Source organism: Pseudoalteromonas shioyasakiensis (assembly GCF_001550135.1).
GTDB lineage: Bacteria > Pseudomonadota > Gammaproteobacteria > Enterobacterales > Alteromonadaceae > Pseudoalteromonas > Pseudoalteromonas shioyasakiensis.
Map to the genome: position 1 here is coordinate 575,393 of NZ_LRUE01000015.1, position 57,671 is coordinate 633,063.

Below are 57,671 nucleotides of genomic sequence, written 5' to 3' on the forward strand. Positions count from 1 at the left end.
ACTTTGTTATCTCACCGATGGGCAATTTTGGTATCAGGCAAAACAAGCCAAAGGGCCTTATGACTATACTCAGTCGCCACCGGCTGAACTTGTAAAAATGCTTCCTAATGATACCGAAAGCTCAGATCTAAGTGCACCACCAGCCATTGTTGTAGCAACTAAACCCACCGAACTTATTGCAACTGATGGCGCAGCTAAATGGAAAAGCTTAACTGGTGGCGAGCTCATGTATGTGTTTAACACTGAAACCCCGTGGCTACGTGAAATGCAAACGAATAACATGTATGTCTTGTTATCTGGGCGCTGGTATCGTGCAAAACAACAAACAGGCCCATGGACATTTGTACGCGGCGATGAACTACCAGAAAGCTTTGCCAATATTCCACCTGAATCAGATTTAGGGGGCCTCAGAGTTTCAGTTGCCGGTACTGAAGAAGCTGAAGAAGCTGTATTAGATGCAAAAGTGCCGCAAACAGCGGCTATCAGCCGTAAAGATACCAGTTTAACTGTGTACTATGATGGCAAACCTAAGTTTGAACGGATCCCGGGCACGCAAGTTTCTTATGCGATTAATACGGATGCACAAGTGCTGCAAATTAAAGGCAAATATTATGCAGTCGATAATGCGGTGTGGTTTAAGGCAGATTCCGCACAAGGGCCTTGGCTTGTTGCTGATAGCATTCCAAAAGATGACATCGCAAAAATTCCTCCAAGTTCCCCCGTATACAACGTCACTTACGTCGAGATATACGAATCAACTCCTGAGGTGGTGTATGTTGGTTATTACCCAGGTTACATGTGGTCATACCCTTATTATGGCGTGCCAGTGTATGGTACAGGTTGGTATTACCCACCATACTGGGGCGGTGGCTACTACTACCCTCGCCCACCGACTTGGGGTTTTAATATTGGCTATAACAACTGGACAGGTTGGTCGTTTGGCTTAAGTTGGAGCAATGGTTTTTTAAATTTAGGGATGAATTGGAATGTTGGATGGCCAACCCATTATCGACCTTATCATTGCTGTAATGGCTGGTATGGCGGTGGTTACCGCGGCCCAGTTATTATTAATAATGGCAATATCAATATTGGTAACAAAATTAATGTCGGTCATAAACCGGGCCACCATAATAAGCAACCAAGGCATAATATTTATAAACGCGATCAGAGTAAGTCTCGTCTCGCTTCAAAGCAGCAAGTGAAACGCGATTTAAAAACAGCCATCAGCCAACGCGATAAAGCAAACAACGTGTTTGCGGATCAAAAAGGTAACGTGCTCAAGCGTGATGCCGATAAATGGCAACAACGTGTTGAGGGTAAATGGCAAACATTACCTACCGATAAACAGCAACAAATCAAAGATCGGGCACAAAATATTGACCGCCAACAAGTGCAAAATAAATTGCAAAGCATAGATAAAAGTAAAGCGAAGCAAACATTGCAGCAACGCCAGCACACTCAAAATAGGCAACAAAATCGTATGCAGCAATTAAATAGGGCAAATAGAGCACGTCAGCAAGGTATGCAGCGCCAACAAATGCGCCGTAATACACAAAGACAAATGCCTCGGCAAATGCCTAATCGCGGTCATTAATGTACAAATAGGAACAAAACAAAGCCAGTGTAAATACTGGCTTTGTTATCTTAACCAGAGCCAACGCACCTCTGTGGCTACCTTTAAGTCGTTATAGATATTTATCTCAAGAAAAAGCCTGCAAAACAATTGCAAAAACTTGCTTAAAACTATTTCTCTATTAGTTTTAATACTAAGTCCTTACAAAAATTTGCACGCTCATGTTAAATAACTACACCGTTCGTACGCGATTAGCCGTCTTGGCTTTGTTACCGGTTACAGTTTTTGTGATCACCTCTATTTTTACAATGTCTATTATGTCGGGCATGGTAAAAGGCATCGACAGTTTGTATGACGATAGAGTCATCCCCCTTGAGCAGATAAAAACAGTATCGGACAATTACGCAGTTAGCATTGTTGATCTATTCCATAAATACCGCGCTGATCAAATTTCAAAAACTGACTTTCTATCCGCCGTTGAAAATGCAAAAAATGTTGCTGATAGCAAATGGAAAAGCTACTTAGGAACCAAGCTAACCACAGAAGAGCAGCGCTTAGTTAATATCGTGGAAAAGAATCTCGCTGTAGTAGAAAGCGAACTAAGCACATTTTTAAACCAAGTAAAAAGTGACCAACTTAAAGCAGTACCTAACGAGGTATTCGTAAAAAATCTTTACGATGTGTTTGACCCACTCAGTGAAAGCTATCAAGGGCTAATAAGCTTACAAATCAATGAGGCTAACAAGTTTAAAAACGCCGCAGATAAAGATTTTGCTCAAGTCAGTATCGCTATGACTGCCTCTATCACTATATTAATAATTTTATTATTGGCTATTGCCTTTATTATATACCGCTCTATCCATAACCCATTGTTATCGTTAAGTGAAACGATAGGTTCTATCTCTGAAAATGCCGACTTACGTCTGCGCGCAAAAACCCATGGTAATGACGAAATAGCCCAAGCAGCACATCATTTTAATGCCATGATGGAGCGCATTCATGCATTAGTAAATGATGTAACGAGCGCCACTCTCACCCTTTCATCTGCTGCTGAGCAAATGAACTCAATTAGCGACCAAGTTGCAAGCACAGCCACAGAGCAAGAGCATCAATCAGCAATGATTGCCACCGCCATTACACAAATGAGTAGTGCCATTGAACAAGTGGCCGCAAATGCATTATCAACATCAGAAAAAGCCACTCACACTGATAAAACAGCCAAGCTGGGTCAGCAGTCTGTGCAAGAAAATATCGATGCAATAAACCGTTTATCACACATCGTTAATGCGAATACAAAACTAATCAATGAGTTAAATACACAATCAACCGATATCAATCAAGTGGTGATGATGATCCAAGGTGTTGCAGAACAAACCAATTTACTCGCTTTAAATGCAGCTATTGAAGCGGCACGCGCTGGTGAGTCGGGTCGCGGTTTCGCAGTAGTAGCCGATGAAGTAAGGCAGCTTGCACACAACACGCAAAAAGCCACAGCCAGTATTAACGAAATGATCAGTAAACTACAAACAATGGCGCAGCAAGCAGTGACCGCCATGGGTAATGCTGACGAAAGTGCTAAACAAAGTGTTGAATACGCAGAGCGCTCATCACAATTACTGACTGAAATTACTCAAGAAATGGCACTTATCGCCGATATGAACAACCAAGTATCCACCGCAACGGATGAGCAAACCACTGTTGCTAACGAACTAAGTTGTAATATTAATGAATTTAGTAGTAGCATTTCACTGGTTAGCGAAAGCTCGCAGCAAAATGCTCAAGCCAGCCAAGAATTGGCCTCACTGGCTTCGCGTCTACAACAACAGGTGCATGTTTTCAAAGTATAGTCGTATAAACGTGCGCTCAAAAAAGGACTTAAATTAATGAACAGAGCAATACTGATATTTCTAATGACATTTGCTCTGTCGAGTCTACAAGTATTAGCTCATGAACAAATTGTTATTCAGCTTGCTAAACCTAGTTATAACGATGCGGCGAAAAATCAATATATTCACGATATTCTCGACAAAAGTTTTGCCGCAATGGGGGCGGATGTTGTACTGCTTTACAATATTAAGCCTATGAATAATAAACGTGTTGTAGAGCAGCTAAGCCATAATAAAACAATTACCTTAGCATGGCTTTCTTTACCCCAGCAGCAAACTGATTCATTAGTCAGAACGACTATTCCTCTCTACAAGGGCTTACACGGCCAACGTTTGCTTATTATCCGCCATGAAGATCAAGAAAAGTTTAGCAAAATCGAAACCCTTGCTGATTTAACTCCCTTGGTTGGCCTACAAAAACAGAGCTGGTCTGATTATAGCGTACTGAAAAACAATGGTTTAACAGTCAATGGCGAGCTTGATTACCCAGGCATGATCAAAGCCCTTGAAACTGGACTCGGTGATTACTTTCCACGCTCAGTACTAGCTATTGGTAGCGAACTAAATAAACTAAAGCAGTTCAATTTTGTTATTGCACCAAACATTATGTTGCAATACCCCAGTGACTATTACTTTTACTTAAGTAAAAGTAATAGTCACATTAGAGATATGCTAGAACAAGGTATGCAAAAACTGCAGCAATCAGGTGAACTTGAGAAGCTCTATTTGCAATACTTTGGAGATGTTGAAAAACAATTTTCTTTAAAGCAACGTCACATCATAACGCTAAAAAATAAGGAGTAAGCATGCTAAAAGCGCTGATAATCATCATTATGACATTGGCGATTTTTGCTGCGGGTTTTATAGCTGGAGTGTACAGTTTACCTATTTTAACTGAACAACCAGCACCCGATATTGCTATTTTGAAGCAGCATCAAGGTCGATCGCAGTTTAGTGCAACGTTTAAGCCCGGCCTCAAAGGCTCAGATCGCTTTCATTATGGTGATGGCATGGTGTATCTAACGAATGATGCTATTTCTATGCAAGGCACGTTATCACCAGGTCCCGACTATCAACTTTATCTATCACGAAATTTCATTGATAACGAAGACGATTTTTTAGCACAAAAAGGCACCATGCAGCGTATTGCGGGGGTACGTTCGTTCAATGGCTTTAAATTAGTTGTACCACAAGGTATCGATGTCAGTGATTACAATACAGTAGTTATTTGGTGTGAAAGTTTTGAGGAGTTTATTACTGCAGCACAGTACCAATAGCTGTATTAATAAAAACAAAGCCGCCTTTGGAGAGGGCGGCTTTAAAGCGGCAGCTATGGGTGTGAGCTGCCTAATCAAGAGTCATTGTTTATGCAACTAATTAGGCTGCATCTTCTGTGCTTTGAGTTTCATCGCTGTGGCGAATTAAGTAATCAAATGCACCTAAGCTTGCCGTTGCACCACTGCCCATAGCAATAATGATTTGCTTAAACGGCGTTGTTGTTGCATCACCTGCCGCGTAAACACCCGGTAATGATGTTGCACCTTTGCTATCAATTTCGATTTCGCCAAAGCGAGTCAGTGATAACGCTGAATCTTTTAACCATTCAGTGTTTGGCACCAAGCCGATTTGCACAAAGATACCTGCAAGCTCAAGTGATTTTTCATCGCCAGAGATGCGGTCAATATAGCTTAAGCCTGTTACTCGTTTACCATCACCAACAACTTCTGTCGTTTGCGCGTTTTTGATAATAGTAATGTTGTTTAAGCTATTTGCTTTACGAATAAGTACTTCGTCAGCACGTAAGGTATCAGCAAATTCAAGCACAGTGACATGCTCAACAATGTTTGCAAGGTCGATTGCAGCTTCAATACCAGAGTTACCACCGCCGATAACAGCTACAGCTTTGCCTTTAAATAACGGACCATCACAGTGAGGACAATAAGCAACGCCATGACCGCGATACTCTTTCTCACCTGGCACGTTCATTTCACGCCAGCGTGCACCGGTTGCTAACACCACTGACTTAGCATTTAAGACCGCGCCATTTTCTAGCGTAATTTGATAATTATCTTGCTTAGTAAGCGATGCCGCACGTTGGTTTTGCATTACATCAACATCGTATTCTTTTACGTGCTCTTCAAGTTGTGCAACCAATTTAGGGCCTTCGGTCGCTTTAACTGATATAAAGTTTTCAATTGCTAATGTGTCTGATACCTGACCACCAAAACGCTCTGCAATCACACCCGTATTTAAGCCTTTACGTGCTGAATAAATTGCCGCAGAAGCGCCTGCAGGGCCACCACCAACAACAAGTACATCGAATAACTCTTTATCGTTCAGTGCTTCGGCTTGTCGTGCAGCCGCTTTGGTATCTACTTTATTTAAGATATCAGTCAGGTTTACAGCGCCTTGGCTGAATAACTCACCATTTAAGTACACAGCCGGTACTGCTAACACATTACGCTCGTTCACTTCGTCTTGGAACAAGGCGCCATCAATCATCGTAGCCGTAACATTTTCATTGTGTGCCGCCATCAGGTTAAGTGCTTGCACTACTTGCGGACATGTTTGACAACTCAATGAAATATACACTTCAAAGTTAAGCGGCCCAGGCAATGATTTAATTTGTTCAATTTCAGTCTCTGATGCCTTACTTGGATGACCGCCTGTATGCAGTAGAGCAAGGATCAAACTGGTGAATTCGTGGCCCATAGGCACACCCGCAAATGTGATTTGCGTATTGTTAATAGGTGAAGATACCACCACAGATGGACGACGCACATCTTGGCTAGGGTTATCTCGCACCGAAAATTTGTCGCTTAACGAAGCTAAATCGTTTGCTAAGTTTTTAAGTTCTGTTGATTTATTGCTGTCATCCAAGGCGATAAGCAGCTCAACAGGGCTGGTAATAGAAGCAAAGTGGCTTGTTAATTGGTTTTTGATATTCGTATCTAACATGGCTTAGCCCTTGAGTTCAGAATAAATAATCTAGAAAAATTTTAGGGATAACTGCCCATCACCCGCTAATGTGCTTAATGTGAGTTGTGATGGGCAATTAAGGTTGCATTGAGATAGCAAAGCAAAGCTTTGCTATCGTTTAATGCTGTGGCAAATTAGATTTTGCCAACTAGGTCTAGTGAAGGAGCAAGTGTCTCTTCACCTGGCTGCCATGATGCAGGACATACTTCACCGTCGTGGTTAGCAATGTACTGTGCAGCTTGTACTTTACGTACTAACTCTTTCGCGCTACGGCCGATGCCTAAGTCGTGAGTTTCGATTACTTTGATTTCGCCTTCAGGGTTCATTACGAATGTACCGCGAAGAGCAAGACCTTCGTCTTCAATCATCACACCGAAGTTACGTGTAATACGACCTGTAGGGTCACCAATCATTGGGAATTTGATTTTACCAATTGTGTCAGACGTATCGTGCCATGCTTTGTGAGTGAAGTGCGTGTCAGTTGATACTGAGTAAACTTCAACACCCATTTCTTGAAGTTGCTCGTAGTAATCAGCAACATCACCTAGCTCTGTAGGACATACGAAAGTGAAATCTGCTGGGTAGAAGAAGAAGATTGACCACTTACCTAGCACGTCTTTTTCTGTTAGTTCTACAAAGTCACCGTTGTGGTAAGCTGTTGCATTGAATGGTTGTAGTTTTGTGTTAATTAATGAAGTGCTCATAATATTCCTCATTGATGTATTTAAAAAAGTTTAATTAACGCAGCCTTGCGTCTGCTTGATTAATACAATAGAGGTGTGAGCGATTAAAATAAAATTGATTGTTTAGATTAAATTGATTTGTTTTTTAGATTGAAAGATTAAAAATACCAAAAACTATAAAGCCCTCAATCACTTATGTAATCAAGGGCTTTCACTTCAGGGAATAAAATTACTTACTAAAACCATATAAACTCTTTGGTTTAATGTAGTTAGGCTCAATTCCTTGCTCTTTTGCGGCTGCTAACATCACTTGCTCAATCCAACCTGCATCCATAATGTTCATATAGTTACCATCTGGGTCAAAGTTAATGTTAGATCCCATAACCACCATAAAGGTATCGGTCACTTCAGTGTTGTCTGCTGGTACTTGAAATTGATGAATAGAACCGCCTGGCTCAAACAAATAGCTACCAGCCACTTGTAAATCGTCAGGGTATTCTGTGTAGTGCCAGCTGCCTGCTAGGGTATATAAATGTACAACCCCAGTATGAAAGTGCTTTGGCAAAACCGTACCCGGCTCAAATAAAACACGTAATACCCATACCCCATTTTCAGAATCCAGCATGAGTGGATAAATGTGCACGCCTGGTAAAGCGTTTTTAATTAGCTTTTCATCATTTGTATGAATAGTCAGTAAGAAATCTTGATGATTAATAATATCTGGTAATGCCATGTGTGTGCCCTCTTTTCACTTGCTTTCAATAAGTTAACTAGTTGCCTTTAATTTGCCGTGGCGGTATTTGTGCGTGGTTCTTCTTTACACAGCCCTTGTTCATACGCCCACTGCAATGCATGTTGCATACCTTGCTGTAATGTAAATTCTGGTTTATAACCAAAAATGTTTTGCGCCTTTTCATTACTGTACGCTGCACTTTTACGACTTAGCATGCGCATGGTCGACGGATTGATATCTGTGGTTTTACCAACTAGGTGATAACACCACTCAATGAACCCTGTTAGCTTTAACGCTAAAGCCAAATTCACTACTGTGACGTGATTTTTCCCTTGTGCCTGTGCCAAGTAATTAAAATAAACTTGATTAGTCACTTGCTCAGGGCCTGATAGATTAAAAATTTCACCGCTTGCATCGTCGCTCATGGCACTTTGGTAAATGCCTTTGACTAAATCATCAATATAAACAGGCCCAAACATGCCCTCTGGTACCATGAACTTGCCTTTGGCGATTTCTTGTAATGGGTAAGCTATCCACGGTCTTGAGCCGGGCCCATAGACATCGCCAGGTCGAATTATTGTGACATTTAGTTTTTTACTGGCGTGATAGCTTAGTGATAAATGCTCGCTCATCATTTTCGAATCGTTATAGGCTCTGCCATCAGGGAACAAAGGCGCATCTTCTTTAATATCAGTTTGCCAATCACTACCATAGATGGCCGTCGACGAAATATGAATAAAGCGCTTTACTGTGTTTGCAGCCACCGCTGCATCGAGTAAGTTTTTCGTCCAACCCACATTCGCCTGCCATGTTTGTTTATAGCTAAACGCATTTGAAACAATTGCCGCTGTATGAATAACTAAATCGCAGTCATTCATTAATGAGCGCCAACTCGCTGGCTCATTCAAATTACCAGCAACAATGTTAAATTCTTCACAAGGGGTTAAATCAACACCGCATACAGCAATACCCTGCGCTTTAAAGTAGCGGGCGAGTGAGCGGCCAATAAAGCCATTACCACCACTAATAAAAACTTTTGAGTAGTTCATTGTGTGTTCCTCTAAGCACGTTACAGCCTTAATTGCTGTTAATAGGCCACCTGGTTAATACATTGTTAAACTTTAATGACCTGTATTACTTTACTTTTCACGCAATTTTTTTTACTTTTTACGCCAGCGCACTAGAAAAGAGCACATTATGCCCCGTTTAACACAAGCTCCTGATCTTATTAGAGTATCTGCTCTACACGGCTATATTGAACTGATCGAAAGTAAATTGGTGAACCCTGACGCACTATTATCGCGCGTTGGTTTAGACAGAAAACAACTACAAGATGCCAATAACTTTGTGCAGTATCAGCAACTCATTCAGCTATTAGAACTCACCGCGAAAGAATTAAACCTGCCCTATTTCGGGCTAGAATTAGGCCGTTGGCAAAGCTTGAATATTTTAGGGTCTGTTGGCTATTTGATGGGCAATTGCGACACCCTTGAAATGGCGCTAAAAAATTTAACTAAGTACTATCATGTTCATCAAAATAGCGCTGACTTACTCCTTGAAGTAGACCAAGACTATGTAAAGCTATCATTTTTAGTTCGCACTAGCCTAAAGGTAAGTGTTTATCATGGTGCCGACTTAGCCTTAAGTGTTGGGGTCAATTTATTAAAGCAGTTAACCGATGATCAAATAAAACTGTCTCGTTTGGAGCTTCCCCATAGCTGTGATGACAACCAAAGTGTTTATCGCCAAGCGCTAGGGCAAATTCCAATATTTAACTGTGCACACACGGCAGTGGTATTTGAAAGAAAATACCTAAAGCTCCCTATTAAGAACTCAGATAAGCAACTGTTTTCTATACTTAGCCAACAGCTTGGACAGCCAGCAGACACAAAACGCGAAAACATTGCAGATCATGTTGAAGTGCTGATCAAACAATACTTACTCCACGAAGAATTTGGCGTAAACCTAATAGCCGAAAAGCTATCAATGAGTGCTCGTAGCTTGCAGCGTCACTTAACAAAGCATGACACAACCTTTCGTGAATTAGTTGATGATGTACGCTGTAATCTAGCACACCAATATTTAACAGAATCTAGCCTCAGTTTATCGAACATCTCAGATATCTTAAGCTTTTCTAATTACAGCGAGTTTACTCGCGCTTTTAAGCGCTGGTATGGCATTCCACCAAAAGATTATCGTAAGTCACACTCGAGCTAATGGCGCAAAAAGTTAAAAACGAGTCGTTTAAAGCTAAGTTTTCTGTTAACAATTTATATATATTGACTAGCTAGTTTCGCTAATTAGTGGTCGTGCAATGTTAAGAAGAGTGTTTATTACCGGTGCCAACAGTGGCATTGGGTTCGAATTGGCAAAGCAATATATTAGCCGTGGTGACGATGTCGCGTTATTTGACGTACATTTCAACGAACAAACAAAACAATCGTTAAGTGAGCTTGCTGATGATTACCAATACATTGAGTATTTTGCTACGCATATCTGCGATAATGAAGCGCTGCAAACTCAAGTAAATAATGCAATCGCAGCGATAGGCAAACCAGATTTAGCCATTTTTAGCTGCAGTACCAATGAGCAACTAAGTAAAGAAAATAGTATTGCTTGTCAGCACTTTGCAACACTAATAACGCCACACTTAAGCATGAACGGCCACCTAGCAATTACATCCCCCCTTATTGATGCAACTAAATTTACGCCAGAGCCAAACGCTTTGATTTTAGCCAAAAAGCTACGCAAGAAATTTAAGCCAAATAACATAAAAATCAGCTTAATTTGCGAAAGCGAAAAACATATGGCTGTGGCAAACCCTATCGATACCGCAAAGCATATTCTGCGAGGCTTAGATAAACAAAAATTAATGGTGATCCTAGGCTTACAATCTAAACTAACCTATATCATGAGTCGTTACTTACCGAATTGGATAATGGGTTCTGTGATGGATCGCCTCATTAAACAACAATTAATAAGAACAACACGCTAAGGAATCCCCATGAACACACATGATAACCTAACGCAATTAATAGAGTATACTTGTCAAACTTATGCCGACCTTCCTGCCTATAACAGTGCAGGTAAAACACTCAGCTATGCCCAAGTTGAACAACAGTCTCGCTATTTGGCACAGTGGTTTCAACAACAAAGTGGTCTTGTTGCTGGAGACAGAATAGCCATTCAATTACCGAATATTGTTGATTACCCTATCGTTACCTATGCAGCATTTCGTGCAGGTTTAATCGTAGTCAATACCAACCCGCTTTATACTGCCCGTGAAATGCTACATCAGTTTAATGATGCAGATGTTAAAGCCATTGTTATTCTTGATGCTCTTGCCGATAAATTAGCAACGGTTATCAATGATACGTCAATCAAAACCGTTATTGTTGCAGCCGCGGTTGCTGAGCCGACATTGCAAGAGGGTCAATTTTCGTTAAACGAACTCATTCGCCAAGGTGAAAGACTCGCCCCTCTTAATACTCATCAAGCCAGTCGTGATGATATTGCTGTTTTACAATACACCGGCGGTACCACTGGAGTTGCCAAAGCTGCGATGCTTAGTCATGGCAACATCTTAGCCAATGCCGAGCAAATGAATGAGCGCTTTGACGACATTTTAAAGCCAGGTCAAGAAACCGGTATTTGCCCGCTTCCGCTTTATCATATTTACGCCTTTACAGTGAATATGGTTGGCCTATTTGCCATGGGGCAATTTAACGTACTGATCCCAAATCCTCGTGATTTAGATGCGTTAGTTAAGCAAATCGAACCATTTGAGATTAATTACTTTTCAGGGATTAACACCTTATTTATTGGCTTGTGTATGCACCCAGGGTTTAGGGCACTGAATTTTTCAAACCTAAAAATGACCGTTTCAGGGGGCGCAGCTTTAACACATGCTGCAGCTGATGCGTGGATGAATACCACAGGATGTACAATCACAGAAGGCTACGGCTTATCAGAAACCTCGCCTGTTGCAACCTTAAACGACTTTAAAAAAGAAGAAATTGGCAGCATTGGCCGCCCACTCTCAAACACTACTGTGGAAATTTGGGATGAAAACGACGAGCCTGTTGCTGACGGTGAGTCTGGCGAAATTGTTGTTAAAGGCCCGCAGGTGATGATGGGTTATTGGCAGCGCCAAGATGAAACCGACAAATGTATGAAGCGAGGTTTTTTCAAAACCGGTGATGTGGGTCTAAAACTACCAAGTGGTAATTACAAAATTGTAGACCGTTTAAAAGACATGATTATTGTTTCTGGCTTTAACGTGTACCCTAACGAAGTTGAAAACGTACTTTGTCAGCACCCAGCTATCTGTGAAGCAGCCGTTATTGGTGCAAAAGATGAAAAAACCGGTGAGCGTGTCTGTGCCTACATTACTTTAAAAGAGCAGATTGATGAGCAACAGGTGAGTGACTATTGCCGCGAAAACTTAAGTGCTTACAAAGTGCCTAAATCAATCATTTTTATGGAACAATTGCCTAAATCGACGGTTGGCAAAATTCTACGTCGAGAATTACGCCAATAATAAAGCGATCGTTTTAGCCGCCTAACTGGTATAAAATAGTTATTAAATAAAGCATACCGTTAGGTATGCTTTTTAATTTAAGCGGTTTAAAGGTCATTATGGAAAAGTTTATTAATCACATTCAACTTGGTTACTTAGGTTTACTACCATTTTTAGGCTGCGTAGGTTGGCCACTTATTGCTGGAAGTAATGCCGTCAATTTAGACTTTTTCACTTTTTATAGCATCGCTATTTTAGCCTTTATGGCTGGCAATTTATGGCATGCAGGTCAGCAAACGCATGCTGATGCTATTAAAGCAATTATTCCTATCTTACCGATTGGCTTTTTAAGCTTTTTACCAGCAACTTGGACTCTAGTCTGGCTCGCAGCAAGTTTTTGGTTAGTGCTGTTATTTGAAAAAAGCTCACCGCAGTGGCAAACCTATCACGTTGATTATCAAAAAATGCGTTTTGTTTTAACGTCTGTGGTGTTTGTATGCCACATATTTGTAATTGGCATGAATATCTATCCTGAGTAGCCCTTTTCTTGCGTTTGCGGTAACATCCGCGGCTCAGTTTTTTAAGGACTTGCTATGATAGATCAACTGCGCGCTAAACTAGACCACCTTGGCGAAAATTACGTAGAAAAAAACGCTCACTTTAAAATAAAAGTGATCCCGTTTTTTTGTGCGATTCACATTAAAAAAGATCATAAAAACCAAGGCAATTTAAAGCTATATTCAAATCAGTTGATTGAAATATTTTTAGCTACCATGTTCTTGTTATTCGGCTTAATGCTTTTTGACACAGACGCGGGTTTTACCCATGGTCCTATTCATATCGTTATTGCCGTATTGATTAGTTTTAACTTAATCTTTAAGCAAATAGCCATTGAAGGGCTTAAAACTCGCTTAGCCCTTTGCCCTGAAATCGCACAAGAAACAGCGCCAGCACAAGGCAAATAACAACATGTTTTTAGACCCTAGTTGGCGCATATTAACGGTTGGCGATGGTGATTTATCATTTTCACACTCTATTGCGCGTTATATAAAACCGGCCAAGCTTGTTGCTTCAACTTATGATGATGCAAACACCATAGAACAAAAATATGCCGACAATGCACTTAGCGCCTTGCGACTACTTAACATTGAAACACTCACCGAGTTTGATGTAACAAAGCCAGACTCGTGGCAGCGCTTAGATGGCGCTTGTTTTGATGTGGTTATTTTTCAATTTCCACTTATACCCGCGTTTAAAGGTGAAGCTGCATTTAAAGCAAATACCCAACAAGGTGGTATGAATGTTTTAAACCGTGCTTTGTTGCATCGCTACCTAGACTACGCAAGCCAGTTCGCATTAGATAAAAACGGCCCAATGCTCTGCTACATCACCTCTAAGGATGTAAAACCTTACCGCGAATGGAATATTGAAGGCAGCTTAAATCAAGGGCTAAACTGCCATTATCTAGGGCAAATGCCATTCGATATTAATTTATTCCCAGGCTATAAAATTCGCAATGTAGACCGCGATAAACACGTTAAAGACACCAGTGGCATTACCTATGTATTTAGCAAAAAAGCTGACAATAGCATTACTGTAAAGCTGACTTTACCCGCTTATTTAGGTGATAAACACTGTGCATTATGCCGCGTAGGCCCTTATATGGCTCAAGAAGATGAAGACAAACATTTGTTAAGCAAAAAACATAAACAAATGGAAAAGTTTGAACAGGATTGGCAAGCATGGCTTGCACAAAACAGCGAGGAGTAACCATGAACTTTGTGATTGTAGGTACCAATTTTATAAGCGATACACTACTGAGTGCAGCTAAACAAATTGAACAATTCTCCTTATATGGTGTGTGCTCTCGAGAGCAGCAAACAGGCGAGGCTTTCCTTGCAAAGCACGATGCTCAAAAGGCTAAGGTGTTTACCAATATTGAGCAAGTATGCGAAGACCCATTAGTCGATGCCGTCTACATTGCTGCGCCAAATAGCTTACACAAAGACTATGCTGTAATGTGTTTAAAAGCCGGTAAACATGTTTTAGGTGAAAAGCCTTCGGCTGCTAATAGTAAAGAACTTGAGGCCATCATTCAGGCGGCCAAAACACATCAACGCTTATACATGGAAGCGATGATGACCACCCATTTACCAAACTTCGCACGCTTAAAAAATGCAATTGCAAAGATTGGCACACCCCGCAAATATATTGGTCAATATAGTCAGTACTCATCACGTTACGATAAATATAAAAATGGCGAGCGACCAAATACTTTCTTGCCAGAATTTGCTAACGGTGCATTAGTCGATTTAGGTATCTATCCGCTGTATATTTTACTCGCATTATGGGGCGCGCCTCAGATTGTAAAAGCCAGCGGCGTGTTACTTGAGACCGGCGTTGATGTAGCTGGCGATGTATTATTAAATTACGCAGATAAGCAAGCGGTGATCAGCTATTCGAAAATCTCGCAAGGCGATAATTTTACTGAGATACAAGGTGAAAAAGGCCGTATTCGTATAGAAGCAGTCTCTTTATTAAAGCGTATGCAATACATAGGTAACGATGGCACGGTTGAAGAACTCTCTGAGCCATTTGATGAACACTTTATGCGCCATGAAGTAAGCCACTTTATTCAAGCAGCGAATGCCGGACAAATTGAGTCTTCAGTTAATACTCATACGCTGTCAAAACAAGTTATGGCGGTGCTTGATGAAGCGCGAAGCCAACTTGGCGTTGTGTACCCCGCCGACCAATAAATTTAATATTCAAGGGCAGTTGACACTGCCCTTGTCATTTTAAGCCTCTTTATTACAAGCTTAAATGATGACCTCTAATTAACTTACTCGTAATTTTTATTGAAATTAGATTTTTGTACTATGGTTAATAATATTTACTTTCAATGAGAAGGGTAATATTTTGACTATTCGCTTTTTACTCAGAGCTGTTTTCACAGCAACCATTGCCCTTGCAGCAGGCCTACTCCTCATTATTCTATTTTTGCAATCAGGCCAAGACGAAAGTATGGAGTCGGCCCAACAGCGTTATGAACTAAGTCATCTTGCTAAGTTTTCATCTTCAAACTCGATTCACCTTACAGAACTTGCTCGTCAACATGTTGTAACCTTAGATCCTCGCTATGAAGCTGAATACCACCAGCTTGTTGATCAAATTCAAGGAAAAGCTGCTTGGCTAAATGGTGAAAAGAAAAGTTATGAACAGCGTTTGAGAGCGTTTAATGTGGCTGCTGATGATTTAGCCCTCTTGCAAAAATCTAACGACTTATCACTTAAATTAGTTGAAACAGAAGAAAAAGCATTTAGCTTGGTCAGTGATTTGCTTGGCCGAGATACCAATAACTTAACCCCTAGCGAGCATAAAAGGTGGGTGCAAGCTATCGAGCTTTTAACCAACGATGCTTACATGGCAGAAGTTGAGAAAATTCAGCAACCTGTGCAAGCGTTTTTAAGCTCTATTGAGAAAAAAAGTGCGGCTGAAGTCAAAGGAAATCACGACCGTGTGGTTACCTTGAGTTTAATTAGCACAGTTTTAGTCCTGACTATTATTGCTACCTTGATATTGTGTTACTGGCAATTAGAGAAAAAGGTAATTAAAGCAACCCATGCCTTGATTGCTGAAGCCAAGCGTATCTCTGAAGGGGATCTATCTCGTTATATTGACCACAAAGCCGATGACGAAATAGGCCAGCTTGCGAGCAGCTTTAATATTATGGTTGATAAGCTATCTCAGCTTCTTAAAGAGATACATGATCAATCAGAGCAAGCGCAAGTGGCAGCAAAAAGCCTAGATGAAATTTCACAGCAAGCTAAAACGCTAAATGATATTCAAAGCCAAGCGATTGAGGTGATTTCAAGCTCAGTCTATGAAAACTCAACGGCCGTTAAAGAAGTGTCTCAAAACTGTGCAGAAGCGGCAAGCAGTGCCACCGCAGCTAATCAGAAAACCCAAGAAGGTCTACAGGTTGTACAACAAGGAGTTAGCTCTGTTGAATCAGTGGCCGATACACTCACCAAATCACTAACAGACCTTAACCAACTCGAGTCCTCTGTGAATGAAGTCACGGTTATTTTAAGTGTTATCAGTAATATAGCCGAACAAACTAATTTATTGGCACTTAATGCCGCAATCGAAGCTGCGAGAGCAGGTGAACAAGGCCGAGGTTTTGCCGTTGTTGCTGATGAGGTAAGAACTTTGGCTAGTCGCACACAAAGCTCTACTCTTGAGATCCAAGATAAAATTGACTCATTACAATCTGCAACCAATGCTGTGACGCAGAGGATACGCTCTAGCGATAATCAAATTAAAGAAGCGGTGATAAACTCAGAAAAAGTGGGCCATATGCTCGATGAAATTAGCATACAAGCAAAAGCCATTTCTGATGCCAATATGACCATAGCTTCTGCATCTGAGCAGCAATCTCAAGTAACAGAAGAAATCGCCCAGCGTTTAAACGAAGTACAAGACACCAGTCGAAAGTCGCAGCAACAAACGCAAAGCATTTCGGACTCATCGAGTAAGCTGGCTAACTTGGCGAATAACTTAAACGGGCAAATTAATCGCTTTAAATTAAGCTAGTCGCTGATCAAGCTCAGCGACTAGCGATTAGTTTAAAATCGGTAAGTAACAGATGCACCGATAGTTTGCGGGTTAACCACTGCCACATAGCCTTGTGGGTAACGACCACTGACAGGTTCTTGTGAGGTATATGCTTCTTCATCTAAGGCGTTGTTGATGAAGGCACTTATCAACCATTGTTCAGTATCATAAGTCATCGATAAACGCGTAATGGTGTAATCACCTGCAACGCGCTCTTCTGTGTTTGTTAAGTCGCCATAAAACTCATCAACATAATTGGCACTTAAATTCACTTTTAGACTATCGGTAAACCAATGCGACAGACCTAAACTCGCCGTTAACTCCGGTGCAGAGTTTAAATCATTGCCAACGGCATCAGGAAAGGCTGATGATTCATCAATTTTAGTTTTCAATAAACCGAAACCGCCATGTAACTGCCACTGATCGCCCAACATGCTGTAAGCTTCAACTTCTAAACCATAGCTATGAGCATCTTCAATATTAGTGATTTTACGTGCTGAGCTAAGCGCTTGATAACCGTTGAAGTTATTGTAAAACACATTAGCACTGATATTCATGTCACCATTATTTAAAACGCTGCGCGAACCAATTTCATAGGTATTAACGGTTTCTTCGTCGTAGTAGTAATAATCTTCAGCAGTAAAATCGAGTGCGCCACCACCCGCGTTGTAGCCACGACGTGCACTAGCAAATAATGTCGTTTCGTCACTAATATCATATTGAATCGCGAGCTTTGGTAAACGAAGTGTGTGTGAATTATCAAGTTGCTCAACGAGCATATCACCACGAAATGCCATATTGAAATTACGTAATTGTTCTTCACGCTCAATACGCAGACCCGCTGTTAATGTTAATTCGCGGCTTAGGTTAAAGCTTGTTTCACCATAGACTGCGGTCGATTTACTGCTATCGTCGCCGTAATAGTTTGTTGCTCCCACACTTTCAAAGTCTTGGTCACGATCAAAGTAAGCAAGACCAATGAAGCCTGAGTAAAAATCATTGCTTAAACCAAAGTTAAGTTTAGAATCTACAGTGATATTACTCTCATCCATTGATACGTCAGATTCTGCGCTTTCAAGTGGCTCGTATGCTTCAAAGCCCCATTTGTAATCCATGTAAGCAACTAAAACATCTAACGATAAATCATCGTTAATCTTGTAATCAACATTTACTTGCGTGGTTTCAGATTCAGTATCCATAATACGTTGATATAGCGGCTCATAATCAAATGGCTCATCCGCTAAAAAGTATTTACGACCCGAATTACCTTCTTCACTGTAAGTTGAATAAGTTAGCTGTACAGCAAGATCTTCATTTGGTGTGTAAAGTAATTTAGCGCGTGTGCTGCTGGTATTTAGCTTGTTTAATTCACGATCAGTTGGATTTGTTTCGTATACCGGTGGATTCGAAAACGTTTCGCCATCAACATACTGAGTTGATAAACGAAATGCTAATACATCTTCAACTAACGCCCCTGATACCACTGCGGCAGTATCTAGGTAGCTATCTTGGTTACGATAACCGACACGTACTGCTCCTTCAAATTCTTGAGTAGGTGCTTTTGTTGTCATGTAGACAGCCCCCGCAATACTGTTACGACCATTACTGGTTGATTGCGGCCCTCGGTAAACTTCAATTTGTTCTACATCCCACAGACCCGTATCACCGGTTAAATCGGCTACAAACGGTTGGCTAACACCATCAATCAAGGTTGAAACACGAGCCTTTGAGCCACCACTAAATGAGTTAAAACCTGTTGCACCACCATTACCAGATACGCCTCGCATATCTGGCACCGAGCCTGTTAAAACTACAACGTTCGCCATTTCTGATAGTGCTTCAGATATCGACGCAAGTTGGCCGTTTTCTAAAAGCGACTTATCAACAACCGCCACTGACGACATGGTCTCTTTAAGTGACTTCTCTGTTTTTTCACCTGTAACAACAATGGTATCCATGGATTTTCGACTGCTTTGGTCGTCAGCCCATGCTGAGCCTTGCGTAACAAGTAATGATGTAAGCATAACTTTGGTGAGTGAATTAAGTTTAAATGCAGTAGCCAATGTCCTTTCCCCGTAAGAGATTATTAGAATTAAACAAATTAAGTTTGATAAAAAAGCGCTAGGAAATTAACACAAGCTTAATGATATTGCAATTGAGTTTAGTTATCATTTACAATTACATTTAACATCAGCTACAACTATAATCTTATGCTCATTTTTACCGTTACCCTGCTTGTCGTTTTCGCTGTCAGTATTTTCTACTGCACCAGAAAGCAGCAGCGATTCTTAAAAAAACCAATTAAAAAACAATGGAGATTACTTTCAATTACGTTAACCGTTTGCGCACTAATACTTGCCCTTCAACAGTTTTCAACCACGGCAACCGTGTTCTTCATCATCTTTAGCATCATGCTAATGTTGATGCTGATCCCTTTTATTAGCCTGCTGCAAAGAAAAGGATAATTCATGACAAGCTCATCTAAACGCCAGCCGACTTGGTTAGGAAAAACCCTAGCAGGTACATTCTTAGGGCTGGCACTCTCATTTATTTTCGTTGCTTTTTTTGCTTGGTATGGCCCAGGAGGCATTGATGCTCGCGATAAAGTGCAATTTAACATGTGGATGATCACGCCTGTTTGGCTAACCATTTTTAGTTTTAGTTATTTATTCAACTCAGCAAAACAAGCGTGGCTTATCCTTGGCAGCTTAACTTTGCTGCTTTATGGCGTGTTTTTTATGCTAAGGAGTGCCTCATGAAAGTAAGATCGGATATTCTTCGCACCTATCAAGGTGTACACACATGGACAGGCATCATTGCAGGTTTAGTGCTGTTTATTGGTTTTTATGCGGGCAGTTTGACCATGTTCAAGCATGAAATCCAGCAATGGGCAGCACCTATACAAGCTCCTAAAATCACCAGCTCTAATTATGACTACCAAACGCTGGTAGATACTGCGATTAATGAGCGAGGCGAGCAACTTGCCAAAGGCTTTAACCTTGATTTACATACCCAAGGTGCACCTCTTTCGTGGTATATCAAAGGCAATGCCCGAGGCATGGAGCTTGATAAAAAACTTAACTTCGCACACCTAAATGCTGATGGCACATTAAACGTCAGCGCACAAACCGAAAACGAACTTGCCGATTTAGTTGATTATTTACACCGTACAGCAGGCTTTATAGGCGAAATTGGCCATGACCAATCTGGTGTTTATATTCTTGGTATTGCCTGTGTTTTGTACTTTTTAGCTTTGGTCTCAGGGGTAATTATTTTACTGCCGACATTAGTTAAAACCTTTTTTGCACTGCGAAAAGAAAAAGGACCTAGTCGATTTTGGCTAGATAGCCATAACCTTATTGGTATCGCCAGTTTACCATTTCACTTAGTCATTGCATTTACTGTGGTGGTGTTTGCGTTTCATGATTTTATTTATGGTGGTTTAGCGCAATTTTATGATGGTAAGCCATTGTTTCAGCGCCCTGCACCTGCCGCGCAAAGTTTTCATATTGAAAACTTACCACGTATTAATGAGCAAGTACTCGCAGCGAAAAACTATGCTCCCGGCTATGAGCCAATCCACATTCGCTATAGTAATTTAAATTCGGCATCACCTTCTGCGGTGTTTATGATGAGTAACAATAATGCGGTAGTACGTGGCCCGGATACCGATTACTTATTTATGAACCCATACACGCTAGAAGTGGTTAATTCAAGCTATCCGCAAGGCGAAGATGCAGTGTGGGGTAACATGGTTGCCAGTATTTTCTCACTCCATTTTGGCACCTATGGTGGAGATTGGGGTCGTTGGGGCTACTTCGTTATGGGGTTACTTGGCGCCTTCTTATTCTATTCGGGTAATCTACTGTGGATAGACAAACGCTTCAAAAAAGATCCCAATAAACGCAGCACCTTGTTTATGGCAAAACTCACCATTGGCGTTTGTTTCGGGTCTATGATAGCTGTCGCTTTCACACTCGTTGCTGCCAAATGGCTACCTACATTTGTTAGCAACACAAACTACGCCACCCTATACAGTTATTACGCCGCTTTTTTTGCTTTTGTAATATATAGCTTCTTAAAACCTGTACAACAGGCAACCACTGCGGGCTTTTATTTACTAGCTGGCCTATGTACATTAATGGTGCTATCAACCTTACTAAAACTTGCTTTAAGTAACGTTAATTCGCTTTTTTACACAAGCTATATGGTTGATATTGTCGCTGCTATTTTTGCTGCTATTTTCTTTAAAATGGCCAAACGCCAGCAACAAAAACAGACCACGCAAACCATCATGCCAGCCTTTGAACAAGCAAGTCGAGCTTAAGCATTCTAAGTATGGGTATCAAAGCAATTTGATACCCATACTTTTGCTTTATCGAAAATCTGTGTCCGTTTAACGAAAAACATTTCTTCTCCTACAAAACATCAGTAAAATCGCCGCAAACTTAAGGTATTAACTTTCATAAGGACAGTGATGCAGCGCACCATTCCACCGTTTTTTATTGCTGTTATTTGCGTGCTTCTCGCAATGGTTACCATTCAATCTGGTGCCTCCGTTGCAAAGCAATTATTCCCTTTAATTGGCCCTGAAGGCACCACAGCACTGCGCTTAGGCTTTTCAGCTGCTATTTTGTGCCTTGTGTTTAAACCTTGGCGCGCATTTCCACCTATTGGGCAACGTATGCCTATCATCGTTTATGGCTTGAGTTTAGGTGGCATGAATATTCTGTTTTATTACGCGATTGAACGTATTCCTTTAGGGATAGGTGTTGCGCTAGAGTTTACTGGCCCCCTTGCGGTTGCTCTGCTTTCGTCACGTAAAAAACGCGACCTATTTTGGGTAGCCTGCGCCATTGCTGGCATTATTTTATTATTACCCGATATGAAAGGCGAAGACAGCCTCGACCCTGTAGGTGTTATTTTAGCCCTGGCGGCGGGTGCCTGTTGGGCGTTTTATATATTGTTTGGCAAAAAGACCGGAAACCAAGGCTCAGGCGGAATGACCGTTGCCATGGGTATGAGCGTCGCCGCGATTGTACTTGTGCCTTACGGCGCAGCTTCTCAAGGAGTTGCACTATTGAGTTGGGAAGTTTTACCGCTCGGTATTTTAGTGGCAGTCATGTCGAGTGCACTGCCCTATACCTTAGAAATGGTGGCACTACGTAATATGCCAGCGCAAGGCTTCAGCATTATGATGAGTTTAGAGCCCGCGATTGCAGCATTGGCTGGCTTTATAATCCTAGGTGAATTTTTAAGCGTGTGGCAATGGCTAGCTATTTTATTAGTGATTACCGCTTCAGTTGGCAGCTCGATGTCGAGCAATTCAGAAGATCAGAAAAGTCAGAAAAACAGCTAATTTAACACTTTAAATGCTTTTTTTAATACTTAAAGACTAAATTTTAGACTCAAAAACAGCTTTTATCGGCATTCGTAAAGTGAGGGTTCTCACTATAATGCTCACTATTAATACAAAGTGGTCTTATCTCTTTGTGTCGGAATAAACCTAATAGTGGGATTTACTTATGTCGATAAAAACTAACTTGTTACTTTCAAGCCTTGCGGTTGCAAGTGCATTAGCTACATCAAATGTTGTTGCAGCTAGCTGCCAGGGCGAAATCTTTGCAATGAACTCAGGCCGTGGTGAAACCGGTGTTGTATTTAGCCTTGACGAGCAAAACAAATCGGCTACGGCACATTCAATCGCCCAGTTTAGTTCTGCTGCGATTGCTTATGATGCCTCAACAAACCGTACTTATTATGCTTCATCACCTATTCCGTTAGAGTACAAAGTTGATGTAAGTCACCTAGACATCAGTGATGAGCAGTTTTCTCACCTACCAATTCGTGCCGATAAATTCAAATATAGTCGCTTGGCCTATTTAGATCATGCTACAGCTGAACATGTTGTGGTTGGTACAACTAAATCTGTAATTGGTATGACCTATGATGCAAGCTCTGATTCACTACTTGCAGTAAGTTTTACCAAGCTTTATAGCATTGATAAAAACACTGGCGAAGCAACTGTGCTGGCTGATTATAGCGACATTGATGGCTTAAGCCGCGCTGATTTAGTAATTAAAAATGGCGAGCTTTTATTAATAACCACAACCTCAGTTTACAGTATTGACCGCACAAGCTTTGCGGCTACCGAGCTTTCAAAACACGATTTAATCGCGGTTGGTGGTGCCACAGTTAATAACAATGGCGACCTTGTGATCAGCCGCTCTGTCATCAATGACCATGGCGATAAAAACGAATCTAAGCTATACCGTTTAGATCCGTACTCAGGCGAAACCTGCCTTGTAGCAACACTACCAGTTCGCATTAACGACTTAACGACCAATACGCAAAATGCTGTAGCATGTGATGTAGAGCCTAGCTGCTCATTACCGAGTGAACTAATCCCTTACTATTCAGAAGCAGTGATTAAACAGCTAGATAGCAACTGGAAAAGTTATGACTTTGGTGATCAAGAATTTACCGCACCAGCTGTATTTACCTCTGCGCCAACATTTAATGGTAAACACGGTGGTACAAACCGTTTAACTGACGTATCACCAACGGGATATTCTGTATCTTTCCAAGAGTGGCAATATCTGCAAGACGGCCAAGGTCACCCTAATATTGAGTCGTTTGACTTCTTAACAATGGACGAAGGTCGCTACACAATGAGCGATGGTACTATCGTTGAAATTGGCAGCTTTATTTTAAACGATACTAAAGCTTATAAAGCGGTAGAATTTAGCGAAGCATTTACAGCAAAACCACATATATTCTTGCAAACACAAACTTTTAATGGCCCTCATACAGTTTATACGCGCGTTGCAGGCTTAAATAATACAGGTTTTAGTGCTGCATTTTATGAGCAAGATAGTCTAAATGAAGGTCACCGTAATGAACGCGTTGCTTACTTTGCGATTCTTCCTGGCTCAGGTACAACGGGTACTCTAGAAACTCGTGCAGGTAATAAGCAATACAGCTTACACCAAGCTGATATAGATCATAACGGGGGCCAAATTGGCGATCATTTCTACCTGATACACGAAGAGCAATCTTTAGATGCTGAGGTAGTTCACACTAAAGAGCGAGTACAAGTAATGGATATCGAGGAAGTGAGCCTTGCTCAATCTATTACAAGTAGAGGTCCAGATAACTTTAGTATCCGCAGAAAATAAATACTCCTAAATCTAGGCGCCTTAGGGCGCCTTTTTCATATCTAATTAGTAATACCAATCCGCAATAATACTTAATCATTTTGAGGGATTAAACCTGTCGCTACCTGCGTTAAAAATTTCTGATTTACGACTGCATGGATGCAGAAGGTAGAGCAATGCAGGAGCAATTGCCGAGCACAACTAAATAACGAAATTTTTGCCTTGTTACCAACGAGGTTTTATTGCCTCAAAATAGACCACTTAATTAAGCGAATTGGTATAAACTTGCCTTTTCATACAGACAAAACTCTCCGACATAATTTGTTACATTTATTTGTATTAACATACCACTTTTGCGGTGAATGGTGATGATAACTATTATCAGTTGTGATAACTTACCCGCCAATTGTTTCCTTATTAAAAACAATAACCCTATAAAAATTTGCTAAATAACACGCGGAGATAAAAATGAAATTCACTCAGTTGCCTGTTGCAACCGCTATTCTTTGTGCACTTTACCCTCAAATCAGTTTTGCAGAACAAACAACTGACGTAGAAGCTAACCTCGAAAAAATCGAAATTGTGGGTATTCGACAAAACCGTATTAGTGAAGGCGCGACAGGTTTAGCACTAGAAATTGATGAAACGCCGCAATCAATCAGTGTGATCTCTGCTGAGCAATTAAAAAATTATTCTGCTTTTAACATTAATGATGCTTTGCGCTTAGCGCCAGGTATCAATGTTGAAGAATGGGAAACAAACCGTACCAACTACACATCACGTGGTTTTGAAATTAAGAATACACAAATCGATGGGGTTGGCTTACCGAATGACTGGGGTATCGTTACCGGCGCAATGGAAGCATACGGCTACGAAAAAATTGAAGTTATTCGTGGTGCCAATGGCTTACTCACTGGTGTAGGTAATGCATCGGGTACGCTTAACTATGTACGCAAACGCCCTAAAAACGAAAACGGCGGCGAAATCGGTGTCTCTGTTGGTTCATGGGATTTTAAACGTTTACAAGCTGACTACTCACTATTATTAACCGAATCAGGTAGTTGGGCTGCTCGTTTTGTTGCTGCCGTAGAAGATAAAGAGTCATACCTAGATGGCCTTGAGAACAACCGCGAGTTTTTCTCTGCGGTGGTAGATGGTCAGCTTACTGATAACTCAACGGTTACTATCGGTTACTCATATCAAGACGCAGATACCGATGGCAATACTTGGGGCGGCCTTGTTTATAACTACACAGATGGCACTCAAGCTAAATGGGATGTCAGCGACACAACCACCCAAGAGTGGACAATGTGGGACACCATTAATACCTCTGCATTTGTTGAATACAACTATGTTTTTGCAAACGCATGGCAGCTTCAAGCGAGCTACAACTTCCGTGGTTTTGAAGAGCAAGACAAACTATTTTATGCCAGTGGCAGCATTGATAAAGACACCAATCTTGGCCTAAGTGGTTGGCCGGGTCGCTACGACAGTGAAGTAGACGCTGATTTATTTGAAGTAAAAGCATTTGGTGCCTTTGAATTGTTTGGTAAAGAGCACCAAGCAAGCTTTGGGGTAAGCCATGCTAAAAGTGATGATGTGATGTATCAACACCCATTTGATTTTGCAATACACCGGCTTATGGACCAACCCCTGCATTTCCATATGATTTAGATGCGATCCCAGAACCTGATTGGTTAACACCGGTTCTTTATTCAGATATTGAACAAAAGCTAACCCGTTACTTTGGCTCGGCTCAGTTAAATATTACTGATAAATTATTTACCGTGGTTGGTTTTAACGCTATTGAGTTTGAACGCTCAGGCATGAATGCCGGTGCATCTATCGATAATGATGAGAGCGAGACAAGCCCATATGTCGGTTTTACCTATAAGTTAAACGATGATTTAAACTTATACGCCAGTTACTCAGATATTTATCAGCCACAAGAGCAAGCTGATTACAACGGCCAATATTTAGCACCTACCAAAGGCACTAACTTTGAAACTGGTGTTAAGGCTTCTTGGTTTGATGATGCCTTAATGACAACATTTGCTTATTTTACTGCAGAGCAAGATAACTTTGCGCAATATGCGGGCCTCACTGAAGATGGTATTTATTACTATGAAGGCGTGTCTATTGAGTCAGAAGGTTATGAATTTGAAGTCACAGGTAAAATCACCGACGCTATGAATATCGTCGCATCTTATACGCATATTGATGTAACAGATGAAAATGGTGCCGACACCAATAAATGGGCACCTCGAGATGTTGTTGGTGTAACAGTGGATTATGAATTAACAGATGCAATGGTTGTGGGTTTAAATGGCCGTTGGCAATCTAAAATTGAAAGCACTGATTACAATGTTAAGCAAGGTAGTTACGCCCTGCTAAACGCCTTCGCGCGTTGGAATATTAATGACCAAGTTGCAGTACAGGCAAACGTTAATAATATTACTGATGAGCAATACATCAATAGCTTACAAACTGTAGGTTATTATGGCGCGCCAACAAACGGTAGCCTAACTCTGACTTATAAGTTCTAAACGCTGTTTAGAAAAAAGTGTCGCCCGAATGGGCGACACGCATCTATTAATTAGGGCAATTACCTAATTCATAATACCCAGCACTGGTTTGCGCTAAGGTACTAGTATAAAAAGTGTTATAAAGACCTAGGTTATCACCTGAGCCCACCGCATAGGCGTAAGAGCCATTGGTGGTTGCGCGGTTTGCTTGCACATGTGCATAGTTGCTTGAAGTGGTTTCGCTGCATTGGTAATCACCATTCGGTGTTGAGTCACACGCATCACCCACACCATCTGCATCACTATCTAGCTGATCACTATTGGCCACCAGCGGACAGTTATCTAGGCTATCACTGACACCATCGCTGTCGGAGTCACTCGTTTCACCATCTGGAGTGCTGTCACACACATTACCAATCCCGTCATTATCGTTATCAGCTTGATCAGCATTTGCTACATTCGGGCAATTATCTGCGCCGTCGAGCACACCGTCGTTGTCTGCGTCATTAGTCGGTTCAGTGGTGGTTCTGCATGCCTGTAATGGCCCTGCACAACTTGAGTTATCATCAGCAATCCACTGACATTGATTTGTGCTCGCTGAATATTCACGCATAGTAAATGCAGCGGTTCCAAACGCTAAATAACAGGCAGAATAACCTTCGCCCCAGCTTATATGGCCTTCGTTGATATGAAGATTGTAATCGCCTGTCACGCCAGCATCGATGACAAAACTAATGCTATCTATTGATGTCAGCAAAGTATCATCGCTCGCGGTTATCACTGCGGTATTATTGCCACCCGCTAGATTGCATTGCTCAGCAAAGTACTCAAGCCCATTCACTGTAGCCGTCACATCACCATTGCTAAAACTGACCACGACAGTACTTAAGTTTTGATTATCATCAATCACCGTGCCGGTTACTGTAGCGCACTGCCCGTTTACACTTGCCGCAGTATCACTCAGTAACGGTGCTGTAGCTGCTGGCTCTGGCCCTACACGTACCGTAAGATTAGCTTCATCACCTTGTTTCGCTTCGTTATCTGTGGCACTGACACGCACTTCATAAAGACCATCGCTGAGTGCACTTGTCACCCCGCTAAAGGTATTATTCGCATCGACTTGCACGTTCAGTGACTCAATTAAGCTTGCCGCGCCTCCGGCTAGGCTATACACGTTAATATCAACATTGGTTACACTGCCTTCTAGGTCGATTGCACTGCCTGTAATGGTGAGCTGGTTATTACTGTCTGTGGCAGTTAAATTACTAATTTCAGGGCCTGCATTACGATCAACTCGTTTATTGTTAGCCGCAAAGTACTCACCGAGATAGGTTGCAAAATTAATACTGTTTGCCGCCACATAATCACCAGACGCACCTTGCCCGCCCGACCATGAGTGATCCAAATTATTAAACCACAGCATAGAAACTCGATTGTCTTGCCAAAGTGACTGCTCAGCGGTACGCGTTGCATCATCACTTATTGTCGTCGTACCTGAAAGTTGATTAACCTCATAAAGGGCAGCAAAGCCATCTGCATTTTGCTGGTTGTAACAGGTATTGACTGTGGTATCGGCAGTACCGTGACCAATCACCGCTATTTGTGTAGCAAAATGATCTTTATAACTGCCAGCATAGCTTTCACAGCGGGATACAAAGGTGTTTTCAGACACTGTTTCACAGGTCGAAATTGCCCCACTTGAACTTGTGCCGATGGTCGGCCCTGCGCTTGGTGCAACTCCGGCAAATACATCAGGCGCCACACAAGCCGTTTGTGCAGCCATTGCGGCTCCAGATGATAAGCCTGCAATATACACTTGTTTAGGGTCAATATTACGCGCTGCATCAGAACTTAATGCATTGGCTAAATTAATTAAATTCTTATAATCACCAGAGCTTCTATTGATTGCTCCTTGCCAATATGACCAGCAGCTATAGCCTGCTTTATTCATAGCATCAGGAACGGCTATTACCATGCCATGGGCTTCGGCTGCATCTTCAAGATTCGCAGTTAAGTAGTTATTAATGGGTTGCACGCAGCCATGCAGTACTAGCATCAAAGAATGGCCATTGCCTATGCTTGATTGCGTATCAGGAGTGTAAATATGAACATTATTAAAACCGCCAATGCTGACATTTTGCTGCCAACTCCCTGCAAAACTTGGCTGCGAGAAAATAGCAGCACAGAGCACTGCGAGCGGAGTAAACGACGCTGATTTTCGTTTACATAATTGTGTTACTTTTTGCATATATCGCCTTTATAGTCGTTATCATTGTTGTCTGTCAGTTGATGACTAACTCAATGTAGTAGAACTATTTAAAAAGCGACCTATAACTATAGTGCTACACCTACAAGAAACCTTAACCCCAAATAACCACTTTTTATTAATGCACTTTAGTGGATTAAAACAAAAAAGCGCTGCAGGTTTCTGCAGCGCTTTTACTAAAACAAATGAGTCTTTGTAAATTAATATATCGTTAGCTTGATATTGTTTATTCCTCTTTCTGCCACAGGTCGACCTTGTGGGCCAAGGTGGTGGGCTGCATGGAACTTAGACCCTATTGCACTAATTCTGTGTAAGAAGCTAATTTCTTCATCATATTTAAGTGCTAATGTATTATCAGGACGCTCACCATCATCAGGCTGCATAACTCGCGCATATAGATCTGGAGTTGCAGTAGAGAAAGTGATTTCACTTTGCTCAGAGCTTAATGTAAGCCACTGAATATCCGAGAAGTACCCTTTAAACTCTGGTAATTCCCAGCGCTCGCCAGCAACGCCTTCATTATAATCATTTTCCCAAACAGAGTAGTTTACGCCCTCTAAGCGGTTAGCCCATACACGGTAAGGACCATCACCTAACCAACGTTTATGCTCAATTGCTTTTTTCGGATAATTAAAACCAACGCCATGAAGGATGTATTCACCGTCAAGCCAGTAATCAACATCCATTGATAAATGACCTTCAGGGTGAACAGTCCAAGTTAGCTTTGTAATGCCTGCTGGCGGGTTCATCACTTCAATCACTAAATCATTAGCAATAATTTCAGACTTTAATTCTGTCGGTTTTTTATCTTGTTGCGCTTCTTTCTCAGCATTTGGATCATGAGTTAGCCATGAACCAATACCATTATAAACCCCTTTATTTAGTGAGTTATCAGAACGAAGTAGCTTAGGACCATTTGTCAACGCCGCAGTTTGACCTTGCTTACTGTATGACTTTAATAGACCTGTTGTTGCATCAAAAATAATTGTTCTATCAGCAGCCTTAACCGCTAACTCAGATTCGTTTTGACTAACAATTTGAGCTGGTTTAGTTGCTGATGCCTGATTTTCAAATTGCTCTTGAGTTAATTTTGCAAGTTTAGCCGCACTTTGGATAGGCCAAGCATCTGTCCAAATTGAATTCTGCTGCTGGTCAAAAAATTCAACCTCTAACCAACCATTTTGCTGCCAATTGTCAGGTAAGTTCAATTGTACTGTTCCTGTCGAGTCTGGCTTAATAGCAGGGAGTGTGGCTTTATTGCTCGCTACAAGCTGCTTCTTATCAGAAAACGCAGTCACTGGCTGATATAAACGCCACTCGAGCGACATAGTTGATAGATCAACAAAGTCATACAGGTTTTTAACTTGCAACTGACCGTCAAAAGAACCGGCAAGTAACTGGCCATTCTTTAAGTTTTCAACTTGGATTGGTGACCAAATTTCTTTAATTGTAAAAAAGCTCGCTTCTTTTTCACCATAAGGTCCAACAATACCATCTGGCGCATGGTTAAAGTCGGTATCAACACGGCCATTTTGATCTGTACGCTCAACACCCTCATCAGCAAACACCCATAGGAAACCACCGGCACCAACAGGAGTTGACATCATGAAGTCCCAAAAATCTCTCAAACCTGCACCATGGCCACCATCATACAAGCCATGTAAGAACTCGGTTGGGAAAAATACTTCATTACGGGCTTTTTTAGCTACTAGTTCCGAGTAAGTTGGGTAATGATCAGTATCGATATTACGGAACAACTCCCAAGGATGAAGAATTGGACGGTTTTGAATGTCATAAAGGTGATAATCATCATCAACATCGGTATTAAAACCGCCTTCATTACCGTTCGCCCAGAATAAAATACTTGGGTGTGCTTGGTCGCGTTTAACAAGCTGAGCAACTAGGCGTCTCGCTGATGGCGTATCAATAACTGGCTTTTGCCATGTGCCTAACTCATTAATAACATAAATACCAAGACGGTCCGCCGCTTCTAAAAAGTGCACATCGGGTGGATAATGCGACATTCTAACAGCATTCATGTTCATGCTTTTCATCGTCTTAATGTCATCGATGCTGGCTTGTTTAGTCATAGTACGTCCAGTTGCTGGACGGAAGCTGTGACGGTTAACCCCTTTAAGGATAATTTTTTCGCCATTTAAATATAAGCCGTCATGTGGGCGTAATTCAAAAGTTCTAAAGCCAAAGGTTTTATTGAACCTATGTAGAGTTTTAGAGCCCTCTTTTAAATCAATACGTACTTGATATAAATTAGGCGTCTCGGCGCTCCAAAGCTTAGGAGAGTCCACGTTAGTTGCTAAGTTAACCTTGTTACCATTAAGTGTGGCATTAAACGTTTCACTTACAGGGTTGCCATCTAAATCTAAAATTTGTGCTTCAACTGCAGAAGCATTTGATTTATCTAGTCCTTCGAGATAAACATCCATTTTAAATTCACCAGACGCTTTTGCATCTAATGAAACCCAATCAATATGAGATTGTGGCAAAGACTGTAAAAAGACTTGACGATAGATACCACCGAACACCCAGTAGTCTGCTGCGCGTTCTGCTGCTTCGATACTTTTGTTAGCCGAAACTTTATCTACCACAACCTTTAGCTCATTAGCTTCACCACTTTTTAAATATGGCGTTATGTCATAGCTGAATCGATAAAAACCACCTTGGTGGGTTGGGCCCACTTGTTGTTGGTTCACAAACACAGTGGCATCTGTCATCACACCATCAAAAACAATTTCAATTTTGCGACCAGACCAATCAGCAGGTAGGGTAAAATCACGACGATAAATACCTTGTTCGCTATGTTTATCTGGGATGTAGCCGTAATCATAGTTACCGAAGCCTTGTTGCTCCCAGTTAGAAGGAACATCTATTTTGCTCCATTGACCACAGTTTTGCCCTTCACTACAGTAAAAGTCCCATTTCACCGCATCATCACTGCCGGTGCCGCTTAACATCATGATGTCTGTTTTAGCTTGATCATTAGGCTGAACGTCAACACTTTGCTGACTATTACAGGCTACAAACAAGAAGCTTAAGCAAGCGATAAACGCATTTCTTATAATACTGGTTTCAAACCATGCAGGTTTGCTTATTAACCTTAACTTTTTTTCAAGCCGGCCAAAATAATCCTTCCTCATATGTGTTCCTCTAACTGTTGAAATTATAATGTTTTTAGAAAATTTTAAGTCTACACAAGCTTATATTAACACCAATTATATACATATCATAATACAATTGCCACCGGTAGCATTTTGAGCTTCATCCTCCTTGCGTGCTTGTTTTACGCATCATATTTGACACCACAAAACGTACTATCATATTAATTTTAATAAATAAATTAATAATTATGTCATTTATTACTTAGCTTGCACCAAAAAGAAATATAGCTTTGCACAACAACAGAACAAACTCTTCCTGAAGCAGAAAATAATACAAACCGCTATGCAACTACACATCTAAATTCTTTATTTGAAAATCATTAAAAAATTAAACCGTTGATAATGAACGACTTATTTTTAAAATACACAGAAATAAGTAACAAATTATTAAAAAGAATATAATAATACTTAAACATCTAAATTTTCTGTGTTATAAAATTTAGGAGCGTGGTTATGGGGATGAAGACAACACAACAAGCCTGGCATGCTTACTTGCGGTGCAACTATTTGGCTAAAAATGCCACCGGTGGCAAAAATGCAGGAAAAATACACTTATTAAAAAAACACACGATATCAGCACCTTGTCGAACATTAGAGGTTTTTCTAATGATGCTGATTTAACACTGAATCAAATAACTTCTGTTATTGATTCGCATTAAAATAATTTTGGAGGTTATTTTAAATGTTTAAGAAAACGACATTAGCCAGCACAATTTGTATGGCCCTTTTTGGGCAATGTGTTTATGCAGCAGATGAGGCTGCAGAGCAAACACAAAACGCTCAAGCAAATGACAACAATGATTCCCTTGAAATAATTGAGGTTGTTGGGATCCGAAGCAGCTTAAATAAAGCCGTTAATATCAAGCGCCAATCAATTCAGGTTGTTGATGCAATTGTTGCCGAAGATATTGGTAAGTTTCCTGATAATAACCTTGTTGAGGCGCTACAACGTGTAACGGGTGTACAGGTAACAGACCGCGCATCGGGTGAAGTAAATACTGTTACAATCCGTGGCTTAACCGATGTTACAACAACAATTAATGGCCGCGAAATGTTCACCGCAGCAGGGCGTCAACTTGCTGTTGCAGACATACCTGCAGCATTACTTGAAAGTGTAGAGGTATACAAAACACGCAACGCCAGCCAATTAGCGAGCGGTATTGCGGGTCAACTTAATGTTCGCACCCAACGCCCATTTAATTTTGAAGGCTCAAAGGTTGTGGTCAATGCCCGTGGCGTTTATCAAGACCAATCTGAAGAAACCGATCCTATAGTGAGTGTGCTTGCCAGCAATCGTTGGGAATCATCAGTTGGTGATGTCGGCGCATTAATTAACCTTTCATTTGCTAGCACCAGCTACCGAGATGAAAATAGTGCACCAGGTGGTTTCGTGCCATTTAGAGCTGATAACTTAAATCGCATTTACCCATGGCCAACAGGCCTTGAACACGGTATGGACAGAACGCCAGGGGCAACCATGTATGACCCTGCAACTGACAGTGAGGTTGAGTACTATCTAAGTCGTGACGCACTAAATCAGTCAGATCTAACTGGTAAACGTGAACGCCCGGCAGTAAACCTGTCATTTCAATGGGCACCAAATGATACATCAGAGTATATTTTCGAAGCATTTTACAATGGCTACCGCAACGAAAGTAATAACCACCTACTATTTTCATACGCAGATTCTTCACGGGTAGAAACCGTGACACAACCAGTGTTGTTTGAAGGCACAAATGTCATCAAATCTCGTGCTTGGGGTGACTCAGGTGCATTTACCAGCGGCGACTTTTCTAAGAGCCAAACTGATAGCTACATGTTTGCATTAGGTGGTAAATGGGCGCTATCTGAAGATGCAACACTAAAATCTGAGTTGGTCTATCAAACAAGTAAATATGAACGTGAGTTTGTTGCTATGCAGGCAAATACTCGTTTCCCATTTGTCATGGCAGACTTCAATCATGAAGACGGCATCATGGCATGGACTGTTTACGATGAAGAGTTTGGTACTCCACTTGATTTAACCGATCCAAGCTTATGGACCACCAGTACCATGTTCGACAACGGCGGTGAGGATAATGGTGATGGCTTAACATTCACGCTTGACCTCGACTTCTATGTTGACTGGGGTATCTTTACAAAAGCTAAAGCAGGTGTTCGTTATGATAAACGTACAGCTGATAGCAGTAGTCGTGATTCTAATCGATTTAACCCTATTCCATTAGCATCTCTAGGCTCAGAAGCGCACTACGTAAATAGTGATTTCTTTGATGGGAAAAGTGATTTGCCGAGATCATGGGTTGCCTTTAATGCAAAAAACTTATGGCAAAACCGTGCAGAGTATCGTGATACGTTTAATTTCTACGATAGCGCCGATGGCGAGCGTCGAATGACGCTACAAAAGAACTTCGATATCGATCAAACTTCATGGGCTGCGTATGTGCAAAGCCAATTTGAAACACAACTTTTTGGTAATCGATTAGACGGTGATATTGGTCTTCGCTATACCTACGCAGGCGCTGACATGGACTTTTACCACTGGGATGGAGAAGTTGGTGGCATAGTACAAAGTACTGGCCGAAACAGTAGCGCAAAGTTCTTACCTAACTTAACGCTACGCTATCATTTAAGCGATGATTTAATTACTCGTTTTGCTTATACGCAAACCTTACGCCGCCCAGAGTTTGGCCAATTAAATAGTTTTATTAATTTACGTCCAGACACTACAAATGTTGGCTATGGCAACGCAAGCGGTGGTAATCAAAGTCTACGCCCAGTTGAATCTACGAACTATGACTTCTCACTAGAATACTACTTTAATGAAGGTAGCTCAGCGTATGCGACCTACTTCTACAGAGATATAGAAGGATTTGTTTTTGATTCATTACGCCAAGCTCAATTTCCAAACCCAGAAACAGGCGAGATGGAAGATTATATACTTTCTCAACCCGGCAACACCTCCAATGGTGTTCTTAAAGGCGTTGAAGTTGGCTTAGTTTACTTCCCTGAATCTGTTCCACAATGGTTAGATGGTATTGGCCTTCAAGCAAGTGGTACCTTCTTGGATTCGGATCAAGACATTCCAATCTTTAGCAACGAAGGTGAGTTAACAGGATACACAAACAGAAGCGTATTTGGTGTTTCAGATACCTCTTACAGCGGTGTATTAATTTATGAACGAGAAAATTTCAGCACTCGCCTCTCTTACGTTTGGCGTGACTCATTCTTAAATCGCTATGGCTCAGGTCGTTTCGCGCATCCACGAGGAGTTTATCGTCGACCAGAACAAAGTTTAGACTTCCAAGTAAGTTACGATGTCACTGAAGACTTAGTTGTGACATTTGATGCGACAAACCTAACAGATGAGGTTTACCGTCAATACTACGAACTACCAACTGTTCTAAACGACTCAGCATCTATTTATAGCCGTACATTCGGCTTAGGATTCCGCTATAGCTTCTAACTAAGTTTAGCAAAACCAAGGAAGGTTTATTTGATTTCCCCATCAAGTTAGAAAATAAAGCACTGTACCTTCAGGGTCGGTGCTTTTTTCATTTTAGATAGACTAGATTTATCTTCGCGCAACAACATTGCCACCGGTGGCAACATTTGCTAAAGTTGATTGCATAAATAACAGTCTTAGGCCATTAAAAAACAACTAACGTGCCTAAGTTACTCACTGCTAATTAAGTTTAGTCATTACATATTTAAATTTTGCCACCGCTGGCAACGCAAGATTTTGAGGAACCTTATGTCAATTAAATCACAGCCGCTTTCACTTCACCCTGATAGGCTATTTTCGAGTGACCCGGCAATTGTTAGTGTTGCCCGAGAGCTTTATGAAGAAATAAAAGATCTTCCAATAGTCAGCCCACATGGCCATACAGACCCAAAGTGGTTTAATAAAAACCCTAACTTTGGCAACGCCACTGAACTCTTTATAAAACCAGATCACTATGTATTTAGAATGCTTTACAGCCAAGGTATTGAATTAACCGAGCTTGGTATTCCTGAGCATGGTATCGATGGCGATTTAACACGATCAAAAAATGCAGATCCAAAAAAAGCTTGGCAGATTTTTGCAGATAACTATTACCTATTTGCAGGTACCCCAAGTGGCTACTGGTTAGATGCCGTTTTTTGTGATGTATTTGGTTTTAAAGAAAAGCTTAACTCTGAAAACGCACAACAATACTACGATAAAATCACCGCTGAACTTGCAACAGATGCTTATAAACCGCAAGCATTAATGGATCGCTTTAATATAGAGCTCATAGCAACAACTGAAGGTGCATTAGACTCACTTGAACACCACAAAGAGATGGCTGAAACGGCCATGGCCAAACGAGTTATAACCACATTTAGGCCTGATGATATTGTGGATGCGAGCCGAGAAGACTTTACTGACAATCTCACTAAGCTTGGTGAGTTAACAGATCAAGATACCAGTACTTGGCAAGGTTATTTAGAAGCAGTTCGCATTCGTCGCGCTTACTTTAAAAAAGAAGGTCGAGCAACTGCAACCGACCATGGTCACCCCAGTGCGATTACTGCTGATTTATCACTATCTGAATGTGAAGCATTATTTAAAAAATGCCGCACAGGTAACGCGACAGAACAAGAGCAAGAACTATTTCGTGGCCAAATGCTAACGGAGCTGGCAGGTATGAGTATTGAAGATGGCCTTGTGATGCAAATTCATCCTGGTGCACATCGTAATCATAACCAGCCAATTTTCAATCAATTTGGCCGTGATAAAGGCGCAGATATTCCAAGCCAAACCGAGTATGTTAATGCGCTTAAGCCTCTTTTAAGTAAATATGGTAATCATCCAAAGTTAAAAATCATTTTATTTACCCTAGATGAAACGACTTACAGTCGTGAGCTGGCACCGCTTGCTGGTCACTACCCTAGTTTAAAACTAGGTCCGGCATGGTGGTTTCATGATAGCCCTGCCGGTATGCTGCGTTTTCGTCAGCAAACAACTGAAACCGCAGGTTTCTATAATACGGTCGGTTTTAATGATGACACGCGAGCTTTTCTATCGATTCCAGCAAGGCATGATGTAGCACGTCGAGTTGATTGCCGCTACTTAGCAGAGCTTGTTACAAATCATCAAATAACAATTGAAACAGCCCACGAGCTTGCTTATCAACTAACTTATGGGTTGGTTAAAAAGGCGTATAACTTATAAAAATCTAGCACGGCATTACTGCCATAATGTCGTGCTTACTCAGGAACGCGAGATGTTGATTCGCGTGTCACCAAATGCGGCGTTACTGTTTTTGGCATAGGTAGTTTGTCTTGATTACCACGAGAGCGATTAATCAACTTTTGTACGGCTAAGCATGCCATATTAAATACAGGTCGGCGTATTGTTGTCAGCGATGGAATGATCCGAGATGCAAGAATATTGTCATCGAACCCCGCGACCGATAACTGTTCTGGCACTTTAATGCCTTGGTTGTTAGCCACACGGAGCACAGCTGCGGCCATCTCATCATTATTAGCAACGATTGCTGTTGGCCTAGGTTGTTTGCTTAACAACTCCCTAGCGCACTCTAAACCACTGTCGTAACTATTTTTGCCTTCAACAATATATTCTGAGGGTAAATTTACATCATAAACCTGCAATTCAGCTAAAAAGCCAGCTAAACGCTCTATTGATGAACGATAATTTTGTGGGCCAGATATAAAGCCAATGTCCTGATGGCCTAATTCGACTAAATGGTCTGCCATATCACGCATTGCTGCACGCTCGTCAGATACAACAATATTATCAGCGTCATCCAAATCAACTGATGCAAGCCTTACGTATGGACAATCAACATCTCTTAAAGCTGCAGCGAGCTCTTTGTTTTCTGATACCGGAGGCAAGATAATGACGCCATCTAATTTTGAACGAGCGATAAAACGTAAGCAGTCATCAACAAAATCTTCGCGTTTTGCAGAACCTGGGTGTACCACTAACTCGTAGCCTAATTCAGCACAGACACTCAATGCACCTCGTTGCACTTCATCAATATAGAGTGCATCAGGGTTATCATAAATTAGCCCTAACAAATACGAACGGCTTGAGGCTAACCCCCTGGCTTGCTTATCTGGCGAGAAGCCTGTTTGCTTTATTATCTCAAGCACTTTTTCACGTGTTGCTTCACCTACCGCAGGGGAGCTATTTATTACACGAGAAACGGTACGTTTTGATACCCCCGATAAGCGGGCAATATCATTAATTGTCACTGACATAGAAGATTCCGAAATAACTAACTTAGCTATAGTAGCACCAAGCTTTTATCCATAAAAGCTGTTAACTCTAGCAAAGCAATTGTTTTTATTAATCAATCAACCCTAGTAAGCGAGGTAAAAACTCACTTATGGCAGGTAAATAGGTCACCAACATAAGCACCATAAACATCACGCAATACAAAGGCAGCATTGGCTTAATGATTTTATGAAGCGAAGTTTTTGCTACTGCGCAGCTGACAAACAATACACTACCAACCGGCGGCGATACCAAACCGATTGATAAATTAAGCACTATCATTACCCCAAATTGCACCGGTGACATGCCAAACTGTGCTGCAACGGGCAAAAAGATCGGAGTAAATATAAGCACTGCAGGTGTCATATCAATAAAAGCCCCCACTAATATTAAAATGATATTGATTAATAACAAAATTAGTAATGGGTTATCACTTAAGGTTAAGAAAAATTGACTCACCATTTGCGGAATGTGTGAATAGGATAAAACCCACGACATCGCACTAGAAGCGGCAATAATGAGCATCACGATTGCCGTTGTCTCACAAGCTTTTAGCAGTAGTTTAGGTAACTCATCTAGCGATAATTCTTTATAAACAAAAACGGCTAAAACCAGTGCATATAATACAGCGACAGCCCCGGCCTCTGTGGCTGTGAATACTCCGCCTATAATACCGCCAATAACGATTATTATGAGTAACAAACTAGGGATGGCTGCAATCACTTTTTCTAAAACCAAAGCAAGTGGTAAACGTGCTGCTACGGGATAGTTGTTTTTTAAAGAATAGGTAGCACAGACCAACATCAGTGTTAAGCCCAGTAAAATACCTGGTAAATAACCGGCAACAAACAATGCCGCGATCGACACACCGCCACTTGCTATGGCATAAATAATTAAGATGTTACTTGGCGGTATTAGCATACCTGTTGTTGCTGCGCTAGCCGTAACTGCGGCGGCGAAGTTTTCACTATAACCGTGCTTTTTCATTTCTGGCACCATAAAGCTGCCTATCGCCGATGTGGCCGCCACTGCAGAACCAGAAATTGCGCCAAACATCATACAAGACATCACATTGACCAGCGCTAGACCGCCCGGTAAAAAACCGACCATAGCCATAGCAGATTCAATTAAACGCCTAGCAATGCCCCCCTGCCCCATGATCAGACCCGATAAAATAAAAAACGGAATAGCCAGTAGTGCAAAACTATCTATTCCACCTATCATTTGCTGCGCAATGGTCGTTGCCGCTGGAGTAAAATCCATGTGTAAAACCAGTGCTAACAAGGTCGACAGAGCAATACTAATTGAGATCGGAACATTGATTAACAGTAGTGTGAAGAAGCAAACTAGCAACAAGATGGCTGTCATTTCCATTATTCTTGCTCCTGTGTTTGTCTAAAAAAATAAATGATATTTTCAATGCAATTAAGTGTGATAAGTACGCCGCTAATTGGCAAAGCAACGTAAATAAACCCCATATTGATCCCAAGAGCAGCTGAACGTTGATCTAATGCAAAGCTTAAGTTCATCAACATACCGCCTCCATAAACTAATAGGCTGAGCGCGGTAATCAGTACTGAAAACTCAATTAAAAATGAACACTTACGACGTATCGTTGGAATCATCTTCTGATAGAAAAGATCAAGCCCTAAGTGTGCTCGGGTACGATAGGCATACGAAGCACCTAAAACGCCAATCCACATAAGTAAAAAACGAGCAAGTTCTTCAGTGTAAGAGTTAGGAGACCGCAAAATAAAGCGTGAGAACACCTGCCAACTAACGACTGCAACAATGGCAAACATCGCAACAATTAATACCCATTCAATGAGCTGATTTATTTTCGCATTAAACTCTTTCATAACGCCTCCTGCATCGCTTTTATTGCCGCAATTTGTGCGGCGATAGGCGTGCCTTTAAATGAGGCATGAAAAGGGGCTACTTTCTCTTGAAACACTTGTTTATCTGGGTAAATAACCTCAACACCCGCATCAACAACGGCCTGTAATGCCTGATCAGAAGCTGATTGCCACAAACTACGTTGATAGGTAACAGAATCTTGCATTGCTAACTTCAGCCAGTGTTGCTGCTGAGTCGTTAATTGCTGCCAAACCTTTTGACTAGCAACTACGATGTCAGGCACAAAAGTGTGTTCATCTAAGGTGTAGTATTTCGCAATTTCATAATGACGAGATAGGTAATAGCTAGGCGGGTTATTTTCTGCACCATCGACAACACCTTGTTGCAGCGCAGAATAAAGTTCACCCCACGCAATGGGAGTGGCAGCGCCACCTAAAGACTGCACAGTAGCAATAGCCATTGGGCTAGTTACAACTCTAATTTTGCTACCAATTAAGTCATCGGGCGTTCTAATAGCTGCATCTGTTGTGTAAAAACTGCGACTACCCGCATCATAATAGCCAAGCCCTTTAAGGCGAGCTACAGCTAGGTCATCAAGCAATTTTTGCCCAAGCTGACTATTGAGTACTTTCCAAAAGTGCTCACTATCGTTAAATAAATAAGGCACCCCAAATACTTTCATTTGAGGCACAAAGCCTTCAAGTGGGCTTGACGATACTTTTGTCATCGACAAACTACCGATTTGTAATAGCTCTATTAACTCTCTTTCCGTGCCTAATTGTGCTGCGGGATAAATTACAATTTCCATTTGATTATCAGAGTAATAAGCTAAACGTTCTGCCATATACTCCATGGCTTGATGAGTAACATGGCGGCTATCTAATGTATGCGCCATTGTTAAGCGAATAACCTTGTTGTCGTCACTGCAAGCAGTGATAAAAAGTAAACAGCAGCAGAGAAATAGCGTGCTCAGAAGATTTTTATGCATTGTTGTGTCTTCTTTGTGTGTTCAATTGTGTGTTCATGTTGTCTTATATAATCCTTTATATTTCATTAAGGTACATGGCAATCCAAGCTATGACCTGCGTATCCATTTAAAAAATTTTGTGAGTTTTAAATGGAAAGCTATAAACAAACGTTAATTGTATTACTTATTTGTTAAAGGCCAGTTTTGACTACCGGTAGCAAATTGTCAAATCTTATTTGCCACCGGTGGCAAAATTAACTACTATGTTCAGCAATACACTGTAACAATGCTAAGAGCGGGCACAAAAATGCAAACTTTAAATCGTAAAAACTTTAATAAAAACAAATATCCAACGAGTATAATGCAGTTTGGAGAAGGCAATTTTTTACGTGCATTTGTCGATTGGCAAATAGATAAGCTTAACGAACAAACCGGTTTAAATGCCGGTGTTGCTATCATCAGACCCATCGACTACGACTCGCTGCCACTTCTTAATACACAGGATGGCTTATATACCTGTATTATTCGTGGTATCAATGAGCAAAACAAAGCTGTTTCTGAGCAGCGTATTATCAGTTGCGTTAACGAAGAAATCCCAGTTTACAAAGAGTTTGATAACTATTTAAAGCTTGCCGAGAACAGCGACCTTAAAGTCATTTTTTCGAATACGACAGAAGCCGGCATTGAATACATTCCCGAGGACAAGTTATCTGATACCCCTGCAAAGGCATTTCCTGCAAAACTAACGCAATGGTTATTTCACCGCTTCAAGCACTTCAATGGTGCAAGTAGTAGTGGCATGATCATAATTCCTTGCGAACTTATTGATTATAACGGCGAAAAGCTTAAAGAGATTGTATTGCAGTACAGTCAGTTATGGGATTTACCAAGCGAGTTTGTAAACTGGCTTAACGAGCACAATCATTTTTGTTCATCCCTCGTTGATCGTATTGTGACGGGATTTCCGCGCGATGAACATCAAGCTTTACAGCAACAATGCGGTTATTACGACAACTTCATGGTAACAGCAGAATACTTTCATTTATTTGTGATCCAAGGGCCACAACATTTAGCTGATGTATTACACCTTGAAGGAAGTGACTTAAATATTAAGGTTGTTGACGATATTGCGCCTTATAAACAACGAAAAGTGGCTATTTTGAACGGTGCACATACCGCTATGGTTCCACTTGCCTATATGGCAAATATTGATTCGGTTGGCGAGGCTCTCGCTTCACCTCTGCTTGAAAAATACGTTACTAAACTGATATTTGATGAAATCATCCCTACTCTATCCTTACCTAAAGAAGAGTTGCAGATTTTCGCTAATGACGTATTAAACCGCTTTAGAAACCCTTATATATGTCACCTACTGATGTCTATTTCATTAAATAGCATGACTAAATTCAAAACACGCTTGTTACCTCAATTAGAGCAATATATTAGCGACAACAAAACTGTACCACCACTCATCGCAACAGCTTTAGCTGGGCAAATATTGTTTTATCGTGGCGAGCGAAATGGCGACAAAATTGAATTAGCCGACAGTCCAAAGTGGTTGGCTTTATTCAACGAGCAATGGCAACAACATCAGCAAGGATCAATAACAACCAATGAGCTAGTAAGCTCTGTGTTAGCTGCTAAGTGGCATTGGGATAAAGACTTAAATGAAATTGCAGGCCTTACAGATAAAGTGACTGAGCAACTAAGTCTAATGCTATCAAGCTCAGTTGAACAAACGCTTGTTAACTTATTGGAGTCATAAGCATGAGCAGACTATTACGACTTCACAATACTGATGATGTGGCCATTGCCTTACAGCCAATCAATGCAAATGAAAGAATCGAATTTGAAGGCTTTTCTTTTAAAACGTTAGAAGACATAGATAAGGGTCATAAAGTTGCGCTTAAGCCGATTGCTAAGGGTGAGCGAGTCATTAAATATGGCGCCCCAATTGGTTTTGCACTTGAAGATATTAATCCTGGCGCATGGGTACACACACATTGCATTAAAACAACGTTGCATGATGAATTAACATACCAATATCAGCCAGAGTTCGTTGCACAAGCCCCCGAGGAACCATCACCTGAGGTCAATATTTACCGTCGTGCTAATGGTGAGATTGGTATTCGTAACGAGATATGGTTGATCCCAACCGTTGGCTGCGTGAATGGCATGATCAAACAAATGAAAGATGAGTTTTTACGTAACCATGCTGATCTTGAAATTGATGGCGTACACATATTTCCACATCAATTTGGCTGCTCTCAGTTAGGCGATGATTTAGAAACCACAAAAGTTTTATTGCAAGATATGGCTTTACACCCAAATGCCGGTGGTGCGTTAATCGTTGGTCTAGGGTGCGAAAACAACCAATTAGCTGCTTTTAAAGCGGGTTTAGGTGAAATAGACGAATCACGAATTAAGTTTTTAATTTCACAACACTCTGATGATGAAGTTGAAGATGGCGTAGCTCTGCTTGAAGAAATCTACAGCGTCGTTAAACACGATAAGCGAGAAACCGGCAAGCTCAGTGAAGTAAAATTTGGTCTTGAGTGTGGAGGCAGTGATGGACTCTCAGGGATCACAGCCAACCCCATGCTTGGCTACTTCTCTGATTACTTAATTGCTCAAGGGGGCACAACAGTCCTGACGGAAGTCCCCGAAATGTTTGGTGCAGAAACATTACTCATGTCTCGCTGTAAAGATGAAGAAACCTTTAATCAACTTGTCAACATGGTTAATAACTTTAAAGGTTATTACAAAGCACACAATCAGCCTATTTACGAAAACCCTTCTCCTGGTAACAAAAAAGGTGGAATTAGTACATTAGAAGATAAGTCGTTAGGTTGTACGCAAAAGGCCGGCACAAGCAAAGTACAAGCGGTGCTTGAGTATGGTGAACGCTTAAGTGTCGCTGGTTTAAATTTACTTAATGCACCGGGTAATGATCCCATTGCCACCAGCGCACTTGCCGCTGCAGGCTGTCATATTGTGTTATTCACAACTGGCCGAGGTACGCCTTATGGTGGCTTTGTTCCGACTTTAAAAATTTCTACTAACTCAGAGCTGGCAAATAAAAAAACGCGCTGGATAGACTTTGATGCTGGTGTGCTAGTCAACGGTAAAAGCATGCCTGAAGTGCATCAGGAATTTGTCGATTTATTAGTTGAGATAGTAAACGGTAAGCCAACATGTAACGAAGTTAATGATATTCGTGAAGTCGCCATTTGGAAAAAAGGAGTCACTCTGTAATGCAGGCTAAAAAAGTCGCCATTATTGGAGAATGTATGGTGGAATTGTCTGGCCAGCTATTCGCAACCATGCAACAAAACTTTGGTGGTGACACCATGAATACCGCAATTTACCTAAAGAAATTAGCGGGCGAAAGAATTGATGTCTGTTATGTAACTGCCATGGGCGAAGATGCATTAAGCCAAGCTATGATAGCTCGTTGGCAGGACTATCAAATAAATTGCGACTTTGTTCTTAAAGATAAGCAAAGACATGCTGGCCTTTATATGATTCAAACAGACCAACATGGCGAGCGTTCTTTTCAATATTGGCGCAATAATTCTGCTGCAAAACACCTTGTTCAGCAGCCAACATTTTATAATATCATCAATAAATTAACTGAGTTTGATGCTGTTTATTTATCAGGCATTAGTTTGGCAATTTTGCCCCCAGATGATTGCTATGCATTACTTAACGAGCTGACAAACTTAAAACGCGCAGGTGTAAAAATTATTTATGATAGCAATCACAGGCCTTCGTTATGGCACTCAATGCAATACTGTCAGGATATTAATAAGCGGATGGCGCAATTAGCCGACCTGGCTTTGGTTACGTTTGATGATGAAGCACTGATTTGGAATTGCAAAGATATTTCAGCTTGTAGAGAGTGGCTTCATGGATTAGGCGTTAAAGAACTTATAATTAAAGATGGTGGAAATGGGTGCCAATACAGTACATTAGAGCAGCAAAATGCAACGCATTATCCTACCAATAAAATTAATAAAGTCATTGATACAACAGCGGCAGGAGATGCATTTAATGCTGGTTTTTTATCGGCTTGGCTGCAGGATCAAGCTATTGAAGAATGCGCAAAACAAGGAAATTATATTGCAGGGCAAGTCATTCAGCACCAAGGTGCTATCGTTGAGATAACAACCTAAGTTTTACTAAAATAAGGTTTAACCACCAATTAACTTAGTGGTTAAACCTGCAAATACGAATGACTTAATAATTATTTAAAAGTTAAAGCCTAGAGAAACCCAATAACGGCGACCATCTTCAACATATCCGTATTCATCTTCGGTGATTTCTTTATCAAACAGATTATAAACACCAAATCCTAACTTAATGCTGCGGCTTAAATCATAGTTACCACCAATATCAGCCAAGGTGTAATCTGGCGCAATTAAGCTGTCTTGCGACGGGCCTGTTGTAGGCTGGCTTTCTTCGCCGCGGTAATGAATACGCAGCCAGGTACCTAGCTTATCAACCGGGCGCCAATTAATTGAAGTTTGTAAAATATGCTTAGGTAATTGGTTAAGTGGGCTGCCTTTGTATTCACCGGTTTTTTGCTCAGAATCGGTGTAGGTGTAGTTGGCACTGACATCAAGCTCACTGGTAATGTCGTAAGATACTGATAACTCAAAGCCTTGCGTAACGGCTTCATCCACATTGACATAGGTCGTTGGCATCGAACCAAACTGATTTGGTCCATCAGTACACTGGGTGAGTGGGCACGAAATACGGGTAATTTTATCTTCAAACTCGTTGTAAAATACGGTGCTTGAAAGTGATAAATCACGGCTGGCATCATAGTAGATACCCATTTCGTAGTTTACTGATTTTTCAGGGCTTAAATCTGGGTTACCGTAAATATTACCACCTCGGCTCACTTGCCCCCAAGCTGCGGTAGATTGACGAATATTCGGCGCTCTAAAGCCTGTTGAGATACCGCCTTTCACCGTCAACGACTTAGTTGCTGTATACACACCATATAAACGCGGGCTGAAATGGCCTGAAAAATTACCATCATGGTCATAACGAAGACCGGTAGTGAGTTTAAACTGCTTGGTTGCAGCCCATTCATCTTCTGCAAATACTGACCATTGCTCGTTCTCAACATGCGTTAAGTCACTAATGCGGTTACTGGTGTAATCGTCCAGCTCTTCTTTTAAATATGACGCACCAAATGCAGCATTATGATTGGTAAATGGTAAAGTCCAGCTTGTTTGCGCATCGGTATTTTCGACGTACATTTCACGAGAGGTATTATCGAATTTGTCATACTTTAAGTAACTGCGTGATGAGCCAAAATCATAAAAACCATTATGGCTTAGTGAGTAGCTTTCTTGGTCGTACTCTGTGGTTGATGACTCTGGGCAACCATTACGGCCACAACTTTCACCTTCTGCTAAAGGAGCAACTGTTTTACCTAATGTTTCGTCGAGTTTTTGTTTTGCAGAGCCTACTTCAAGCATAATTTCATGGCTATCAGAGGGCGTTAAGATAAACTTTGCTTTGATGTTACTTTGCTCTTTACCACGAAAACCGGCTTCGAAATCGTCTTCGTCACGTTTTGAAAACTGACCTGATAACTGCATACCTAATAACTCAGGAATTAAGCCACCCGCAGTAAAGAAACTGCCTTGGTTTATATTACCCGAGTCACTTGATTCTTGAATCGTGCTATCTAAACGTAGTTCACCATACCATTTTTCTGGTGTTTTACGGGTAATAATATTGATAACACCACCAATTGCATCTGAGCCATATAGTGAAGACATAGGGCCGCGAATAACTTCAATACGCTCAATTGCTGAAATAGGTGGAGTCCATGCCCCCTCTACACCTGGGCCATCACTGTTTGGACGAGTTTCGCGTGAGGTTTGGCGCTGGCCGTCAATTAAAATCAAAGTATATTGACTTGCCATCCCGCGAAGACTGATATCTTTTCTGTCGCCACCACCTGTGACAACCACACCAGGAACGTCAGTCATCGCATCGGTTAAATCACGGTAAAAACGCTTTTCAAGCTGCTCACGGTCGATAACACTGATGCTGGCTGGCGCCTCTTTAAGCATTTGCTCGTAACCGGAAGCCGATACAACTATTACTTCCATGTCTTGTTTTTTGTCATCAGCGTATGCAAAATGGGAAAGACCTGCTAAAACAGCAGCAGTGAGTGGTAAAACAGAAGAAACAACCCTCGTCATAATAATACTCCGTGACTTTTTGTTTATAAATGATAATAATTAGCGTTTGCATACTAATGAGAAGTCCCGATTTTCACAATTTACGATTTCTTAAAACTGAATTAAGAAGGCCTGAACCATGAATTCCAAGCTGATAAAAACATTGCGTGTATTTTCTCGTACTGTTGAAACAGGCAACATGAGCAGTGCAGCTGCAGAGTTATCGATGACCACATCGGCTGTCAGTCAACACATTAAGCAATTAGAACAAGAAATCGGATTGAGCCTATTTAACCGTAGCCCGCGCGAACTGACTTTAACCGAAGCGGGCCACCTGTATTATCAAAGCTGTTTAAAAATACTGGCACTGGCTGATCAGGCCAGTACGCAATTGCAACAATTACAAAATAAGCCTAGTGGCGAGCTCAAATTAGTTGCGCCAGTGGGGTTTGGCGGTGGCCTATTAAGCGAGCCATTAGATCGCTTAATTAACGAGTTTGATGATTTACGTATTCAGTTAATTTTGACTGATGAGCCAATTGATATGATCAAATGCGGCGCTGACCTAGCGATTGCGATTGGCCCATTAACTGACTCAAACCTCGTTGCTCGTAAATTAGCAACTTGGCCGTTAAAGCTATGTGCTCATAAAGACCATGCAATTAGCAAACTCGATAAAGCCAATTGGGAAGACCTTGGCAACTTTGCCCGTATCGCCCACAGCAACGCCGACAGTAATGCGTTTAACCCGTCAACGCTGGCAAGCAAGCCGTTACCGAAAGCAAAGATCACCGTAAATAATATGCAAAGCTTAATTAAATTAGTGTGTGATGGTGTTGGCTATGGCGTATTACCAGAGCCAGAAGTCAGGCATTTACTAAAATCGAAAGAGCTGGTTGAAATCGCACCTGAGTGGGCAATGCCAAATTACACTGTTTATGCCGTAACACCAGCCAGAGACAGCTTAGCGGCAAAAACAAAAACTGCCATTGATACATTAAAACTGTGCTTTAACCATGTGTCTAAGCAAGTTGAGTTAGTTGATTAAGACGCTACAAGGATAATACCCATTTGCCGTATTCGGATGGGTATTATCCAAATTAGTATTAGCCTAGCGCCAGCCAAACGCCCACACACATCATTAACGCGCCAGCAATACGGTTTAACCACTTCACATTATCGCCTTTATCTAAAAACAGCCTTAAGCTCTTTCCGCCTGTTGCGTAAATCAACATACAGATAAATTCGCTCAGCATAATAATGCTCACTAATACCGCAAGCTGAGGAGCAACCGCTAAATCAACATTAATAAACGGAGGGAGTAAAGAAATCATAAATGCCCACCCTTTTGGGTTTGCAATGGCAGTGATATAACCCTGCGAAAATAATTGCCCACGACCAATTTGTTGCTGTGTATCATCGCTAGGTTTAAAGCTGGTTTTAGCGCGCCACATATTAACCCCTAGGTAAATTAAGTACGCACCACCTAAGTATTTTAAAAAGGCAAATAACTCAGGGTAATTAAGCATAATACTAGCAACCCCAATCACCGCAGCAATGGCTACCGTGGCAACGCCTAACACCTCGCCGACCATCATCCACAGCGTACGTCTAACGCCCACACTCATCCCTAACGTCATGGCAAGCGTCATACACATACCAGGTGTAATAGAAACAAAGAAAAAGGTCGGAATAAAAACCGCGAGTACTGCTAAATCGAGCATAAATGCAATCACATGTTTATTGCTTAAAAAGAGAAAGCGATTAAATCACATTCACTTAAATAAGCAAACAAACACGCGATTGCTAACAGGCTTATAAAAACATACCGCCCGATGCTTCTATTCGTTGCCCGGTTACCCAACGGTTTTCATCACCGAGTAATTGCGCAATCATAGGGCCAATATCATCAGCTTGACCAACGCGCCCCATGGCTGTAGATGAACTCACTAATTGAGCTACATGCTCATTATCACGGACAGCACCGCCACCAAAATCAGTGGCAATTGCGCCTGGAGCGACGATATTCACGGCAATATTGCGACCAGCCAGTTCTTTTGCCATGTATTTGGTTAATACCTCAACGGCCCCTTTCATGGTGGCGTAGACCGCTTTTCCTGGTAATGCAAAACGTGTCAGCCCTGAAGATAAGTTAATAATACGCCCACCATCATTGATCATCTCATGCAGTGTTTGCGTTAAGAAAAACACCCCTTTTACATGTACATTCATCAAATTATCAAACATAGCTTCACTGGTATCAGCAAATGCACTATCACTGCCATGGCCTGCGTTATTAATTAAATAATCAAATCGAGATGTTTGCCATTGTGTTGCCAAGGTACTTTCAAGTGTTTGTTTAAATTCAGCAAAACCTAAAATATCGCTCACATCAAGTTGAATGGCGACGGCTTTTGCCCCCAGTGCAGCTACTTCTTCTACAACCTGCTGTGCTTCATCTTTATGGCTTCTGTAAGTAAATACGCAATCAATGCTCTTACGTGCCAAACTTAAAACTGTATTTTTACCTAAACCGCGATTACCACCTGTGATCACTGCAATTCTATTGCTCATCATGTTTACCTTTTGCTTTGAAGTAATTGTGAGCAACCAGTATATTTACACTGCAAAACCAGATAAACCATGTAAAATTGAATTAACTGTTCGTAAATAACAAACAATCATGAATGAACTAAATGCCATGAAAACCTTTGTTCAGGTTGCAGAGCTAAAAAGCTTTTCAGCTGCAGCACTTGCACTGAGCATGCCTAAATCATCTGTCTCGCAGTTGGTCAAACAACTCGAAGATACGTTAGGTGCTCGGCTTCTAAACCGCACAACAAGACGAGTTACGCTGACCAACGAAGGCACGGTTTTTTATCAGCGCTGCAAAGATATGCTTGCTGATATAGACGAACTACAAACCCTATTTCATAAAAAAGACGAAGCGTTATCAGGGCGTCTTAGAGTAGATATGCCACAGCCAATTAGCAGACGTTTAGTGCTACCGAATCTAGACAGCTTTTTATCTGCACACCCGCAATTAGAGATTGAACTGAGTAGTTCTGACAGACGAGTTAACCTAATTGAAGAAGGCTTTGATTGTGTAGTGCGAGTCGGTAATTTAGAAGACTCATCGCTGATTGCGAAAAAAATTGGCCACTGCCCGATGATTAACTGTGTAAGCCCAGGTTATATTAAAAAACACGGCAACATCACAGAACTTAGCGATTTAGCCGAGCACTACATTGTTCGCTATAGCCAAACACTCGGCCAACTTGACCCCGGCTTTGAATACCAAGATACACAAGGCGATTGGCAAACCCTGACCATGAAATCACAACTTACAGTTAACAACACGGATGCCTACAAAGCAGCGTGCTTAGCAGGGCTTGGCCTTATTCAAGTGCCTCGTCATGGAGTTCTTGACGAGCTCAGCCGTGGTGAACTTATCCAAGTTTTACCTGACTATAATTTGCCGCCCATGCCTATGAATATCGTCTACCCAAATCGACGCCATTTACCAAGGCGTACCCGAGTGTTTATTGATTGGTTAAGCGAGCAATTAAAACCGATAACAAAAAGCTAGTGAGCTTATTAAAATAATGTAAGGAATAGTAATATTTCCAAAAAACACTCTTTTCCTAACGCTGAGAGTTATAGCTCAGCTATGTGCGAAAGAGTTTCAGGATGACGCTGAACCAACTTTAGAAGAGTTACTGCTTGCCCATTTGGTGCGCTTCGCCCCTGCTCCCAGTTTTCTAAGGTACGAGATGATGTGTGCAGCAAACGAGCGAAGACACCCCGTGACATATTAAATTGCTCACGAATACTTACAATTTCATCAGGTGAGATGTCTAACTCACTAATGTCGTTAATTTGATGCGTTTTAAGAGTTAGCTTGCCCTCTGAATGCTCTTTAGCCTCAACAAGTGCAGAACTTAACTCTGCAAATAAATCACGACTGCTCATTACGCCAAATCTCCATAAAAGCCTTTAAATGTTTCTTTTGATCTGCTGTTAAATCAGACATTTCACTCTTACCATAAATGGTCAATAAGTAGAAACGATGTTTTTCATCAAGGAAATAATAAATAACACGAAAGCCACCGCGCTTGCCCTTACCTTTGCCAGCAACTCGCACCTTACGTAAACCACCTGTACCTTGAATAACATCCCCCTGTTTAGGTTTAGACATTAATTCAGCTTGGAAAACCCTAAACTCTTCATCGCTAAGATACTCGTTACGGTACTTTTCAAATATAGTTGATTCAACAAATACACTTTTCATTGGCAAAGTATACGCAAACAACGTATAGATGGCAAACCTGTACGTGATTAACGTAGTTTTAGTATTTATAGCTAGATATCTTTGCTCGAATTTTCTTGTCGGTATCTGGAATTATAAACATGAACAACATTTCCTCTTATTTGCTAACCGTTTATCTACGAATAGGAATATGCAAGTAGGCAATACAAAAATCCCCGCTATAAGGCGGGGATTTTTAATATTTAACAAATTACTGAGTAACACCGTCAACGGCAACTGGCTCTGCGGGTTTTTCGTCTCTTAATAAGTATCTATCTAACCACTGCTCTTGCTCCCAAAGTACATGCAGCAAGCTCTTACGAGCGCGATAGCCATGCGCCTCATAAGGTAACATCACTAAGCGAGCTTCTTTACCTAAGCCTTTTAATGCAGCGTACATACGCTCACTTTGCATTGGAAAAGTACCCGAATTAGGATCTTCTTGACCATGGATCATCAGCATAGGCTCATTGATTTTCTCAGCGTGGAAAAACGGTGACATAGCCGCGTACACATCTTGCGCTTGCCAAAAATCACGCTCTTCACCTTGGAAACCAAATGGCGTTAGGGTGCGGTTGTAAGCACCACTGCGGGCAATACCGGTTTTAAATAAGTCGCTGTGCGCTAATAAATTCGCCACCATAAAGGCACCATAAGAGTGACCAGCAATGGCAATTTTGTTTTTATCTGCCACACCTTTTTCAACAAGTACATCAACCGCTGCCTTAGCACTTGCCACCAGCTGCTTACGGAATAAATCGTTTGGCTCTTTACCATCAACACCCACAATTGGCATCTTCGGGTCGTCAAATACAGCAATACCTTTTGCAAGATAAGGCATTGGCCCCCAATAACCGATATAAGTAAACTCATACGGCGACTCGCGCATTTGTGACGCAACGGCTTTATCTTTATATTCAAGCGGATAAGCCCACATTAGAACCGGTAACGGGCCTTGAGTTGAATCATAACCAGGCGGAAAATAAAGCGTACCACTAAGCTCAACGCCGTCATCACGCTTGTATCGAATTAGCTCTTTAGTCACCCCTTTAAATTCTGGGTAAGGGTGCTCAAAAGTCGTAAGTTGAGTCAGGGTTTTATCGTCTAGGTCGCGAATAAAAAAGTTAGGTTGCTCAGTTTTAGATTCGCGAATAGTAATTAAACGCTCGCCTTCATCATCAAGCATGGCACGCACACGCTCATAGTATGGCGCTTCTGATTGCCAAATGCGTGTTGTGGTATTAGTTTTTACATCATAACGGTCTAAAAACGGAATATTCCCCTGCTCAGATGCACCATTACCGCGTAAGAAAAGATAACGCCCGCCAACAACTTTTAATACATCAGCGCCCAAATCATTTTTTTCATAAATTGGGTAACCTGGGTTTTTGTAGGCATCGTTATAGCTGCGCTCAGAAAATAACACGCGATTTTTATCTGCATTACGTGGTTGAATAACAAATGTGCGAACTTGTCGGTCGCTAAAGCGCCATTCAGATAACAGAGCAACATTACCGTTGCCCCAAGTAATTGAATCAAAACGGCGTTCAACTTTAGCAAATAACTTAGCATCACGTTTAAATGGTGCTCTTAGGCTATAAAGGTAATCGTGATGAGGAACGTCGGTTTTCATATCACCGCCGTCTTGTGCTTCAGCCCAAATTACTTCAGCGCCTTGATCTGCTCGCCATTGAAATTCGCGGCGACCAGTACGCACACTGTCATAACCTTGTGGAATGTTATCTGCTAAAGGCTGCTTCGCAAGCTCTGCAAGCGTATAGCCACGCATTCCCCAAATTTGCCAAGTCGCAGCAAATCGGCTGTAAGGCACTTGATAAGAAAAAGGCTCATCAATCATGCCAACCAAAATATTGGTTGAATCAGGTGAGACCGAAAACGATTTAATTAAGCCCGGTTGACCAATTGGTTGGCCTTGACCACTAAGCGGAATATAAGTCAGCTGGCTTTGCGCAAAAAACTTAAATTGTGCTTCATCATATGGGCTAGTTAACAAGTTTTGATAAGTACGCGCAGGCGCTTTTTCACCACTACTTTGCTGAATAACTGGCACAATCTGCGAGCTGTCGTTGCTGATACGTGCTTTACCAATATTAACCGCTGCATTAGCTACAATGGCGCTGCTATCTGGCAACCAAGTATAAGGCGTGCGCGTTAGCACTGAATTAAGTGGTGTATCACTTAACTGGCGGGCTTGCTTAGTACTTACATTATAAACCCATAAGTTAGCACTCGATTCTTGCTCAACCACAAACGCCAAGTATTGACTATCGCTTGACCAACTTGGTGAGCGTAAAATGCCATTTGGCAAACCAGATACAACAATTTCAGAACCGGTTTCAACATGCTTAAGCACTAAAGATGTGAACTTATTACGCACTCTTGAGCGCGAAAAATTAGCAGGATTAAGCTTAATACCCGCAAGTTTCAACTCTTCTTTGGCTAAGTCTTGTAAGGTATCGATGCGTTTTCTATCAAATAACGCCAGCCACTGGCCATCATTCGATAAATAACTACTTGGTGCAAGCTTAGCATCAACCACAGCAGCCAGTGCAGGCGATGGAGTTTGATAACCTTGATTAGCAAAACTGGGTGTGCAAACAGCTGCGCCAATAACTAGCGCAAAAAGCAGTTTAAATGCTTTCATGTTCGTTCCTTTTTCGTTTTTATTTTCGATTCTGTAAACAAGTAGAACATGTTTGCAGCATTTCATAAAGAGTTTAGGCCCTTTTGGCAGCCAATCAGTGACTTAAACAGCTAAATTACGCTAAAATAAAAGCACTCTATTCGCCACTTTTTGCTAATAAAAATGAAAAAATCGACAGGCAAAGTCACAATTTGGGATGTTGCTGAACAAGCACAGGTTTCAAAATCAACGGTGTCTTTGGTCCTTACCAACAGTGATAAGGTCAGTAAAAAAAGTAAAGAAAAAGTACTGGCTGCCATTGATAAGCTTGGCTATGTGTATAACCGCGACGCTGCAGCACTACGCAGCAAGCGCTCAAACCTAGTCGCGTTGGTTATAAATGACTTAACCAACCCGTATTCAGCTCAGCTTGCTGTTGGTCTCGAAAAACACATCTTTGAGCTTGGCATGCTGCCAATGCTGGTGAATATTGCGGAGTGTGTCGAAAGGCAAACTCAAGTGGTGAAAACCCTAAAAGAATACAACGTATCGGCGTTTATTATGTGTCCGGCTCCGGGCACACAGCAGCAGTGGCAAGATGATTTAATAAATAGTGGTTTTCCGGTTATTAATATCATGCGTGAAATTCCCTTTTCAGCAGCGCCGTGTATTTTGCCTGATAACAAAAAAGGCACACATATTTCGACCAGCCATATTTTATCGCAAGGCATAGAAGAGGTAGCCTTTTTAGGTGGTACGGCAGAAATATCTGATTACCATGAACGTTTGAGTGGTTTTTTAGCTGCGCTTGAGCAATTTAATATCACTGACGAAAAACCCGTTATTCAAGCACCAACAAACCGCCAAGGTGGCCGAGAAGCCTTTAATACCCTTATAAAACAAGCGCCAAATACCAAAGCCATTGTCTGTTTTAATGATGTGATTGCTTACGGCGCGATTGAAGCTATGCGCCAACACGGCCTAGAGCCGGGTAAAGACATCAAAGTTATTGGCTTTGATGACTTAGAAGATTCGCGCTTAATGTTGCCTTCCCTTTCAACCATCGCCATTAATGCCGATGAAATCGGTAAACGCACCTGTCAGGTGCTAAAAGAACTATTAGATAAATCAACACCCCCAGTTCGCACCTTGGTGGATGTTAACTTAAAAATACGAGATTCAAGTCAATGAAAAAAGTGTTAGTGATCGGCTATGTATGGCCTGAGCCTAATTCGTCGGCAGCCGGCACCCACATGATGTCACTCCTGCGCACCTTTCGCGCAGAAAACTGGCAAGTCGAATTTGCAAGCCCTGCGCAAAAAACCGAACACATGGTGGATCTCAGCGAGGATGGCATTACCACACGGGTCATTGCATTAAACTGCTCAAGCTTTGATGAGTACGTGCAAGCGTATAACCCAGACATTGTGATGTTTGATCGCTTTATGATGGAAGAGCAGTTCGGTTGGCGAGTCGACAAATACTGCCCTAACGCTCTTAAAGTTCTCGATACCGAAGATTTACAGTGTCTAAGAAATGCCCGTCACGACGCTCATAAAGCAGGCCGAGAATTCAGCCATAGTGATTTACACAGCGATATTGCCAAGCGAGAAATCGCCGCTATTTTACGCTCAGACATCAGCTTAATTATCTCGCATTACGAGATGCAGCTACTCAATGACGTTTTCAAAGTCGATAACGCCCTACTTCACCACTTACCATTTTTGGTTGATTTACAGCATATCCCCACCAGCACCAAAGCATTTTCAGAGCGTAAACACTTTATGACCATAGGTAATTTTCGTCATGCGCCAAACTGGGATGCAGTATTGTACTTACAACAGATTTGGCCGCTGATCCGCAAACAATTACCCGATGCCGAACTCCACATTTATGGCTCTTACCCGCCACCAAAGGCAACAGCACTTAACAATCCAAAAACCGGCTTCTTGATCAAAGGCTGGGCTGATGATGCTTATCAAGTGATGGAAGATGCCCGAGTATGTTTATCGCCACTGCGTTTTGGGGCTGGTATTAAGGGTAAGTTACTCGAAGCGATGATCATGCAAACGCCGAGCGTAACAACTCCTATTGGCAGTGAAGGCATGCATCAAAATGAGCCTTGGTCAGGCGCAATCTGTGAAGATGCACAGCAATTTGCAGATGCAGCAGTGGCACTTTATCAAGATGAAGCGTTATTTACTCAGGCACAGCAAAATGGCCAGCAGTTATTGCAAAAATATTATGATAAATCAAAACTTCAGTCGCAGTTAATCGCTAAAATCACCGCCATTAGTGAGTCATTAGCGCAGCATAGACAGCAAAATTTTACCGGCCAAATGCTCAAACATCACACCATGCGTTCAACCCAATACATGGCGCAGTGGATTGAAGCAAAAAATAAGTAATTTTGCCGTAAATAACACTAGACATAGCAGCTTTTGTCGCTAAAATCGCGCTGGTCAATTTAAGCGATATAGTCTAGCGATTAGACTATATCTTATTGAATTTTGGTCTATCCTTAACTGAACAATTTAACCTTTGGTTCAAAACGCCTTTGAAAACCGCAACGTTTACTGAAAAACGAAAATTTATCGTGAAGCTTGGCAAAATGCTTCATAAATACGGTACACCTGCATACCGACTAGAAGCGCACTTAATGGAAGTTGCGACTTACCTCGGTTTGAAATCATCTTTTGTTATGTCGCCAACATCAGTGACATTTGTTATTTGGACAGATGGGCACGAAGAAGAGTACACCCATGTTGCGCGTGTTGATCCGGGCGATCATGACTTAGGCTCGCTGGCAGATACCGATGACTTAGTAAACAAAATGCTTAATGGCGAGCTGACGCTACAAGAGGTCGATAAACAGCTCGATATTATTTACACCATGCCAAACCCATATAATAAATTTATGACTGGCGTTGCGTTTGCGACTTCGGGTGGTGCATTTGCCATGTTGATGGGTACTAGCTGGAATGATGTATTTTGGTCAGCGCTTATTACCTTAGTGGTGTATTTATTTGTACTTTGGTCAACACGCTCTAAACGTGTTGCCCATATGCTTGAACCATTAGTTGCCATCGTATCGGCGATTATAGCCTGTGCTATTAGTGTCTATATTGACGCCCAAATTAACATACGACTAGTGGTACTTTCTGCCATCATTGTGTTTATACCCGGCTTAGCATTAGCCCTAGGTTTGGCAGAGTTAGCGGCAAGGCATTTAGTATCTGGTACAGCTCGGGTGATGGACTCATTCATGCTGCTGTTTAAGCTGTATTTTGGCGCCTTTATTGGTATTGGTAT

At 41.5% G+C, this 57,671-nt stretch carries 43 protein-coding genes and 1 pseudogene (2 of these 44 running past the window's edge); 27 read left to right on the forward strand and 17 right to left on the reverse strand.

Translation table 11 applies throughout. The features are described from left to right. The 4 genes from PASHI_RS11840 to PASHI_RS11855 form a co-directional block, all read left to right on the forward strand. Positions 1–1,594, forward strand: the 3' portion of a protein-coding gene (locus tag PASHI_RS11840; RefSeq protein WP_062565756.1) for a hypothetical protein. It extends 605 nt beyond the left edge of the window; the window shows 1,594 of its 2,199 coding nt (coding positions 606–2,199); the start codon falls outside the window, past its left edge; it ends in the stop codon at positions 1,592–1,594. A 200-nt stretch (positions 1,595–1,794) separates the two neighbouring features. After that, positions 1,795–3,420 carry a methyl-accepting chemotaxis protein gene (locus tag PASHI_RS11845; RefSeq protein WP_062565757.1) on the forward strand — a complete coding sequence of 542 codons (1,626 nt, stop codon included), beginning with the start codon at positions 1,795–1,797 and terminating at the stop codon, positions 3,418–3,420. Between the two features lie 36 nt (positions 3,421–3,456). Continuing rightward, complete coding sequence (locus PASHI_RS11850; RefSeq protein ID WP_062565758.1) at positions 3,457–4,263, forward strand: substrate-binding periplasmic protein; 807 nt, start codon at positions 3,457–3,459, stop codon at positions 4,261–4,263. A 2-nt stretch (positions 4,264–4,265) separates the two neighbouring features. Beyond that, positions 4,266–4,736: a DM13 domain-containing protein gene (locus PASHI_RS11855; protein WP_062565759.1), complete on the forward strand. Its 471-nt coding sequence runs from the start codon at positions 4,266–4,268 to the stop codon at positions 4,734–4,736. 100 nt (positions 4,737–4,836) lie between these two features. Here the strand turns inward: PASHI_RS11855 and ahpF are convergent, their stop codons facing one another. The 4 genes from ahpF to PASHI_RS11875 form a co-directional block, all read right to left on the reverse strand. After that, positions 4,837–6,417 (reverse strand): alkyl hydroperoxide reductase subunit F, encoded by a 1,581-nt coding sequence (gene ahpF, locus PASHI_RS11860; RefSeq protein ID WP_062565760.1) that lies wholly within the window; start codon positions 6,415–6,417, stop codon positions 4,837–4,839. A gap of 155 nt (positions 6,418–6,572) precedes the next feature. Further along, positions 6,573–7,142, reverse strand: a complete 570-nt coding sequence (gene ahpC / locus PASHI_RS11865; protein ID WP_054553958.1) for an alkyl hydroperoxide reductase subunit C — start codon at positions 7,140–7,142, stop codon at positions 6,573–6,575. Between the two features lie 208 nt (positions 7,143–7,350). Continuing rightward, a complete protein-coding gene (locus tag PASHI_RS11870; protein ID WP_054562481.1) occupies positions 7,351–7,854 on the reverse strand; it encodes a 2,4'-dihydroxyacetophenone dioxygenase family protein in 504 nt (167 codons plus the stop codon). A 47-nt stretch (positions 7,855–7,901) separates the two neighbouring features. After that, positions 7,902–8,903 carry an NAD-dependent epimerase/dehydratase family protein gene (locus PASHI_RS11875; RefSeq protein ID WP_062565761.1) on the reverse strand — a complete coding sequence of 334 codons (1,002 nt, stop codon included), beginning with the start codon at positions 8,901–8,903 and terminating at the stop codon, positions 7,902–7,904. Positions 8,904–9,051: 148 nt separating this feature from the next. Here PASHI_RS11875 and PASHI_RS11880 point away from each other — a divergent pair, with 148 nt between their 5' ends. From PASHI_RS11880 to PASHI_RS11915, 8 genes are all read left to right on the forward strand, one after another. Then, a complete protein-coding gene (locus PASHI_RS11880) occupies positions 9,052–10,071 on the forward strand; it encodes an AraC family transcriptional regulator (protein WP_062565762.1) in 1,020 nt (339 codons plus the stop codon). 97 nt (positions 10,072–10,168) lie between these two features. Further along, complete coding sequence (locus PASHI_RS11885; RefSeq protein WP_082710917.1) at positions 10,169–10,849, forward strand: SDR family NAD(P)-dependent oxidoreductase; 681 nt, start codon at positions 10,169–10,171, stop codon at positions 10,847–10,849. A gap of 9 nt (positions 10,850–10,858) precedes the next feature. Further along, complete coding sequence (locus PASHI_RS11890; protein ID WP_062565764.1) at positions 10,859–12,394, forward strand: AMP-binding protein; 1,536 nt, start codon at positions 10,859–10,861, stop codon at positions 12,392–12,394. A 98-nt stretch (positions 12,395–12,492) separates the two neighbouring features. Next, positions 12,493–12,912, forward strand: a complete 420-nt coding sequence (locus PASHI_RS11895; protein WP_062565938.1) for a DUF3429 domain-containing protein — start codon at positions 12,493–12,495, stop codon at positions 12,910–12,912. A 54-nt stretch (positions 12,913–12,966) separates the two neighbouring features. Next, complete coding sequence (locus PASHI_RS11900) at positions 12,967–13,338, forward strand: hypothetical protein (RefSeq protein ID WP_062565765.1); 372 nt, start codon at positions 12,967–12,969, stop codon at positions 13,336–13,338. Positions 13,339–13,342: 4 nt separating this feature from the next. Beyond that, entirely contained in the window at positions 13,343–14,143 is an 801-nt protein-coding gene (locus PASHI_RS11905; protein WP_062565766.1) for a class I SAM-dependent methyltransferase, read from the forward strand. Positions 14,144–14,145: 2 nt separating this feature from the next. Continuing rightward, positions 14,146–15,132, forward strand: a complete 987-nt coding sequence (locus tag PASHI_RS11910; RefSeq protein WP_062565767.1) for a Gfo/Idh/MocA family protein — start codon at positions 14,146–14,148, stop codon at positions 15,130–15,132. 160 nt (positions 15,133–15,292) lie between these two features. After that, positions 15,293–16,969 carry a methyl-accepting chemotaxis protein gene (locus tag PASHI_RS11915; RefSeq protein ID WP_062565768.1) on the forward strand — a complete coding sequence of 559 codons (1,677 nt, stop codon included), beginning with the start codon at positions 15,293–15,295 and terminating at the stop codon, positions 16,967–16,969. A 32-nt stretch (positions 16,970–17,001) separates the two neighbouring features. Here the strand turns inward: PASHI_RS11915 and PASHI_RS11920 are convergent, their stop codons facing one another. After that, a complete protein-coding gene (locus PASHI_RS11920) occupies positions 17,002–19,014 on the reverse strand; it encodes a TonB-dependent receptor (RefSeq protein ID WP_062565939.1) in 2,013 nt (670 codons plus the stop codon). Positions 19,015–19,458: 444 nt separating this feature from the next. Between PASHI_RS11920 and PASHI_RS11925 the strand changes: the two genes are divergently transcribed. The 5 genes and pseudogenes from PASHI_RS11925 to PASHI_RS11945 all read left to right on the forward strand — a co-directional run bounded on the left by PASHI_RS11925 (position 19,459) and on the right by PASHI_RS11945 (position 26,693). Further along, the gene (locus PASHI_RS11925) at positions 19,459–19,749 is read left to right on the forward strand and encodes a hypothetical protein (protein ID WP_062565769.1); all 291 of its coding nucleotides are present in this window, start codon (positions 19,459–19,461) and stop codon (positions 19,747–19,749) included. Beyond that, the gene (locus PASHI_RS11930; protein WP_062565770.1) at positions 19,746–21,317 is read left to right on the forward strand and encodes a PepSY-associated TM helix domain-containing protein; all 1,572 of its coding nucleotides are present in this window, start codon (positions 19,746–19,748) and stop codon (positions 21,315–21,317) included. Before PASHI_RS11925 ends, PASHI_RS11930 begins: the two co-directional genes overlap by 4 nt. A 150-nt stretch (positions 21,318–21,467) precedes the next feature. After that, positions 21,468–22,349 carry an EamA family transporter gene (locus PASHI_RS11935; RefSeq protein ID WP_062565771.1) on the forward strand — a complete coding sequence of 294 codons (882 nt, stop codon included), beginning with the start codon at positions 21,468–21,470 and terminating at the stop codon, positions 22,347–22,349. A 166-nt stretch (positions 22,350–22,515) separates the two neighbouring features. After that, positions 22,516–24,168, forward strand: a complete 1,653-nt coding sequence (locus tag PASHI_RS11940) for a hypothetical protein (RefSeq protein WP_062565772.1) — start codon at positions 22,516–22,518, stop codon at positions 24,166–24,168. A gap of 447 nt (positions 24,169–24,615) precedes the next feature. Then, positions 24,616–26,693: pseudogene (locus PASHI_RS11945) on the forward strand (TonB-dependent siderophore receptor). Positions 26,694–26,739: 46 nt separating this feature from the next. On the opposite strand, the gene PASHI_RS11950 reads toward PASHI_RS11945, so the two are convergent. Together PASHI_RS11950 and PASHI_RS11955 are read right to left on the reverse strand one after the other, a co-directional pair. Then, positions 26,740–28,920, reverse strand: coding sequence for an extracellular catalytic domain type 1 short-chain-length polyhydroxyalkanoate depolymerase (locus PASHI_RS11950; RefSeq protein WP_062565773.1), 2,181 nt, complete (start codon positions 28,918–28,920; stop codon positions 26,740–26,742). A 218-nt stretch (positions 28,921–29,138) separates the two neighbouring features. Then, positions 29,139–32,093 carry a glycoside hydrolase family 2 protein gene (locus PASHI_RS11955; protein WP_062565774.1) on the reverse strand — a complete coding sequence of 985 codons (2,955 nt, stop codon included), beginning with the start codon at positions 32,091–32,093 and terminating at the stop codon, positions 29,139–29,141. A gap of 703 nt (positions 32,094–32,796) precedes the next feature. On the opposite strand from PASHI_RS11955, the gene PASHI_RS11960 reads away from it, so the two are divergent. Both PASHI_RS11960 and uxaC read left to right on the forward strand, forming a co-directional pair. Then, positions 32,797–35,577, forward strand: a complete 2,781-nt coding sequence (locus PASHI_RS11960) for a TonB-dependent receptor (RefSeq protein WP_062565775.1) — start codon at positions 32,797–32,799, stop codon at positions 35,575–35,577. Between the two features lie 288 nt (positions 35,578–35,865). Then, complete coding sequence (uxaC, locus tag PASHI_RS11965; protein WP_062565776.1) at positions 35,866–37,308, forward strand: glucuronate isomerase; 1,443 nt, start codon at positions 35,866–35,868, stop codon at positions 37,306–37,308. A gap of 35 nt (positions 37,309–37,343) precedes the next feature. Here the strand turns inward: uxaC and PASHI_RS11970 are convergent, their stop codons facing one another. The 4 genes from PASHI_RS11970 to PASHI_RS11985 form a co-directional block, all read right to left on the reverse strand. Further along, positions 37,344–38,360: a LacI family DNA-binding transcriptional regulator gene (locus PASHI_RS11970; protein ID WP_054562498.1), complete on the reverse strand. Its 1,017-nt coding sequence runs from the start codon at positions 38,358–38,360 to the stop codon at positions 37,344–37,346. An 88-nt stretch (positions 38,361–38,448) separates the two neighbouring features. Beyond that, positions 38,449–39,750 (reverse strand): TRAP transporter large permease, encoded by a 1,302-nt coding sequence (locus PASHI_RS11975; protein ID WP_062565777.1) that lies wholly within the window; start codon positions 39,748–39,750, stop codon positions 38,449–38,451. Continuing rightward, a complete protein-coding gene (locus PASHI_RS11980) occupies positions 39,750–40,235 on the reverse strand; it encodes a TRAP transporter small permease (RefSeq protein ID WP_062565778.1) in 486 nt (161 codons plus the stop codon). The genes PASHI_RS11975 and PASHI_RS11980 overlap by 1 nt, the downstream gene beginning before the upstream one ends. Then, entirely contained in the window at positions 40,232–41,128 is an 897-nt protein-coding gene (locus PASHI_RS11985) for a TRAP transporter substrate-binding protein (RefSeq protein ID WP_156426482.1), read from the reverse strand. The genes PASHI_RS11980 and PASHI_RS11985 overlap by 4 nt, the downstream gene beginning before the upstream one ends. Positions 41,129–41,507: 379 nt before the next feature. Between PASHI_RS11985 and PASHI_RS11990 the strand changes: the two genes are divergently transcribed. Genes PASHI_RS11990 through PASHI_RS12000 form a run of 3 tightly spaced genes read left to right on the forward strand, consistent with a single transcriptional unit; the run spans position 41,508 to position 45,375 of the window. Further along, positions 41,508–42,965, forward strand: a complete 1,458-nt coding sequence (locus PASHI_RS11990) for a tagaturonate reductase (protein ID WP_062565780.1) — start codon at positions 41,508–41,510, stop codon at positions 42,963–42,965. 2 nt (positions 42,966–42,967) lie between these two features. Beyond that, complete coding sequence (locus PASHI_RS11995; RefSeq protein WP_062565781.1) at positions 42,968–44,455, forward strand: UxaA family hydrolase; 1,488 nt, start codon at positions 42,968–42,970, stop codon at positions 44,453–44,455. Then, on the forward strand, positions 44,455–45,375 hold the full coding sequence (locus PASHI_RS12000; protein WP_062565782.1) for a sugar kinase: 921 nt from the start codon (positions 44,455–44,457) through the stop codon (positions 45,373–45,375). The genes PASHI_RS11995 and PASHI_RS12000 overlap by 1 nt, the downstream gene beginning before the upstream one ends. Positions 45,376–45,450: 75 nt before the next feature. Here PASHI_RS12000 and PASHI_RS12005 read toward each other — a convergent pair whose 3' ends face one another. After that, positions 45,451–47,427 (reverse strand): ligand-gated channel protein, encoded by a 1,977-nt coding sequence (locus tag PASHI_RS12005; RefSeq protein WP_062565783.1) that lies wholly within the window; start codon positions 47,425–47,427, stop codon positions 45,451–45,453. Positions 47,428–47,545: 118 nt separating this feature from the next. Here PASHI_RS12005 and PASHI_RS12010 point away from each other — a divergent pair, with 118 nt between their 5' ends. Beyond that, positions 47,546–48,454 (forward strand): LysR family transcriptional regulator, encoded by a 909-nt coding sequence (locus PASHI_RS12010; protein WP_058584682.1) that lies wholly within the window; start codon positions 47,546–47,548, stop codon positions 48,452–48,454. 58 nt (positions 48,455–48,512) lie between these two features. Here PASHI_RS12010 and PASHI_RS12015 read toward each other — a convergent pair whose 3' ends face one another. Together PASHI_RS12015 and PASHI_RS12020 are read right to left on the reverse strand one after the other, a co-directional pair. Further along, positions 48,513–49,130, reverse strand: coding sequence for a LysE family translocator (locus PASHI_RS12015; RefSeq protein ID WP_062565940.1), 618 nt, complete (start codon positions 49,128–49,130; stop codon positions 48,513–48,515). 91 nt (positions 49,131–49,221) lie between these two features. Continuing rightward, positions 49,222–49,983: an SDR family NAD(P)-dependent oxidoreductase gene (locus tag PASHI_RS12020; protein ID WP_205990975.1), complete on the reverse strand. Its 762-nt coding sequence runs from the start codon at positions 49,981–49,983 to the stop codon at positions 49,222–49,224. 106 nt (positions 49,984–50,089) lie between these two features. On the opposite strand from PASHI_RS12020, the gene PASHI_RS12025 reads away from it, so the two are divergent. Continuing rightward, positions 50,090–50,995 (forward strand): LysR family transcriptional regulator, encoded by a 906-nt coding sequence (locus PASHI_RS12025; RefSeq protein ID WP_082710918.1) that lies wholly within the window; start codon positions 50,090–50,092, stop codon positions 50,993–50,995. A 68-nt stretch (positions 50,996–51,063) separates the two neighbouring features. Here PASHI_RS12025 and PASHI_RS12030 read toward each other — a convergent pair whose 3' ends face one another. From PASHI_RS12030 to PASHI_RS12040, 3 genes are all read right to left on the reverse strand, one after another. Then, positions 51,064–51,378, reverse strand: coding sequence for a helix-turn-helix domain-containing protein (locus PASHI_RS12030; protein WP_062565786.1), 315 nt, complete (start codon positions 51,376–51,378; stop codon positions 51,064–51,066). Beyond that, the gene (locus PASHI_RS12035; protein WP_062565787.1) at positions 51,365–51,697 is read right to left on the reverse strand and encodes a type II toxin-antitoxin system RelE/ParE family toxin; all 333 of its coding nucleotides are present in this window, start codon (positions 51,695–51,697) and stop codon (positions 51,365–51,367) included. Before PASHI_RS12035 ends, PASHI_RS12030 begins: the two co-directional genes overlap by 14 nt. A 229-nt stretch (positions 51,698–51,926) precedes the next feature. Further along, a complete protein-coding gene (locus PASHI_RS12040; RefSeq protein WP_062565788.1) occupies positions 51,927–54,380 on the reverse strand; it encodes a S9 family peptidase in 2,454 nt (817 codons plus the stop codon). Positions 54,381–54,542: 162 nt separating this feature from the next. Here PASHI_RS12040 and PASHI_RS12045 point away from each other — a divergent pair, with 162 nt between their 5' ends. The 3 genes from PASHI_RS12045 to PASHI_RS12055 all read left to right on the forward strand — a co-directional run. Beyond that, the gene (locus PASHI_RS12045) at positions 54,543–55,550 is read left to right on the forward strand and encodes a LacI family DNA-binding transcriptional regulator (protein ID WP_062565789.1); all 1,008 of its coding nucleotides are present in this window, start codon (positions 54,543–54,545) and stop codon (positions 55,548–55,550) included. Then, positions 55,547–56,767, forward strand: a complete 1,221-nt coding sequence (locus PASHI_RS12050) for a glycosyltransferase (protein WP_062565790.1) — start codon at positions 55,547–55,549, stop codon at positions 56,765–56,767. The genes PASHI_RS12045 and PASHI_RS12050 overlap by 4 nt, the downstream gene beginning before the upstream one ends. A gap of 149 nt (positions 56,768–56,916) precedes the next feature. Then, positions 56,917–57,671 carry the 5' portion of a threonine/serine exporter family protein gene (locus tag PASHI_RS12055; RefSeq protein ID WP_082401625.1) on the forward strand. It continues 472 nt past the right edge of the window, so 755 of the gene's 1,227 nt are visible here — the first part of the coding sequence; its start codon is at positions 56,917–56,919; its stop codon lies off the right edge, out of view.

Excerpts from the sequence above, each read along its gene's own strand:
- PASHI_RS11845 (WP_062565757.1), top strand. The coding sequence starts at position 1,795 with ATGTTAAATAACTACACCGTTCGTACGCGATTAGCCGTCTTGGCTTTG.
- PASHI_RS11850 (WP_062565758.1), top strand. The coding sequence starts at position 3,457 with ATGAACAGAGCAATACTGATATTTCTAATGACATTTGCTCTGTCGAGT.
- PASHI_RS11855 (WP_062565759.1), top strand. The coding sequence starts at position 4,266 with ATGCTAAAAGCGCTGATAATCATCATTATGACATTGGCGATTTTTGCT.
- ahpF (WP_062565760.1), bottom strand. The coding sequence starts at position 6,417 with ATGTTAGATACGAATATCAAAAACCAATTAACAAGCCACTTTGCTTCT.
- ahpC (WP_054553958.1), bottom strand. The coding sequence starts at position 7,142 with ATGAGCACTTCATTAATTAACACAAAACTACAACCATTCAATGCAACA.
- PASHI_RS11870 (WP_054562481.1), bottom strand. The coding sequence starts at position 7,854 with ATGGCATTACCAGATATTATTAATCATCAAGATTTCTTACTGACTATT.
- PASHI_RS11875 (WP_062565761.1), bottom strand. The coding sequence starts at position 8,903 with ATGAACTACTCAAAAGTTTTTATTAGTGGTGGTAATGGCTTTATTGGC.
- PASHI_RS11880 (WP_062565762.1), top strand. The coding sequence starts at position 9,052 with ATGCCCCGTTTAACACAAGCTCCTGATCTTATTAGAGTATCTGCTCTA.
- PASHI_RS11885 (WP_082710917.1), top strand. The coding sequence starts at position 10,169 with ATGTTAAGAAGAGTGTTTATTACCGGTGCCAACAGTGGCATTGGGTTC.
- PASHI_RS11890 (WP_062565764.1), top strand. The coding sequence starts at position 10,859 with ATGAACACACATGATAACCTAACGCAATTAATAGAGTATACTTGTCAA.
- PASHI_RS11895 (WP_062565938.1), top strand. The coding sequence starts at position 12,493 with ATGGAAAAGTTTATTAATCACATTCAACTTGGTTACTTAGGTTTACTA.
- PASHI_RS11900 (WP_062565765.1), top strand. The coding sequence starts at position 12,967 with ATGATAGATCAACTGCGCGCTAAACTAGACCACCTTGGCGAAAATTAC.
- PASHI_RS11905 (WP_062565766.1), top strand. The coding sequence starts at position 13,343 with ATGTTTTTAGACCCTAGTTGGCGCATATTAACGGTTGGCGATGGTGAT.
- PASHI_RS11910 (WP_062565767.1), top strand. The coding sequence starts at position 14,146 with ATGAACTTTGTGATTGTAGGTACCAATTTTATAAGCGATACACTACTG.
- PASHI_RS11920 (WP_062565939.1), bottom strand. The coding sequence starts at position 19,014 with ATGCTTACATCATTACTTGTTACGCAAGGCTCAGCATGGGCTGACGAC.
- PASHI_RS11925 (WP_062565769.1), top strand. The coding sequence starts at position 19,459 with ATGACAAGCTCATCTAAACGCCAGCCGACTTGGTTAGGAAAAACCCTA.
- PASHI_RS11930 (WP_062565770.1), top strand. The coding sequence starts at position 19,746 with ATGAAAGTAAGATCGGATATTCTTCGCACCTATCAAGGTGTACACACA.
- PASHI_RS11935 (WP_062565771.1), top strand. The coding sequence starts at position 21,468 with ATGCAGCGCACCATTCCACCGTTTTTTATTGCTGTTATTTGCGTGCTT.
- PASHI_RS11940 (WP_062565772.1), top strand. The coding sequence starts at position 22,516 with ATGTCGATAAAAACTAACTTGTTACTTTCAAGCCTTGCGGTTGCAAGT.
- PASHI_RS11950 (WP_062565773.1), bottom strand. The coding sequence starts at position 28,920 with ATGCAAAAAGTAACACAATTATGTAAACGAAAATCAGCGTCGTTTACT.
- PASHI_RS11955 (WP_062565774.1), bottom strand. The coding sequence starts at position 32,093 with ATGAGGAAGGATTATTTTGGCCGGCTTGAAAAAAAGTTAAGGTTAATA.
- PASHI_RS11960 (WP_062565775.1), top strand. The coding sequence starts at position 32,797 with ATGTTTAAGAAAACGACATTAGCCAGCACAATTTGTATGGCCCTTTTT.
- uxaC (WP_062565776.1), top strand. The coding sequence starts at position 35,866 with ATGTCAATTAAATCACAGCCGCTTTCACTTCACCCTGATAGGCTATTT.
- PASHI_RS11970 (WP_054562498.1), bottom strand. The coding sequence starts at position 38,360 with ATGTCAGTGACAATTAATGATATTGCCCGCTTATCGGGGGTATCAAAA.
- PASHI_RS11975 (WP_062565777.1), bottom strand. The coding sequence starts at position 39,750 with ATGGAAATGACAGCCATCTTGTTGCTAGTTTGCTTCTTCACACTACTG.
- PASHI_RS11980 (WP_062565778.1), bottom strand. The coding sequence starts at position 40,235 with ATGAAAGAGTTTAATGCGAAAATAAATCAGCTCATTGAATGGGTATTA.
- PASHI_RS11985 (WP_156426482.1), bottom strand. The coding sequence starts at position 41,128 with ATGGCGCATACATTAGATAGCCGCCATGTTACTCATCAAGCCATGGAG.
- PASHI_RS11990 (WP_062565780.1), top strand. The coding sequence starts at position 41,508 with ATGCAAACTTTAAATCGTAAAAACTTTAATAAAAACAAATATCCAACG.
- PASHI_RS11995 (WP_062565781.1), top strand. The coding sequence starts at position 42,968 with ATGAGCAGACTATTACGACTTCACAATACTGATGATGTGGCCATTGCC.
- PASHI_RS12000 (WP_062565782.1), top strand. The coding sequence starts at position 44,455 with ATGCAGGCTAAAAAAGTCGCCATTATTGGAGAATGTATGGTGGAATTG.
- PASHI_RS12005 (WP_062565783.1), bottom strand. The coding sequence starts at position 47,427 with ATGACGAGGGTTGTTTCTTCTGTTTTACCACTCACTGCTGCTGTTTTA.
- PASHI_RS12010 (WP_058584682.1), top strand. The coding sequence starts at position 47,546 with ATGAATTCCAAGCTGATAAAAACATTGCGTGTATTTTCTCGTACTGTT.
- PASHI_RS12015 (WP_062565940.1), bottom strand. The coding sequence starts at position 49,130 with ATGCTCGATTTAGCAGTACTCGCGGTTTTTATTCCGACCTTTTTCTTT.
- PASHI_RS12020 (WP_205990975.1), bottom strand. The coding sequence starts at position 49,983 with ATGATGAGCAATAGAATTGCAGTGATCACAGGTGGTAATCGCGGTTTA.
- PASHI_RS12025 (WP_082710918.1), top strand. The coding sequence starts at position 50,090 with ATGAATGAACTAAATGCCATGAAAACCTTTGTTCAGGTTGCAGAGCTA.
- PASHI_RS12030 (WP_062565786.1), bottom strand. The coding sequence starts at position 51,378 with ATGAGCAGTCGTGATTTATTTGCAGAGTTAAGTTCTGCACTTGTTGAG.
- PASHI_RS12035 (WP_062565787.1), bottom strand. The coding sequence starts at position 51,697 with ATGAAAAGTGTATTTGTTGAATCAACTATATTTGAAAAGTACCGTAAC.
- PASHI_RS12040 (WP_062565788.1), bottom strand. The coding sequence starts at position 54,380 with ATGAAAGCATTTAAACTGCTTTTTGCGCTAGTTATTGGCGCAGCTGTT.
- PASHI_RS12045 (WP_062565789.1), top strand. The coding sequence starts at position 54,543 with ATGAAAAAATCGACAGGCAAAGTCACAATTTGGGATGTTGCTGAACAA.
- PASHI_RS12050 (WP_062565790.1), top strand. The coding sequence starts at position 55,547 with ATGAAAAAAGTGTTAGTGATCGGCTATGTATGGCCTGAGCCTAATTCG.